This is a genomic window from Sphingomonas sp. (assembly GCF_036731925.1).
Classification (GTDB): domain Bacteria; phylum Pseudomonadota; class Alphaproteobacteria; order Sphingomonadales; family Sphingomonadaceae; genus Sphingomonas.
Genome location: NZ_DAINDJ010000002.1, coordinates 1,604,057 through 1,657,697, shown reverse-complemented (window position 1 = coordinate 1,657,697; position 53,641 = coordinate 1,604,057). Strand labels below are relative to the sequence as shown.

At 65.6% G+C, this 53,641-nt stretch carries 45 protein-coding genes, 1 tRNA gene and 1 pseudogene (1 of these 47 only partly in view); 23 read left to right on the top strand and 24 right to left on the bottom strand.

Annotated elements, in window-relative coordinates:
• Window positions 1-326, bottom strand: a 326-nt coding sequence (locus V7E00_RS17315; RefSeq protein ID WP_333573840.1) for a hypothetical protein, incomplete at its 3' end; no start/stop codon positions are given.
• Window positions 327-366: 40 nt separating this feature from the next.
• On the opposite strand from V7E00_RS17315, the gene V7E00_RS17310 reads away from it, so the two are divergent.
• The 5 genes from V7E00_RS17310 to V7E00_RS17290 all read left to right on the top strand — a co-directional run bounded on the left by V7E00_RS17310 (window position 367) and on the right by V7E00_RS17290 (window position 6,336).
• Window positions 367-2,160: a methyl-accepting chemotaxis protein gene (locus V7E00_RS17310; RefSeq protein ID WP_333573839.1), complete on the top strand. Its 1,794-nt coding sequence runs from the start codon at window positions 367-369 to the stop codon at window positions 2,158-2,160.
• On the top strand, window positions 2,157-2,636 hold the full coding sequence (locus V7E00_RS17305) for a chemotaxis protein CheW (protein ID WP_333573838.1): 480 nt from the start codon (window positions 2,157-2,159) through the stop codon (window positions 2,634-2,636). Before V7E00_RS17310 ends, V7E00_RS17305 begins: the two co-directional genes overlap by 4 nt.
• Before the next feature lie 68 nt (window positions 2,637-2,704).
• The gene (locus tag V7E00_RS17300; protein WP_333573899.1) at window positions 2,705-3,520 is read left to right on the top strand and encodes a CheR family methyltransferase; all 816 of its coding nucleotides are present in this window, start codon (window positions 2,705-2,707) and stop codon (window positions 3,518-3,520) included.
• Window positions 3,520-4,599, top strand: coding sequence for a protein-glutamate methylesterase/protein-glutamine glutaminase (locus V7E00_RS17295; RefSeq protein WP_333573837.1), 1,080 nt, complete (start codon window positions 3,520-3,522; stop codon window positions 4,597-4,599). Before V7E00_RS17300 ends, V7E00_RS17295 begins: the two co-directional genes overlap by 1 nt.
• A 21-nt stretch (window positions 4,600-4,620) precedes the next feature.
• The gene (locus V7E00_RS17290; protein ID WP_333573836.1) at window positions 4,621-6,336 is read left to right on the top strand and encodes a hypothetical protein; all 1,716 of its coding nucleotides are present in this window, start codon (window positions 4,621-4,623) and stop codon (window positions 6,334-6,336) included.
• An 18-nt stretch (window positions 6,337-6,354) separates the two neighbouring features.
• Here the strand turns inward: V7E00_RS17290 and V7E00_RS17285 are convergent, their stop codons facing one another.
• From V7E00_RS17285 to V7E00_RS17275, 3 genes are all read right to left on the bottom strand, one after another.
• Window positions 6,355-6,828 carry a YbjN domain-containing protein gene (locus V7E00_RS17285; RefSeq protein ID WP_333573835.1) on the bottom strand — a complete coding sequence of 158 codons (474 nt, stop codon included), beginning with the start codon at window positions 6,826-6,828 and terminating at the stop codon, window positions 6,355-6,357.
• A gap of 158 nt (window positions 6,829-6,986) precedes the next feature.
• A complete protein-coding gene (locus V7E00_RS17280; RefSeq protein ID WP_333573898.1) occupies window positions 6,987-7,781 on the bottom strand; it encodes an SDR family oxidoreductase in 795 nt (264 codons plus the stop codon).
• A gap of 93 nt (window positions 7,782-7,874) precedes the next feature.
• Entirely contained in the window at window positions 7,875-8,579 is a 705-nt protein-coding gene (locus V7E00_RS17275) for an NAD-dependent deacylase (RefSeq protein ID WP_333573834.1), read from the bottom strand.
• Window positions 8,580-8,656: 77 nt separating this feature from the next.
• On the opposite strand from V7E00_RS17275, the gene V7E00_RS17270 reads away from it, so the two are divergent.
• From V7E00_RS17270 to V7E00_RS17255, 4 genes are all read left to right on the top strand, one after another.
• A complete protein-coding gene (locus V7E00_RS17270; RefSeq protein ID WP_333573833.1) occupies window positions 8,657-8,887 on the top strand; it encodes a hypothetical protein in 231 nt (76 codons plus the stop codon).
• A gap of 41 nt (window positions 8,888-8,928) precedes the next feature.
• On the top strand, window positions 8,929-9,657 hold the full coding sequence (gene dapB / locus V7E00_RS17265; RefSeq protein ID WP_333573832.1) for a 4-hydroxy-tetrahydrodipicolinate reductase: 729 nt from the start codon (window positions 8,929-8,931) through the stop codon (window positions 9,655-9,657).
• On the top strand, window positions 9,654-10,319 hold the full coding sequence (gene nth / locus V7E00_RS17260) for an endonuclease III (RefSeq protein ID WP_333573831.1): 666 nt from the start codon (window positions 9,654-9,656) through the stop codon (window positions 10,317-10,319). Before dapB ends, nth begins: the two co-directional genes overlap by 4 nt.
• 70 nt (window positions 10,320-10,389) lie before the next feature.
• Window positions 10,390-10,466, top strand: a tRNA-Arg gene (locus V7E00_RS17255).
• A gap of 416 nt (window positions 10,467-10,882) precedes the next feature.
• Here V7E00_RS17255 and V7E00_RS17250 read toward each other — a convergent pair.
• Window positions 10,883-11,044, bottom strand: a complete 162-nt coding sequence (locus V7E00_RS17250; protein WP_333573830.1) for a hypothetical protein — start codon at window positions 11,042-11,044, stop codon at window positions 10,883-10,885.
• Window positions 11,045-11,300: 256 nt separating this feature from the next.
• Between V7E00_RS17250 and V7E00_RS17245 the strand changes: the two genes are divergently transcribed.
• Window positions 11,301-11,750: a hypothetical protein gene (locus V7E00_RS17245; RefSeq protein ID WP_333573829.1), complete on the top strand. Its 450-nt coding sequence runs from the start codon at window positions 11,301-11,303 to the stop codon at window positions 11,748-11,750.
• Here the strand turns inward: V7E00_RS17245 and V7E00_RS17240 are convergent.
• Window positions 11,732-13,126, bottom strand: a complete 1,395-nt coding sequence (locus V7E00_RS17240; RefSeq protein WP_333573828.1) for a reverse transcriptase domain-containing protein — start codon at window positions 13,124-13,126, stop codon at window positions 11,732-11,734. The two genes, V7E00_RS17245 and V7E00_RS17240, sit on opposite strands and share 19 nt — an antisense overlap.
• Window positions 13,127-13,375: 249 nt before the next feature.
• Between V7E00_RS17240 and V7E00_RS17235 the strand changes: the two genes are divergently transcribed.
• The 9 genes and pseudogenes from V7E00_RS17235 (at window position 13,376) to V7E00_RS17195 (ending at window position 20,529) form a co-directional block, all read left to right on the top strand.
• Window positions 13,376-13,723: a hypothetical protein gene (locus V7E00_RS17235; RefSeq protein WP_333573827.1), complete on the top strand. Its 348-nt coding sequence runs from the start codon at window positions 13,376-13,378 to the stop codon at window positions 13,721-13,723.
• Window positions 13,724-13,725: 2 nt separating this feature from the next.
• The gene (locus V7E00_RS17230; RefSeq protein WP_333573826.1) at window positions 13,726-14,565 is read left to right on the top strand and encodes a tyrosine-type recombinase/integrase; all 840 of its coding nucleotides are present in this window, start codon (window positions 13,726-13,728) and stop codon (window positions 14,563-14,565) included.
• 556 nt (window positions 14,566-15,121) lie between these two features.
• Window positions 15,122-15,376, top strand: a pseudogene (locus tag V7E00_RS17225) (hypothetical protein); the annotation flags it as partial.
• 398 nt (window positions 15,377-15,774) lie between these two features.
• Window positions 15,775-16,056, top strand: a complete 282-nt coding sequence (locus V7E00_RS17220) for a transcriptional regulator (RefSeq protein ID WP_333573824.1) — start codon at window positions 15,775-15,777, stop codon at window positions 16,054-16,056.
• Window positions 16,057-16,138: 82 nt separating this feature from the next.
• The gene (locus tag V7E00_RS17215) at window positions 16,139-17,905 is read left to right on the top strand and encodes an HsdM family class I SAM-dependent methyltransferase (RefSeq protein WP_333573823.1); all 1,767 of its coding nucleotides are present in this window, start codon (window positions 16,139-16,141) and stop codon (window positions 17,903-17,905) included.
• A complete protein-coding gene (locus V7E00_RS17210; protein WP_333573822.1) occupies window positions 17,902-19,008 on the top strand; it encodes a BsuBI/PstI family type II restriction endonuclease in 1,107 nt (368 codons plus the stop codon). Before V7E00_RS17215 ends, V7E00_RS17210 begins: the two co-directional genes overlap by 4 nt.
• Window positions 18,975-19,346, top strand: coding sequence for a hypothetical protein (locus V7E00_RS17205; RefSeq protein WP_333573821.1), 372 nt, complete (start codon window positions 18,975-18,977; stop codon window positions 19,344-19,346). Before V7E00_RS17210 ends, V7E00_RS17205 begins: the two co-directional genes overlap by 34 nt.
• Complete coding sequence (locus V7E00_RS17200) at window positions 19,319-19,903, top strand: HAD family hydrolase (protein WP_333573897.1); 585 nt, start codon at window positions 19,319-19,321, stop codon at window positions 19,901-19,903. Before V7E00_RS17205 ends, V7E00_RS17200 begins: the two co-directional genes overlap by 28 nt.
• Window positions 19,900-20,529 (top strand): hypothetical protein, encoded by a 630-nt coding sequence (locus V7E00_RS17195; RefSeq protein ID WP_333573820.1) that lies wholly within the window; start codon window positions 19,900-19,902, stop codon window positions 20,527-20,529. The genes V7E00_RS17200 and V7E00_RS17195 overlap by 4 nt, the downstream gene beginning before the upstream one ends.
• Before the next feature lie 851 nt (window positions 20,530-21,380).
• Here the strand turns inward: V7E00_RS17195 and V7E00_RS17190 are convergent.
• The 6 genes from V7E00_RS17190 to V7E00_RS17165 all read right to left on the bottom strand — a co-directional run bounded on the left by V7E00_RS17190 (window position 21,381) and on the right by V7E00_RS17165 (window position 35,021).
• Complete coding sequence (locus V7E00_RS17190) at window positions 21,381-24,389, bottom strand: TonB-dependent receptor domain-containing protein (RefSeq protein WP_333573819.1); 3,009 nt, start codon at window positions 24,387-24,389, stop codon at window positions 21,381-21,383.
• 318 nt (window positions 24,390-24,707) lie between these two features.
• Window positions 24,708-27,029: a GH92 family glycosyl hydrolase gene (locus V7E00_RS17185; RefSeq protein WP_333573818.1), complete on the bottom strand. Its 2,322-nt coding sequence runs from the start codon at window positions 27,027-27,029 to the stop codon at window positions 24,708-24,710.
• 28 nt (window positions 27,030-27,057) lie between these two features.
• Window positions 27,058-28,494: a glycoside hydrolase family 125 protein gene (locus tag V7E00_RS17180; protein WP_333573817.1), complete on the bottom strand. Its 1,437-nt coding sequence runs from the start codon at window positions 28,492-28,494 to the stop codon at window positions 27,058-27,060.
• A 17-nt stretch (window positions 28,495-28,511) separates the two neighbouring features.
• Window positions 28,512-30,848 carry a GH92 family glycosyl hydrolase gene (locus V7E00_RS17175; RefSeq protein WP_333573816.1) on the bottom strand — a complete coding sequence of 779 codons (2,337 nt, stop codon included), beginning with the start codon at window positions 30,846-30,848 and terminating at the stop codon, window positions 28,512-28,514.
• A gap of 26 nt (window positions 30,849-30,874) precedes the next feature.
• Window positions 30,875-31,933 carry a glycoside hydrolase family 43 protein gene (locus V7E00_RS17170; protein WP_333573815.1) on the bottom strand — a complete coding sequence of 353 codons (1,059 nt, stop codon included), beginning with the start codon at window positions 31,931-31,933 and terminating at the stop codon, window positions 30,875-30,877.
• 88 nt (window positions 31,934-32,021) lie between these two features.
• Window positions 32,022-35,021 (bottom strand): TonB-dependent receptor, encoded by a 3,000-nt coding sequence (locus V7E00_RS17165; RefSeq protein WP_333573814.1) that lies wholly within the window; start codon window positions 35,019-35,021, stop codon window positions 32,022-32,024.
• A gap of 647 nt (window positions 35,022-35,668) precedes the next feature.
• On the opposite strand from V7E00_RS17165, the gene V7E00_RS17160 reads away from it, so the two are divergent.
• Window positions 35,669-36,343 carry a Crp/Fnr family transcriptional regulator gene (locus V7E00_RS17160; protein ID WP_333573813.1) on the top strand — a complete coding sequence of 225 codons (675 nt, stop codon included), beginning with the start codon at window positions 35,669-35,671 and terminating at the stop codon, window positions 36,341-36,343.
• Here the strand turns inward: V7E00_RS17160 and V7E00_RS17155 are convergent.
• The 3 genes from V7E00_RS17155 to V7E00_RS17145 are packed head-to-tail and all read right to left on the bottom strand — an operon-like array spanning window position 36,333 to window position 40,387.
• Window positions 36,333-37,931, bottom strand: coding sequence for a TRAFs-binding domain-containing protein (locus tag V7E00_RS17155; RefSeq protein ID WP_333573812.1), 1,599 nt, complete (start codon window positions 37,929-37,931; stop codon window positions 36,333-36,335). The two genes, V7E00_RS17160 and V7E00_RS17155, sit on opposite strands and share 11 nt — an antisense overlap.
• A 27-nt stretch (window positions 37,932-37,958) precedes the next feature.
• Window positions 37,959-38,588: a nucleotide synthetase gene (locus tag V7E00_RS17150; RefSeq protein WP_333573811.1), complete on the bottom strand. Its 630-nt coding sequence runs from the start codon at window positions 38,586-38,588 to the stop codon at window positions 37,959-37,961.
• Window positions 38,585-40,387, bottom strand: a complete 1,803-nt coding sequence (locus V7E00_RS17145) for a toll/interleukin-1 receptor domain-containing protein (protein ID WP_333573896.1) — start codon at window positions 40,385-40,387, stop codon at window positions 38,585-38,587. The genes V7E00_RS17150 and V7E00_RS17145 overlap by 4 nt, the downstream gene beginning before the upstream one ends.
• Here V7E00_RS17145 and V7E00_RS17140 point away from each other — a divergent pair.
• On the top strand, window positions 40,302-41,708 hold the full coding sequence (locus V7E00_RS17140; RefSeq protein WP_333573810.1) for a M20/M25/M40 family metallo-hydrolase: 1,407 nt from the start codon (window positions 40,302-40,304) through the stop codon (window positions 41,706-41,708). The two genes, V7E00_RS17145 and V7E00_RS17140, sit on opposite strands and share 86 nt — an antisense overlap.
• 41 nt (window positions 41,709-41,749) lie before the next feature.
• The gene (pdeM, locus tag V7E00_RS17135; protein WP_333573809.1) at window positions 41,750-42,412 is read left to right on the top strand and encodes a ligase-associated DNA damage response endonuclease PdeM; all 663 of its coding nucleotides are present in this window, start codon (window positions 41,750-41,752) and stop codon (window positions 42,410-42,412) included.
• 54 nt (window positions 42,413-42,466) lie between these two features.
• On the opposite strand, the gene V7E00_RS17130 is transcribed toward pdeM, so the two are convergent.
• The 6 genes from V7E00_RS17130 to V7E00_RS17105 all read right to left on the bottom strand — a co-directional run bounded on the left by V7E00_RS17130 (window position 42,467) and on the right by V7E00_RS17105 (window position 48,808).
• On the bottom strand, window positions 42,467-43,627 hold the full coding sequence (locus tag V7E00_RS17130) for an outer membrane protein assembly factor BamB family protein (protein ID WP_333573808.1): 1,161 nt from the start codon (window positions 43,625-43,627) through the stop codon (window positions 42,467-42,469).
• A 362-nt stretch (window positions 43,628-43,989) separates the two neighbouring features.
• Window positions 43,990-44,715, bottom strand: coding sequence for a head GIN domain-containing protein (locus tag V7E00_RS17125; RefSeq protein WP_333573807.1), 726 nt, complete (start codon window positions 44,713-44,715; stop codon window positions 43,990-43,992).
• A gap of 112 nt (window positions 44,716-44,827) precedes the next feature.
• A complete protein-coding gene (locus V7E00_RS17120) occupies window positions 44,828-45,361 on the bottom strand; it encodes a CarD family transcriptional regulator (RefSeq protein ID WP_010545041.1) in 534 nt (177 codons plus the stop codon).
• Between the two features lie 259 nt (window positions 45,362-45,620).
• Window positions 45,621-45,959 carry a ferredoxin FdxA gene (gene fdxA, locus V7E00_RS17115; RefSeq protein ID WP_010545040.1) on the bottom strand — a complete coding sequence of 113 codons (339 nt, stop codon included), beginning with the start codon at window positions 45,957-45,959 and terminating at the stop codon, window positions 45,621-45,623.
• Window positions 45,960-46,026: 67 nt separating this feature from the next.
• Entirely contained in the window at window positions 46,027-46,338 is a 312-nt protein-coding gene (locus V7E00_RS17110; RefSeq protein WP_333573806.1) for an RNA-binding S4 domain-containing protein, read from the bottom strand.
• Complete coding sequence (locus V7E00_RS17105; RefSeq protein WP_333573805.1) at window positions 46,331-48,808, bottom strand: helicase-related protein; 2,478 nt, start codon at window positions 48,806-48,808, stop codon at window positions 46,331-46,333. Before V7E00_RS17105 ends, V7E00_RS17110 begins: the two co-directional genes overlap by 8 nt.
• A gap of 236 nt (window positions 48,809-49,044) precedes the next feature.
• Between V7E00_RS17105 and V7E00_RS17100 the strand changes: the two genes are divergently transcribed.
• Window positions 49,045-50,523 carry a M23 family metallopeptidase gene (locus V7E00_RS17100; protein WP_333573804.1) on the top strand — a complete coding sequence of 493 codons (1,479 nt, stop codon included), beginning with the start codon at window positions 49,045-49,047 and terminating at the stop codon, window positions 50,521-50,523.
• Between the two features lie 144 nt (window positions 50,524-50,667).
• On the opposite strand, the gene V7E00_RS17095 is transcribed toward V7E00_RS17100, so the two are convergent.
• From V7E00_RS17095 to V7E00_RS17085, 3 genes are all read right to left on the bottom strand, one after another.
• Complete coding sequence (locus V7E00_RS17095; protein ID WP_333573803.1) at window positions 50,668-52,341, bottom strand: ATP-binding protein; 1,674 nt, start codon at window positions 52,339-52,341, stop codon at window positions 50,668-50,670.
• 68 nt (window positions 52,342-52,409) lie between these two features.
• Window positions 52,410-53,174 carry a TIGR02186 family protein gene (locus V7E00_RS17090; RefSeq protein ID WP_333573802.1) on the bottom strand — a complete coding sequence of 255 codons (765 nt, stop codon included), beginning with the start codon at window positions 53,172-53,174 and terminating at the stop codon, window positions 52,410-52,412.
• Window positions 53,171-53,641: the 3' portion of a sulfite exporter TauE/SafE family protein gene (locus tag V7E00_RS17085; protein ID WP_333573801.1), read on the bottom strand. 444 nt of this gene lie beyond the right edge of the window; the window shows 471 of its 915 coding nt (coding positions 445-915); its start codon lies beyond the right edge, outside the window — the gene reads right to left on this strand; it ends in the stop codon at window positions 53,171-53,173. The genes V7E00_RS17090 and V7E00_RS17085 overlap by 4 nt, the downstream gene beginning before the upstream one ends.

Sequence of the window (53,641 nt, the reverse complement as noted above, 5' to 3'; positions counted from 1 at the left end):
GCGGCATCGTCGTCCTCCCCGACCTCCACGCCATCTTCGCCGCCCAGCTCGGTGACAATGCGGCCATCGCGGCGGACGCATGACGATCCTGTCCCTTGCCTACCACGCAGGGACAGAATCGCCGGTGCTTCCCCGCCCCGATGACCAACACCTAGCTTGGCTGTGCCGTCCGTCGGCAAAGAACATGACGGTAGCGGACGACAGCGTGTGACCAGCGCGGCGACGGAGACCCCATCGCTCAGGCCGAGGAGCTGCAGGTCAGCATCGACCCTTCCACCTTCACCACCAGCGGTGGTCCGGATCCCGAACATGCGGGCTTCGGCCACGCCACCAAGACCTTTCTCAATGCCCCAAGGACAAGAATAAATGCGTGCCACGATCAAACTGAAGCTCGGCATCACATTCGGCGTCGTCATCCTGTTGCTGCTCACCGTCGTGGGCGTCGCCAGCTCCCGGCTGGCCACGCTCAATCAGGCGATCAGCGACGTGATCGCTGGCCCGGCGCAGCGCCTCGAGATTGCGCAGAGCGTCAGCGCCGGCTTCGGCTATGTTCTCCGTCAAGAAAAGAACATGGCGCTCACCGAAGATGAGAGCCTCACGCGCGAAATGGACGGCAATCTGATGAAGGCGCGCGAGCAGGTGCAGGCGCAGATCGCCAAGGGGATCGCCACGGCTACCGCGCAGGGCAAACCGCTGTGGATGCAGTTGAGCGCGAAGTTCAACGCGTTCGTGCCGGTCAACGACCGGGTCCGCACGCTGGCACTGGCGAACAAGAATACCGAGGCCGGCACGATATCCATCACCCAATCGCGCGAAATCGCCACCGAGATGGGCGATGTGGTCGATCAGCTGGTGACGATCTCGAAGCAGCAGATGAGCCAGGCGGATCAGGATACCAACGCGCTCTACGCCAGCGCGGCGGCCACGCTGTGGATCGTTGCCGCAATCGCGGTGGTGATCGCTGCTGCCGGCGCCTTCTGGATCTCCCGAATCGTTTCGCAGGGCCTGCGCCGCGTCTCTACCGCGGTCAGCGCCGTGGCGATCGGCGACCTCAGCCAGGACGTGCACGTCACCAGCAACGACGAGATCAAGGACCTGGTCGACACGGTCAACACCATGGTCGCCAATCTGCGCGTCAGCGCGACGCTGGCGGACAAGATCGCCGACGGTGACCTCACGGTCGAGCACAAGCCGGCCTCGGACAAGGACGTGCTCGGCAATGCGCTGGTGCGCATGGTCGATCGCTTGCGGGGCGTGGTGTCGGACGCAACCGTCGCCGCGACCAACGTCTCCTCGGGCAGCCAGCAACTCTCGTCGAGCTCGGAACAGGTTTCGCAGGGTGCGACCGAGCAGGCCGCAGCCGCCGAGCAGGCCTCCGCGGCAATGGAAGAGATGGCCGCCAACATCAAGCAGAACGCCGATAACGCAGCCCAGACCGAGAAGATCGCGCGCCAGTCCGCCAAGGATGCCGAGACCAGCGGCGTCGCGGTCGATCGCGCGGTGGGCGCGATGCGCACGATCGCGGACAAGATCGGAATCGTCCAGGAAATCGCCCGCCAGACCGACCTGCTCGCGCTCAACGCCGCCGTCGAAGCAGCGCGCGCCGGCGAACATGGCCGCGGCTTCGCGGTGGTCGCCTCGGAAGTCCGCAAGCTTGCCGAGCGCAGCCAGGGTGCGGCCGCCGAGATCAGCTCGGTCTCGTCCGAAACGGTGAAGGCCGCTGCCGAGGCCGGCGACATGCTCGGCCGCCTCGTGCCGGACATTCGCCGCACCGCCGAGCTGGTAAGCGAGATCAGCGCCGCCTGCCGCGAGCAGGACATCGGTGCCGCGCAGATCAACGAGGCGATCCAGCAGCTCGACCAGGTGACCCAGCAGAATGCCGGCGCTTCCGAGCAGATCAGCGCGACCTCGGAAGAACTCGCTGCACAGGCCGAGGAGCTCCAGGCCAGCATCGCCTATTTCCGCGTCGAGCAGGAGCCCCGCGCCCGCGCCGCAGCGCCCGCCCGCCGGGCCGCACCCAAGCCCGCAGCCAAGTCCGCGGCGCGCCACAAGCCCAACAGCGTCGCCGATCAGCAGGCACGCATCAGCGGCTATGCCCTCGATCTGACGGCCGGCGGCCCCGATGCAAAGGACAACGCCTTCGGCGTGGAGGTCGCGTGAGCGACGCCACCGAACTCCAGCTCGTAACCTTCGGGCTGGACGCGGAAACCTTCGCCGTGCCGGTGACGCTGGTGCGGGAGATTCTCGACTATGGCGAGACCTTCCGCATTCCCAACGGGCCCGACTATCTGCTCGGCCTGACCGACATGCGCGGCCAGGGTGTGCCGACAATCGACTTCCGGCGGCGCCTCGGCCTCTCGCCGTTCGTGCCCACGCCGGCCACCCGCATCCTGGTGGTCGACGTGCCAGCCGCCGACCGCGTGCTGATGCTGGGCCTGGTGGTGGATCGCGTGCTCGAGGTGTGCAGCGTGACCACCGACCAGCTGGAAACCGCGCCGGACATCGGCGTGCGCTGGGCCTCCGATTATATCGGCGGGGTGATTAAGCGGTCCGAAGGATTCGTTGTGCTAGTCGACATGTCGAAAATCTTCTCGTCCGAAGAGGTGCGGGTGCTCACCACCCGCGCTGTCGCCTGAGAGTCACGGAGCAGACCTTGTCCGCAGCATTAGCGCTGGATCCGTCGCCCCCGCCCGGGCTCGACACGATGAGCAACCGCAACTTCGCGCGCCTCGCCGCCTATATCTACGAGGTTTCGGGCATCAAGATGCCGGAAACCAAGAAGACCATGCTGGAAGGCCGGCTGCGCCGCCGGCTGCGGGTGGTCGGCGTCGATACCCTTGACCGCTACTGCGACTATGTGTTCGCTGGCGATCACCTGGCGGCCGAAGGGCTGCACCTGATCAACGCGGTCACCACCAACAAGACCGACTTCTTCCGCGAGCCGGCGCATTTCGACTATCTGGTCGAGCATGTGCTGCCGGCGCTCGCGACACGGGGCGTGCGCATGCTCCGTGCCTGGAGCGCCGCCTGTTCGACGGGCCCCGAACCCTATACCCTCGCCATGATGCTCGACGATTATGCCGAGCGGATGGGCGGGCCCGATTACGGCATCCTCGCCACCGACCTTGATACCGAAGTGCTGGCGACCGCGCGCAGCGGCATCTATGCCGCCGAGCTCGTCGATCCCGTGCCGGCGGCCTTGCGGCGCAAATATGTGATGACGTCGAACGATCCGGCGCGGCGCGACGTGCGGATCGTGCCACGGCTGCGCAGCGCGATCGGCTTCGGTCGACTGAACCTGATGGACGGTCGCTATCCCGTGGGCGACGCGATGCACCTGATCTTTTGCCGCAACGTGCTGATCTATTTCGACAAGCCCACGCAGAAGAAGGTCGTCTCGCAACTGTATGACTGCCTGGCGCCCGGCGGCTATCTGTTCCTGGGCCATTCGGAATCGATCACCGGGCTTGGCCTGCCGCTCAAGCAGGTCGCCAACACCGTGTTCCGGCGAGGCGACTGATGCCAAAGATCCGCGTCCTGATCGTCGACGATTCGGCGAGCGTGCGCCAGACCATGACGGCGATCCTGGAGGAAGATCCGGCGATCGAGGTGATGGGAACGGCCGGCGATCCGTTCAGCGCTGCCCGCCGCATCCAGGAGGAAGTGCCCGACGTCATCACGCTGGACGTGGAGATGCCGCGGATGGACGGCATCACCTTCCTTCGCAAGCTGATGCAGCAATGCCCGGTCCCCGTGGTGATGTGCTCGTCGTTGACCGAGAACGGCTCCGACACGCTTCTCCAGGCGATGGAAGCGGGCGCGGTGGACGTGATTCTCAAGCCGCGAGTGGGCGTGGCCGATCATCTGGCCGAACACCACCTCCAGATCCGCGACGTGGTGAAGGCGGCCGCCCGCGCGCGGGTGCGCGGCCGGCCGGGCAAGCCGATGCCCAAGGTCGAGGCGCCAGCCCAGAAGCTCACCGCCGATGCGGTGCTGCCGCCGCCCAGCGGCAAGCCGATGAGCCGCACGACCGAAATGGTGGTGTGCATGGGCGCGTCCACCGGCGGCACCGAGGCGCTGCGCGAAGTGCTGGAGGCGCTGCCCGCCAACAGCCCCGGCATCGTCATCGTCCAGCACATGCCCGAGCATTTTACCCGCGCCTTCGCCCAGCGGCTGGATGGATTGTGCGAGGTCGACGTGAAGGAGGCAGCGGACGGGGATCCGGTGCTGCGCGGCCAGGTGCTGATCGCGCCGGGCGGCAAGCACACGATGCTCGAGCGCCAAGGCGCGCGCTATTACGTCTCGGTCCGCGACGGGCCGCTGGTCTCCCGCCACCGCCCTTCGGTGGACGTGCTGTTCCGTTCGGCGGCGCGCGCGGCCGGATCGAACGCGGTAGGCATCATCATGACCGGGATGGGCGATGACGGCGCCCGCGGTCTGCTGGAGATGCGGCAGGCCGGCGCGCGCACCTTCGCGCAGGACGAGGCGACCTCCGTCGTGTTCGGCATGCCCAAGGAAGCAATCGCGCGCGAAGCGGCCGACAAAATCATTCCCCTCGGGCACATCGCCCACGAACTACTCACGGCCACGGCCCGATGACCGCGCAACAAGGAGACGGCCATGTACGCCGCACCCATTCCTGAACCCAATCCCGAATCCGAACTGTCGCTTGCGCAGATCGAGGCCACGATCAGCCAGGTCGCCGGCAATCTTGATGCGCGCTTCGTATCCGCGGGCGAGGCGCTGGCCCAGGCCTATGCGATCGTCGAGCGGCTGGTGAGCGCGCTGGAAGGCGTGACCAACGCGCTTGGCCGCGATGCAGCGGACGCGGCGGTCGAGAACATGCGCGCAACGGCAGACCGGCTGGAGCGGCTCCCCGCCGTGCAGGCGGCACGGCAGGCCGGCCTGGAGAGCATCGCCGCGGGCGCGCGGCCGCTGGCGCACCATATCTCCCAGGTGAAGCGCACGCTCGACTTCCTGCGCATCTGCGGTCTCAACATCAAGGTGGCAGCGGCCGGCCGCAACGGCTTTGCCGACTTCGCCGACACGATGAACGTCCGGCTCGATGTGGGCGAGGAGGAGATCGGCGGCATCGGTATCGAGATCGAACGGCTGACCGCCAGCATTCCTGCGCTGATCGAGGTCGATCGCCAGCTCGCCGCCGAATGCATCAAGGTAATCCCGCAGGTGCCGCGCAAGCTGGCTGCCGATGCCGAGGCGCTGCAGCGCCACCAGGCTGCCGATGCCGCGCGCGCCGCCCGCATCGCCACTGTCGGGCGAGAGATCCACGGTAGAGTCGCCACCGCCATTGGTGCGATGCAGATCGGCGACATCACGCGCCAGCGGCTGGAACATGTCGCCACCGGCATCCGCGCGCTGATTGCCTGGCGCGATTCCGCCGATCCCGCTACGGCGATCCCGGTAGTTGGCCATATGGTCGCGCTGTTCGCCGCCCAGGCCTCGGACACGATCGAGGCGTTCCACAATGAATCCCAGCGACTCGCCGACAGCCTGCGCGGCATCGCGCCGAGTGCTACCCAGCTGCTGGAGATCAAGGCCGAGGGCGACCGCGAACAGAGCAGCGACAACACCGCCTTTCTGGGCGCGCTGGAAAAGAGCGTTGCCGATGTGGCGCAGGTAACCGCGCGCCTGCGCGACGCCGATGCGCGCGCCCAGGCACTGGGCGGCTCCACCTCGGACAGCGCCGAGCGCCTCGCGCAGCGGCTGCGCGTCGTCCATCGGGTAAACCACGACGTGCACCTGATGGCATGGAATACCGATCTTCGCTGCCATCGCCTCGGCGACGAGGGCAAGGCGCTGGCAATGGTCGCATCGGAGATTCGTGGCTTCGCAACGACGCTCGCGACGATTTCGGCCGAGATCCGGCAGTCGGTCGAAGCGCTGGTCAGCGCGGTGACCGCACTGCGCGATCCGGAAGCCGAACATGGCGGCGACGCCGCCGAGGCGCTGACCGATTCGCTCGCCTGCATCCGCGAGGGTGCACAGCGCATGCGTGCGGGGATGGCCGGGCTGAGCGAGGATGCAGCGGCGGTGTCGCGGATTCTCGAGACCACCACCAGCAATGTCGATTGCGAGGCTGCCTTCGGCGACTCGCTGCGCAGCGTGGTGCTACAGCTCAAGCTGTTCGGCACACCCTGCGCGAGCCCCGAGGGCGACGTGGCGGCGGCGCTGTCCGAACTGCTCGACGGGATGGCGCGCAGCTACACCATGGCCTGCGAGCGCGAGATCCATCATCGTTTCGCGCTGCCCGGCGGCGCCGCGTCCACGCAGTCGAGCACGGACGACGACGACGATGACGATGACGGGCTGTTCTGAGCAGCCCGTCATTGCGGCTCACTTTTTCGGGGTCTCTTCCGTTTCGTTGACATAGTCGACGAAGCTGCCGACCAGCGAATCCCACAGCTCCAGATTCTTCTGGAACAGCGTGGTGGACATCTGCTGGTCCTCGAAGTTCAGATCATATTCGATCGCGGCTTCACCCTGGTCGTCCGAATAGACCCGGGCGAAGCGGTGCTTCTGGTTCCAGGCATTGGCGCGGGCAGGCGACAGCTTGTTGGTCCAGCCGGCATAGAACTGGATGTCGCCGCAGTTGCGGCCCTTCTCGCAGGTCATGAAAAAGATGGTGAACTTGTAGCCCTGCGCACCGCTGCGGATGATCGGGTCGCCATCCTTGTCCTTGCTCAGCTCGGCCTTGTAGCCGGCGTCCTGCAGCGCCTTGGCGATCGACTGCGGATCGGTGGACTTCACCTGCGCCTGCGCCGGCACCGCGGCCAGCAGGCCGAGCCCCATCAGCACCACCGTCTTCATGCAATTTCCTTCACTGTCGTTACGCGATCGTCGCCCGTATCGCGGAAGCAGCGGGCCTGCCAAGGCCAGAGCGTTTTCACCATGAGTGAAGACGCTCTAGATGTTTGGTTGCCGCATTTTCCGAGTCGTTGACCGTACACGGTCAACTTGAAAATGCGCTAGCGTCGTCCGAGCCGGCTGCGCCGGGCCTGTTTGCGCAGGGTGCCCGGCATCCACCGCGCCGCGAACCACAGCTTGCGCGCCGTCTTGCCCACCCGGCTATGCAGCACCGGGCCATGCACCGCCGCCCAGGCTGCTTCGGCAACATCGCCCACCGGCGAGATCTCCAGCCCCGCCCGCCGCACATTTTCGCGGATCAGCTGGTTGGAGCCGCCGGTCGGCTGGTCGAGCAGCGGCGTGTCGATGAACGCAGGCATCAGTGTGCGCACCTGCACGCCCGCGGTCGCCCATTCGCCGTCCAGCGCCTCGGCCAATCCGCGCACCGCGAACTTGGTGGCCGAGTAGATCGCCGCCCCGGCCGTGCCATAGATTCCCGCCGCCGAACTGGTGATCAGCATCACCGATCCGGGCGTCGCCGAAAGGAGCGGGAAGCCGACATGGGCGCCGTGCACCACCCCGGTGAAGTTGACCGCGATGCACCGCTCCAGTTCCGCCGGGGAGGTGGTAGCGAAAGGACCGCTCGTACCGATCCCGGCATTGTTGAACAGCACGTCCAGCCGCCCGCCGCTCGCCTCGGCAAAGGCCGCCAGCGCCGCCACCCATTGGTCGCGATCGCGCACGTCGAGCAGATGTGTCGTTGCCACGCCCTCGGGCAGCATGGCCCGGGTCTCCTCTAGCCCCGCCGCGTTGACGTCCGCCAGCCCGACACGCCAGCCGCGCTGTGCGAACAGCAGCGCCACCGCCCGGCCGATGCCGGATGCGCCGCCGGTAATGAAGATCGCCTGCTGGTGCATCGCCGCCGCTCCCTGATCGCTCGCCCCGATGCCGGAGCCTTGCACCTATCCTTCCGCACATTGCCGCGCGATGCCAGCAGGATGTTCCCGGAGTCAGGCGGTTGCCAGCAGCGCCTCCACCCAGGCGGGCACCAGCGTGCCGGCCGGTCCCATCCGGCTTTCCTCGAACCAGTGGCTGCCGCCCGAAGGCTCCAGGTTCATCTCCAGCGTCGCTGCGCCGTAATGACGCGCGGTCTGGACGAAACCCGCCGCGGGATAGACGGCGCCCGAGGTGCCGATCGAGACGAACAGGTCGGCCTGCGCCAGTGCCGCCTCGATCCGCTCCATCTGGTACGGCATCTCTCCGAAGAACACGATGTCCGGCCGCAGCGCCAGCATGCCGCAATTCGGGCATTCGGTGTCCGGCGGCAGCGCCTCGGTCCAGCGCTCGCGAATGCCGCAGGCCGCGCACAGTGCCGACTGCAGCTCGCCATGCATGTGGAGCAGCCGGTTGGCGCCGGCGCGCTCGTGCAGGTCGTCCACGTTCTGCGTCACGATCAGCAGCTCGCCGGGCCATGCCGCATCGAGCCGCGCCAGTGCATGGTGCGCAGCATTGGGCTCCACCGTGTCCAGCGCGGCGCGGCGCAGATCGTAGAAGCGGTGTACCAGCGCCGGGTCGTGCGCCAGCGCTTCGGGCGTACAGACATCCTCCACGCGGTGCCCTTCCCACAGACCGCCGGGGCCGCGGAAGGTGGCGATGCCGCTTTCGGCGGAAACACCGGCACCGGTGAGAATCACGAGATTGCGAAGCCTGGCCATGCCCCGACCCTAGGCGCGCCACAGCAGCGCCGCCAAGCCCGGTTTCTCTCTGCGGCGCCGCGATCGGAGGCAAGACCATGGCCGTGCTCGCCTTGGTGCTTCTCGCGATCCTCCCGCCGCAGCCGGCGCGCGGCCCTGCCGAAGACGACGACGCGGCCGGGCCCGATGCTTCCCGCCCCAGCGGCGGCGAAGCTCGCGCAGAGGCGCAGCAGCACGACGCCGGCATCGCCTCCGTACCCGCAGCCTTTTTGACGCTGCGGATTCCGCTCTGCTCCAAGAAGAAAAAGCCGGACGCCGCGCAAAAATAGTCTCTGTCGTTCGGGCGCAGGATCGTGCAACAGCGCGGGCCATGACGAGCATCGGCATCTACGGCAGCATGGGGCGGATGGGCCAGGCGATCGCCGCCGCCCTTCCCGATTTCGGCGCCCGCCTGGCAGGCGGCACGGATGTGGGGGATGACCCCGCCGACCTCGCGCGCAAGGCCGATGTGCTCGTAGACTTCTCGGCACCCGCGGCGCTGGAGGCCAACCTTGCCGCCGCCCGCGCGGCGCGCACGCCCATCGTGATCGGCACCACCGGCCTTGCCGAGCGCCACCACCGGATGATCGATGCCGCAGCGACGGAGATCGCCGTCCTCCAGACCGGCAACACTTCGCTCGGCATCGGGCTGCTCTCGCGCCTGGTGCAGGAGGCCGCGGCACGGCTTGGCCAGGACTGGGACATCGAGATCGTCGAGATGCACCACCGCAACAAGGCGGATGCCCCCTCGGGCACCGCGCAGATGCTGGGTGCCGCCGCTGCGAGCGCAATGGGCACCACGCTCGCCGAAGCGGGCGTGAGCGACCGCGCCGGCCTCACCGGCCCGCGCGCCGCGGGCACGATCGGCATGGCGAGCCTGCGCGGCGGATCGGTGATCGGCGACCACACCGTCGTCTTCGCCAGCGACGGCGAGCGGATCGAGCTCACCCACCGCGCCGACGATCGCGCGATCTTTGCGAAGGGCGCCATCCGCGCCGCGCTGTGGCTGCCCGGCCGCGACCCGGGCCGCTACACCATGGCCGAGGTGCTGGGCGTGTGAAGAAGGCGCAGGTCGTCGAGTTCTTCGCGCGGCTGGCAGCGGACAATCCGCACCCCGAGACCGAGCTCGAATCGGTCAACACCTATACGCTGCTCGTCGCGGTGGTGCTCTCCGCCCAGGCGACCGATGCCGGCGTCAACAAGGCGACGCGGGCGCTGTTCGCGGCCGTGGACACGCCCGATAAGATGGTCGCGCTCGGCGAGGCCGGGCTGAAGGACCACATCAAGACGATCGGCCTGTTCAACACCAAGGCCAAGAACGTCATCGCGCTTTCCGAAGCGCTGATCCGCGCGCATCACGGCGAGGTTCCTGCCGACCGCGACGCGCTGGAACAGCTGCCAGGCGTCGGCCGCAAGACCGCCAATGTGGTGATGAACGTCGCCTTCGGGCACGAGACCTTCGCGGTCGACACGCACCTCTTCCGCGTCTGCAACCGCACCGGCCTGGCGCCGGGCAAGACGCCGCTCGCCGTCGAGTTGAAGCTGGAGAAGGTGGTGCCGCAGCCCTTCCGGCTGCACGCGCATCACTGGCTGATCCTGCACGGCCGCTATATCTGCAAGGCGCGCACCCCCGAATGCTGGCGTTGCCCGGTCGCGGATCTCTGCGCGTTCAAGGCCAAGACCCCTGCACCCAAGGCGAAGAAGGCGACGGCGCCCGCCTGAGCTTTTGCGGGGCCAGGTGCGGAAACGGGCTGGCGTTCGGCCAAAGGCTTTGCTAGTCGCCCCTTTCCAGGCACCCGTAGCTCAGCTGGATAGAGCGCTGCCCTCCGAAGGCAGAGGCCACAGGTTCGAATCCTGTCGGGTGCGCCAGTTTTCTCACGATTTTAATGAGCCGACATTCTGCCCCGTGGCAGTTATGTGGTCGTAACGTGCGTCGTCGGAAACGGGCGACTCCATGCTGGCGCCCCAGCCGCCCCGAACTGGCCGCGTCGTACGCAAGCGAAATTGGCTGTGGTGGAGGTTAAGCCGCGTCAGCACCACGTCGTGCCAAATGCGATCACAGCCCGTCGCGGGAGACTCTCCTCGACGCTCATTGCAACGGCGATGCTTCGCCAACCCGTTCGCTAGCTCCTTTCGGCCGCCGAGACTTGCCAGCTCGACATGGTCGAAGGTTGCCGCCTCAGGGTGATGGGGCTTCTTGTCAAAGCGCCGACTGAGCATCTCGCCGCACCCAGCGCAGTAGCCCCGCTGGGCCCAGCGCAACAGAAACAAGCGCTCGGATGCCCTCATCGCTCCGCCAGCTCTTCGATGAATATGGTGTCCGATACGCTTGGCACCGGGCGGCCATTCGCGTCGGCTAGCTGACACGCGAGCACGCCATCAGCCTCCACTGCCATGACCACCAAAATATCACCTGGAAAGAAGACCGGCGGCACTCCCGCCTTCATCTCTGAATACCTTCCAAACCTGACCAACTGCCCGACTGAACAGACCAACACATAATCTCCTATGGATCGTATGGTTATGATAGATACCTTGGTCTGGCGCCGTCAAGTTACTTAGTTTGAACATTAGGCGACCTACTCATGTAGGCATTTTGCTCGCTTGCTGGCCTTTCGTCACCTACTTATCTTTCAGACGACTGTTATAGCTGTTGCCGCCGTCTTCGGTTCGCGTTATCCAGCTGGAACACATACTAGAGGAATGAACGTGGAGCACAGACCAAACGATCAACTTGGGACACTGATCGAGCAGATTTTGGGGAGCGCGAGCTCGAAAGACTTGAAGGACATGCGCGATCGAGCTGCATACGTGTTCTTGACGGGCACACACCCGTCACACTTGCGGCGCACGTGGACGCAAATCCTCAGCCGCATTAGCCGGTTTTCCAAAACGGCAACGGCGATTGACGGACGACCTGCCGAGCTTCAACTGGATCAGCGCATCGTCACGAAGCTGGACCTGGAGAACCATCCCATGGTGACCAGGGTCCGCGAATACGTTGCCAAAGGCTACAGGATCACGATCTCGCTCGGCCCCAACGAACGTAAGCCTTACACTAGGATTTACCTCTCTCGAGGAACCGGCGACGCGACAGACCTAGTGACTGTTCAGACCGACGGGTCGGTTCTCGATCACTGGAGGCGAAGATGAGCGCCAAACGTTGACCGGAGTGACGAAACCTCAGTGCCTGGAACGCGCACACCCCGGAGCTCGAATGCGTCCAAAGCCTCCTCGGCGGTTGCAACGCGTTGCAACGCGGACCTCTTCCACGCGTCGACGCCGTTCCAGCGGGCCCATTCCCCCGCCACCCCCTCGATCCTCTTCCGGACCTTAGTGAGCCAGGCGCGATCTGCGGTCATCAGGTCACCGAGGATCGCATCTGCACGATGCTCGGCAAACTCGGGCGGAACGAAGACCTCCGCGGCACCATCCACTAGGCGGAACCAGTAGCCCAGGAACTTGAACGGCTGCGAGATCGGCCTGGGAGGCGCCGCCCGCAGGAAAAAGGGGCCAGCGGCAGAAGACGCGAACGCCTTCTGCAAGAGGTCCACGATGGCGTCCGCCTGCTCCCGATCCACAAATATTCCGAGGTTGTCGGAGTAGGTGTGGAGGTTGTGGCCATACGCATGCAGCAGCGGCCCGCCGGGGAGGTCAGCCAAACCCCGAAGAACCTCTGCCACCACATACTCGCCCACGAGTGCAGACAGCGCCGACCCCTGCGGAATACCCCGCTGGCCCAACTGCTCAATCGCCCCGCCCGGAAGGCGGGCTCTGACGTTCTTCCCGGTAGGAACAATCGTCATGCCTCCCGTGTGGATCTGGGCTCGGGTGATGCCCTTTGCCAACGGAAGGTTCTCCTCCAGCCACGCATGACTGATGCTTGGATAGAAATCCTGCACATCGAGCTGCATGAACACGTGATCCCGTCCCATCAAGGGCAGCTCACGCAGGAGGGCTCCGAGGACTGCTGATCGCCCACGCCCATCCGCCGAATGCCGAAGCAGATGCTGAGAGGGGTGGAAGTCCACGAAAGGGGATAGGCTCGAACGGATCAGGCGCTGGCGCGCTTGGTCGATCCAGTCGAACGTCAAGATCATACGGTAGCGAGGATCGCCACCGAAACCGGAGAACTTGGGCTTGGCGAATAGCTTGGCGCGAGCTGGCTGAACGAGCCTACCCGCTTCGCCCAACGCGATCCGCATCACCCGCCAGCGCTCGAAGCGCTGATCGCTTCGATCTTCTGCCGACATGCCCCGCCGTTCTTTGAGGGCATGCGGGAGTGAGGACCATAGAGCGGTGAAGCGGCCAGCAAGACACCGACGCAGATCGTCCGCCTCGCGACGGGCGGCCCGATACGCTCCTTTCAGCAGCTTCTCCTCGACACGTGCGATGCGTGACTGGGTACACCGACGAGCAGCCTCGACGATCGCACGCTCCTGGATAACGCCAACGTACCCCACGGGCAGCACACCCCGCGTGACATCGACGAGCAGGCCAATCCCGCCTGCGCCAATCAGTTCAGCCATTGCCATTTGCCGCCAATACCGCACCCATCAAGCACCGACAAGCCTCAACCCACAGTATATTACCGCCAACGCCAACTTTCTTCACGCCCTGCAAGTCACCATACCACGGCCTTGGTACATGTTCCAGATTAGAGCCTGTAATTTGCAACGGGTTGCAACCGGTATTAGTTGCCGTCAACATCATCCCGCCGTAAGGCAGAGCACCCATCGGAGTTTTTATCTAAAATGCTTCTTACAGCTCGACAGGTTATGGAGCGCTATGGCCTGCCATCACTGAGCACGGTAGCGACAATGCGCCGCCGTGGCCTGCCGTTCATCCGCATCAGCAAACAGCACCTCTTCGACCCCGCCGACGTCGAAAAGTTCATCGCCAGCCAGAAAGAGACACAATGCCGAGACGAAGCCGCGGGCCGTACCTCAAGTACCTACCGGAGCGGCGGTGCTACTACATCTTCTGGAGCGAAGCTGGCGTCACAAAGCGGAAAAGCGCGCGCACTGGAGATCGCGGAGAGGCTGAAAAGGCTCTCGCCGACCACATCGCGGACCGCAGACGCACGGGCAAAGACGGAAGCGGGCCGCTCGACCCATCTGAATTAACCGTGGACGACGTTTTGAGTTTGTATGGTGAAATGCACGCTCCCACCACGGCCGCCCCAAAGCGGATCGCCTATGCGGTCCATGCGCTCCTAACGTTCTGGTCCGGCCGCACTCTGGATCAGGTCTCGAAACAGACCTGCAAGGCGTATGCGCGATCGCGTGAACGGGCAGCTGGGACAGTCCGCCGCGAACTTACAGCACTCCGTGCAGCGATCAACTTCGCGCATGAGGAAGGCCGCCTCACTCGACCAGTCCCGGTCTGGCTGCCCGAAGCACCGCCAGGGAAAGATCGTTGGCTGACCCGCGCAGAGGCCGCAACGTTGCTGAACGCGGCCAGGAGCGCCGGGCGAGGCGCGAGGCTGTACCTGCCGCTGTTCATCCTTATAGCCCTTTACACGGGCGCGCGAAAGGAGGCGATCCTGTCGCTTCGATGGAGACAGATCGATTTGGAGCGTAGGCTGATCGACTTTGCTGGAGAGGCTCGACAGACGAACAAGCGCCGGGCGCGCATTCCGATCCCGGATCGGCTGATGACGTTCCTGCGGCTGGCGCGGCTGCGCTCGTCCGAAGCGGGTTACGTGATCCACCGCGACGGCAGGCGCTTGGGTGACATCAAGCGCGCGTTTGCCAGCGCATGCAGGGGAGCCAATCTGGCGGAAGTTTCACCTCACACCCTTCGGCACACCTGCGGGACGTGGCTCGCGCATCGCGGTGTACCGTTGTTCGAGATAGGCGGCTGGCTAGGACATTCGCATGAGCGCACAGTGGAGCTTTACGCGCATCACTCGCCGGATCATCTTTTGCGCGCGAAGAGGGCAGCCGATCGACGCCGCTCAGAGTGATTAAGGCGATACAAGGTAGGTCGATCCGAATTCCGGGTTTTTGCAACCGGTTGCAACCCGGCGAGACCGAGCTTAGGCTTCTTCGGCTCGGTCTGCCCGCTGCTCGTTCTCGACATCCATCTCGCGCCACTGACGGTCACACCCATCAAAGCTGGAGCATTCCCAGCCACCACCATCCAGCATAATCATGTCGGATCCGCAGTCGCCGCAGCGACGGCTCTCAGCACCTCGGTCCACATTTGCCTCCATACTTACAGGAGCCCATTGCTTTGCAATCGCGCGGCTTGTCTACCCCTGCCGTGCTTTCGGTGTTGAGCGTTCGGGCTTAGGACCAGTTGCCTGCCCGCTATAGCTCGCGTCCAAAGCCCGAACCAGCGCGTGGAACGGTGCAGGTATGGTTTAGCCGGAAGCACTTGGCGGTCGTTGCGCCGGGCGGTGCCGCTGAAGAAGCGCTGCCCACGGATTTGTTGCGTCAAGACCTTGACGGCTCCACACGCCCGGAACCATGCAAGAACGACATGGTGCATGTTGAAATTGCGGCGGGGGCGGCAACGGTATGAGTGAAGTCTTTTTTCAGTCGCCGATCCTGAATTCGCCATACGAAAGACCGAGCAAGCACTGGGAACTGGACGACAGCGGTCAGCCGACCAGCGTCATCGTACCCCGCCGACGGCAAAGCGCGCTGATCTCGCCCATTCCCAAGGCGAAAAAGGTGCGTAGCAAGGCGATCCAAGGGGATCTGCTCAGCGATGAAAGCGGCCAGGAATATAGTCCCACCGAGGTGATCAACGGCATCCGCTCGGCGGTGGATCCTACTTCGGACATTTCAGTCGTTTCGAGGCGAAAGACTTAAAGTCAGCTTCTCGCCGATCATCGCGATGCATTGTCGTTCTTTCTCTCGTTCGCGCTGTCGGAAATATCCCTCAAGTGTTTCGACCGAAACGATATAGATCGCCGCGATCTGGCACGAAGAGCGAGTCCGGTCGAGCTTCGCGCCAAAGCAGGAGTGTCGTTGTCCCGATTTACCCTAGCGCGCGAGGTAACGTATGTGTTACCGTCGCATTCTGACGTTCGCAGACAGGCGAACCTGCTTTGCTCATCGTGTCGGTTCGGCTGCTAGCAGGGCAAGCATATGGAGCAACGGCAATGCTGACGTGCAGTCTTGCGGATACCGTCAGGGGGCGTGCGGAGCGAGACCCTGGCTTCGCCATGGCGCTGTTTCATCAGGCCGCAGAAAATTTGTTGAATGGCGAAGCCCAAACCGCGCGATTGGTCCTGCGCGAACTCGTCAACGCGTCGGTCGGCTTCGAGGCGCTTGCTGCCGACATCCGGAAGCCCAGCAAAAGCCTGCACCGTATGCTGTCGATGAACGGCAATCCGAGCATGGACAACCTCGCCGCGATTTTCGGGGCGATCCGCCGACGGCTCGCAACCGCCGGTGAGCTGCAAGTCCGCCAGGGGGACCGGTCGGGCGGAACGTCATGCAGCTGACGGTATCGACATCAGCGGACTAGATCATTTCAATGAGAACATATATGGAACATTTGGTCGTAATGGGGGCAGCGGACAGGAAATGAGCGTATCGATCAACACGGCGCAAACGCCTGAGACAGACCAAATCTCACACCAGGACGCCCGGTCGCGGTGCGCCGCTATTCGCCATGTGGCGCGCGCCTGGTCCGAAACGCTGGATGAGGAAGGTCACGATGAGGCCGTGATGGCATTCGTGCTCGAGGCCATGAAGGTTTTTGAAGAGGCTCGAGGCGCGGAAACGGCCGACCATGGAGATCTCCCGCAACCCGAGGCGCAACTGGCTTGTTCGGCGGGCCTTGCTGCCGCGCCACTGCCGCTGCTTGAAGCGCTTCATTGGCTGACGAGCCTATATAGTGGCCTGCTGCCCGGTGAGACCCGAAGCCGCCTTGGGGCCTTCTACACGCCGCCGGCGCTCGCCGCGCGCCTGCTCGATCAGGCCGAGGAAGCCGGGCTGAACTGGGCGACAGCCCGTGTCCTCGATCCGGCGGCTGGCGGTGCGGCGTTTCTGGTGGATGCAGCGCTGCGCATGCGCGCCGCCCTCCCTGACTGCGCCCCCGAATTCGCTCTTGCCCAGATCGCCACGCGGTTGAAAGGTATCGAACTCGATCCCCAGGCTGCACGGATCGGGCAGCGTGCCTTGGAGATCGTGCTCGCCGATCTGGCCAAGGCAGCGCGTCGTCCCGTACCGGCGATTGTTGTACACGGCGATAGCCTCACCGCGAAACCTCGCGCCGACTTTGACCTGGTTGTCGGTAATCCACCTTATGGCCGGGTGACGCTGTCGCCTGAACAACGCAAGCGTTTTGCGCGCAGCCTGTACGGCCATGCCAATCTCTATGGAATATTCACTGACATCGCCCTGCGGTGGACCAAGGCGGGCGGTCTCATTGCTTTCCTGACACCGACCAGCGTCCTGTCCGGCCAGTATTTCAGTGCGCTGCGCGCCCTCATCGCGCGTCAGGCGCCGCCAGCGGCGATCGACTTCGTCCATGCCCGCCGCGGCGTGTTCGAGGATGTGCAGCAGGAGACGATGCTCGCCGTCTACCGCAAGGGCAGCAGATCGCGCCGCGCACAGATCCATTACATCCATGTCGACAGCGCCACCGAGACGCGCATCGTCCGCAATGGCATGGTGACCTTGCCCCAGATCTCGGAGGGACCATGGCTGGCGCCCCGGCATGCCGAACATAGCGCGTTGATCGCCCGGGCGGAGGCACTCACCGACCGGCTGGCCGATCTTGGTTATCGCGTCTCCACAGGACCGCTCGTCTGGAACCGATATAAGTCACAGTTGAAGAACAGGCCGTCCAAGGCAGCGCGTCCGCTGATCTGGTCTGAAGCGGTCGGCACCGATGGCATTTTTCGGTTCCGCGCGGAAAAGAAGAACCACAGCCCGTATTTCGCGCTCAAGCCGGGCGATGACTGGATGCTGGTGACACAGGCAGCCGTACTGGTTCAGCGAACAACCGCGAAGGAACAGCGGCGACGGATCATCGCAGCCGAGCTTCCGGCGGCGTTCGTCGCAGAGCATGGCGGCGTGGTGGTGGAGAACCACCTCAACATGATCGTGCCGGTGGGTAAGCCCAAAGTTCCACCAGCCGTTCTCGCAGCGCTGCTCAACAGCGACATTGTCGACCAATTGTTTCGCTGTATCAGCGGAAGCGTCGCCGTGTCCGCTTTCGAACTTGAAGCGCTTCCGCTGCCCGCGCCGACGGCGCTCGCGCCGCTTGCGAAACTGGTCGACGCGCGTGTTGATCGTGAGGCGCTCGATCGGGCGTGCGCCGCTTTGTACGGGATGACCGCATGAGCAGGCGGCTCCCGCCCTACGTGCCCGTTGCGACGGTGGCGGCCCGGCTACCGTTGATTTTTCCGGAAGGCACGCCGAACCGCGGCTACTGCATTCGCGAATTGGCCGCGCGCACGATCTTCACCGCCCTCTACATCGGCGCGTTGGAAGGATCGGGCCAATATTTCGGCCCGGTCCATGTCTATCGGATGACCCAGGAGCGCTCGGAGGTCGCGCTTGATGAGGTTCGGCTCGACTATGCCACCGCAGTGCTCAGCCGCAAGGGCGGGATTGTCTCTGGACGTCGCTGGTATGCCGACAATACGCGTGAGCCGATCCGCGACGAAACGTTGCGCGACGGCTTGGTCGCGATCGGTGCGGTTACCCGGCGCGACGACCTGCCGACCACCTCTGGCTTGCCACGCTATGCCCTGGTCGCTGATTTCGCGAAGCTGTTCGATCCGGCGCTCGAAGGGCCGGCCCTCGACGAAGCGATCACGGCGTTTCAGGCCACCTATCTCAGCAAGAGTGCGCTGGCGCGCGTGTCGATTCTGCTCGCCGGGGCGGCGGCAGGTGCGAACGGTCCGCTGGTTACGTTCCCCAGTGGTGAAACGCGCCAGCTCGCCCCTGGCCCGAGTTCGATCATTGCGAAAGCGGTCGTCGAGGTGTTCGCCAAGGAATTTCTGACTCAGGCAGCGGTGCTGTGGCTGAGCGAAAGCGGCAACAAGGTCGTGTTGCGCGATGACCGCATAGCCGCCGCGATCGGTCTCAAGATCGAGGCCGACAAAAATCTGCCTGACCTGATCCTCGCCGATCTGGGCGATGGTCATGCCAGGCTGCTGTTCGTGGAAGTCGTGGCAACAGACGGCGCCGTCACCGAACGCCGGCGTCGCGCTTTGCTCGAACTGACGCATGCCGCCGGCTTTGCGGATGAGCAGGTGGCATTCCTTACCGCTTATGATGATCGCGAAGGTTCGGGCTTCAAGAAGACGGTCGCGCAACTCGCCTGGGGCACTTGCGCGTGGTTCATGTCGGAGCCCGACCAGCTGGTCGCAATGATCGACGAACGCAGTGAGGCCGGTCGCCCACAATGGCTTTTGACATCGCCGTCCGGAAAGCGGTGATCATGGTTCAAAGCAAACCCGTTCGATCCGTTCTGATCTGCGATGTCGACAACACGCTGTTCGACTGGGTGCATGTCTGGCACGCGGCCTTCTCATCCATGCTCGACGAATTGCTGCGGCTCAGCGGGCTGGATGAAGCCACGTTACTTCCCGAGATCCGCGCCGTTCATCAACGCGCCGGCACGTCGGAATATGCGTTTCTCATAGGGGAAATCGAGGCGCTGCGCCCGGCTGCCGGCGACACGGCGGTTCTGGATTTCTATGCGCCGGCGATCGAGGCCTATCGCGCGGCACGCCAACAAGCCCTCGCATTCTATCCCGCGTCGAGCAAACACTGAGAGACCTGCGGCGGCGTGGGACGCTCATTGTCTGCTACACAGAATCGCTGGCCTATTATTCCCAATATCGGTTTCGAAAGCTCGGCCTCGATCATCTGGTCGATTATCTCTATTCGCCGCGCGATCATGATTTGCCTGAAGGAATGTCACGGGAGGACATCCGCTTCCATGAGGCGTCGCATTACAAGCTCAAACGCACCGAGCATCGCTTCACGCCACCTGGAGAGTTGAAGCCAAATCCGGATATCCTGTCGTCGATCCTGCGCGACCTAGGAGTACGGCCGGATCAGGCGATTTATATCGGGGATAGCGCACACAAGGATATCTGGATGGCGCAACGGGCCGGCGTGCTTGACGCCCAGGCTCTCTACGGTGCCGCGCAACATCGTGACACTTATGCGTTGCTCCGTGCGGTGTCGCATTGGTCAGATGATGATGTTGAGCGCGAACGAATGCTGATCGGCAATGATGAGGTGGTTCCGACATACCGGCTGGACGGTTTTGCCGACCTTCTGGACATCGTCGATTTTACCACCTTCAAAGAGGTTCGGGTATGAGCGACAGCGACGATATTCAGATCGAAATCTGGAAAACCATCATCGACGTCCAAAAGCATTTCAACGAACTCGAGATGCGCGTCCGCAATGTCGCGGTCACAGTCCTTGCGGCTTTCCTGGCGGCTGCGGGCTTTACAATGAAGGAGAATATGCATGTTGCGCTCGATGGCACGCGGATTTCGTTGACCTCGCTGGTCCTGGCTGGCGGTGCATTGTGCTGGCTCGCATTCTACGGAATGGATCGCTTCTGGTATCACCGCCTGCTCATCGGCGCCGTGCGGCAAGGTATGATCGCTGAAGACGCGCTTGCCGACCGCTATCCGGCGATCCGCCTGACCAAGGCGATCGGGGATGCCAGCCCGATCGAAATTGGCAGCTTTCGCGTTCATTCGAGCCGGAAGATCGATATCTTCTACCTTCTGATTGCCGGCTTGTTGGGGCTAGCCGCCGTGGTTTCGCTCTTGCAGTCTTCCCGTCCGGTCGCGTCCGGCGATATTACCGGTCAGCGTCGGGCGGCATCCTTGCCGACACACGATGCGCGTAAATCCTCTGTCGCGGCACCGACGCGGACTGAAAAAGCTGACACCCCGGCCGAAACGCTTCCTCAGGTGGCTAATCGGCACTGAGATAGCTCTTCCCACTGATCTCTGCCCGATCGAAGAATGCCTGGTTTCGGCCCAGACCTTCTCTCTCTTTCAGGAACGCGAGAGGCTACGCTGGCGAAGGTCGGGTTCTGGGAGGACCGGACGTTCGAGCTGCCCAGCGGGAACGACCGCTTCGTCCCAAGAAGCGGCATTCGCGCACGGCGGCAACCGAATATCTCAGGCCTTCCCCGTGCGGTGGCTGGAACGCCTTGTAATGCTGAAGTCGGCCCTTCGCCCGTTGGACGGCTGCCACTCGGCGACGCACCATCTGTGGCCGATTGCGGCCTCGAGACCCGCCATGGGAAGCATACTCTGTACCATCTGATGTGCGACAAGATGCAGCAGCTGAACCAGGCGGCGATCATCGACAGCCGCCTGCAATTAGCGCTGATATTTACAAGCCGGAGCAGCGTCGACGGGCGACAAATGCCCGAACCGATATGTCGCGCAGCCCTTCTGCCTGTCAGAACCGAGCGAAGCGTTCGGTCACAGCAATGGCAACGGACCGCGGCAGGTGTGGTCGTTTTGTGGTCGTTTACCAGACGCAGCACTCGCAATTTGACAGGTTCAGACGTTGCTTCCTCAGGCATTTAGGAGAAAACACGTGTTCGGCCGTGCCCTCCGAAGGCAGAGGCCACAGGTTCGAATCGTGTCGGGTGCGCCATTCCCCTCCCCATCGATGGCATGCACGAACGGCTGGCGTTTCAGCCGGAAACGCTGGCATGCGCGCGCTTGCGCCGACACCGACAACCAAGTTCAGCCCTTCGTCACCAAGAAAAATCCCCCGGAGGCGTGGCCTCCGGGGGACAGGTGCATAGCGTCGTGCCGTGCTGTTACAGGCGCAGCGAGATGCCCGCGACCAGCTGGCGGCCGAGCAGGTCGTAGCCCATGATCGTGTTGCCGCGCAGCAGGCCTATGCGGCTGCGGCTGTCCGGCACGATCGGCGGGTCGCGATCGAACAGGTTGTTCGCGGCGAGGCGGAAGGTCATGCGCTTGTTGATGTCGAAGGTCAGCGCCAGGTCGAACCAGTCATAGGCCTTGATGCCCGGATAGGCATCGCGCTTGTCGGCTTCGGGCAGCGCCGGGATGCCGGTGCTGGCGGGGGCGTAGACCGTCATCGGCATGCCGCTGCGATGGCGCCAGTTGAGCGACACGCTCGCGACGCGGCTAGGCGCCATCCAGGTGGTGCGGAACTGGTGTGACCAGGTCGGCATGCTCTCGCCGCAGCCGCTGCCGAAATAGCCGGTGCAGTCCCGCGGTGTGATGTCCGGCGCGCCCTGGCTGCCGACGAGGGTCATCAGCGTGCCGTTGAAGCTCATATCGAGCGAACCGACGCTGCCCAGGCCGACATTGTACTGGCCCTGAAAGTCCCAACCATGCGACTTGGACTTGTAGCCGTTGGTCGAGCCGCGCGAGACCCAGCCGGTCGCCGGGCTGGTTGCCGGCGAGCTCGACAGCGTGCCGTCGGCGTTGCGCTTGATGCCGCGACAATAATAGTCGTTGCCGGTGGTGAGGCAGCCATTGAGCCAGTCGAGCGGGTTGAAGAATTCGAGCTGATCCTGAAGGTCGATCAGCCAGCGATCGACCGACACCGTCAGGCCCTTGACGAAGCGCGGGGTGAGCACGACGCCGAAGGTCTTGGTGTAGGCGGTTTCCGGCCGCAGCGCGAAGCCGCCCTCGCGAACGGTGCAGGCATCGTTCGGGCAGATCAGCGTGGCGCTGTTGTAGAGGTTGGTCGGCAGGCCGGTGCGGGCGCACTGCTGTGGCGTCCAGGACGGTGCGACACGCGGACCGCTCGGGTTGGTCCCGTTGATCTGGGGGGCGCAGGGATCCGCGTAGAAGCCCTGGCTCCAGAAGATGTTCGCGGCATTCGCCGCCGCACCGACACCCGGTGCCGCCTGCGACTTGTTGTACGAGGCGCGGAAGGTGATGTCCTCGACGGGCGACCAGATGCCCTCGATCTTGTATGTGCCGAACTTGTCGTCCAGGCGGTTGTACTTGGACAGGCGGTAGCCGGCGTTCAGCTGGAGCAGGTGCGTCCAGGACTGACGCTCGACGAGCGGGGCCGAAAGCTCCACATTGCCTTCCAGGATGGTCTGGGTCGCGCGACTGTTGCTGCCGCCATTGTTCTCGATGAACACCGCATTGTAGTCGGTGCGGTCCATCTCGTCGCGATATTCGGCGCCAACCGCGATCGCGATACCCTGCTCGGCGAAGGGCGAGGTGATGCCGTACTTGCCGAGATCGCCGCTCATCGTGCCGACGAACTGCAGCAGGCGCGGAACGCGCTTGGCGATGCCGCCGGTCGCGCCGCCGAACAGATAGTTGTTCAGGGCGGAATCATTGTTGAACGGGCGGAAGGCGTTGAATGGCACGCACGACGGATCGGTGCCGTTGACCACCGAGCGGCAAGTCGGGCGACCGTTCACGTTCACCACGTCAAGCGACCGGTTGATGTTGTCGAAGCGCGCGAACGGCACGTCGATCGTGTCGAGCTGGGCGCGCGACAGCATGCCGGCCACGTCATAGGACCACACGTCGTTCAGCACCCGACCGCGGACACCCGCCGTGACGCGGTAGCCCGCGTTGACGAACTCCTGGCGCACGAGCGGCTGCGAATCGAACCGATAGCGCACGTCGAGCGGGGCATACTGATTCGCCACACCGGCGTTCGGGCCACACAGCGTCTGCGCCTGCGAGGCCGAAAGGAACGGGTTGTCGCAGTTCACCTGGAACGGCGTGCTGCCATAGGCTGAGAAGGCGAAGTTGCGGTTGAGCTGCGTATTGTACGACTTGTCACGATACCACAGCACGTTGCTGTAGAGCTCGACATGGTCGTCGAGCTGCGCAGTCAGGAAGCCGCCCGCGTTGATGCGATGGAACGGCCGCTGGAAAGCCCAGTCGTCATACGGGTTGGCCGAGGTCCCGGCGGGGCCGCTGTTGATCGGGATCAAGGTGCCGTCGCCGTTCGGATTGTTGACGAGCACGACGCCTCGGCTCGGACCCGACTGCGGGATGATGGTACCCGCGGGCGTGTAGCTGGCGCGCGAACAGCCGAGCGGCGAGGTGCGGCTGCTGGTAACGACTTCGCACACCGCGCTCGAACGGTCGCGCAGGCGCACGAGGCTCGACTGCCGATAATCGGCGAAGGCGGAGATGTTGACGCGGCCGTCGAACAGGTTGGTGCCGGCGGCGATGCTCACATCGGCGCGACCGCCGTCGTTCTTCATGCCCAGCGGGGAATTGAAGCCGGCGCGGGCGGCTGCTTCGGTTACCGCGCTGGCGCGGTTGTTGTGGTTGAAGAAGCTGTAGTTGCCGTCGATGCGAATGCCGGAGAAGTTCTTCTTCAGCACGAAGTTGACCACACCCGCGACCGCGTCAGAGCCATAGACCGAGGAGGCGCCGCCGGTGAGCACGTCGATGCGGTCGACCAGCGCGTTCGGGATGATGCCAACGTCCACCGAGTTCGGCAGGCCGATACGCAGGCCGTCGATCAGCATCAACGTACGCTCATAGCCCAGGCTGCGCAGCTTGATGCGCTGGCGGCCTTCGGAGTCGCTGAAATTCTGCTCGGAATTGACCTGCACCTGCGGCAGGCGGTTGGTCACTTCCTCAATCGTGGTGGCGCCCTGCGCAGCGATCTCGGCCGCAGTGGTGGTGACGATCGGCGCAGCCGAACGGTTGTTCAGTCGGACGATGCGCGTGCCGGTGACGATGATCGGGCCGGAATTGTCCTGCCCCGCTTCATCCGCCAGCTTGGCGGAGGCAACCGGATCGCCGATAGATGCGGCCGACGTATCGCTGGTCTGTGCGGCGGCAGGCACCGCCATCAACGCGGCCACGCAACAGCTGGTGGCCCAAACTCCCCTTAGCATCATGAATAAGTCCCCTCTTTTCTGACCAGGATCCGGGACTGGTTCGTCGGGCACCGCAGCACTCCGGGGGGAAGCACATCTGGCGCAGAGCGCCAGGTCGGGCACGACAAACCTTTCCGGACTTGGTTACCAGAAGGTGTCATGATGGTTTCATACGAGCAACATCCATGTTGCCGAAAAGCGTAATTTGTTTGCGATAATTCGCGAGGCGTTGCTGAAAGGTTACAATTGGTCTTGTCGCAAACGTTGGCACGGAGAGCCGGCTTCGGCTCTCCGTGCCGACGTTCAGGCGGGGAGATGCCCGAAGGAAGGCGGTCGATCCGCCTTCGCCGTCCCAAAACCGGACGGCTTTGCGCCCATGGTGAAGACCAGCTCGCCGCCCCGTGCCAGATCGGCATGACCGATCCAGTTGCGCGTCCATGGTGCACCGTTCCAGGTTACCGATTGGACATAGGGCCGGTCCGCTGCATTGCCGACCGCGCGGACGCGCAGGGTGCGTCCGCCGCCCAGCTGCATCTCGGCCCGGTCGAACAGCGGCGAGCCGAACACATAGACGCCGCTCACCGGATCCACGGGATAAAAACCCAACGCGCTGAGGATGAACCAGGCGCTGGTCTGACCGCAATCGTCGTTGCCGATCACGCCGTCCGGATCGGCCTTGTACATTTCGTTGCACAGGCGGCGGACCATCGCCTGCGTCTTCCACGGCGCGCCGGCATAGGCATAGAGATAGGCGACATGCTGGTTGGGCTCGTTGCCATGCGCATATTGGCCGACCAGGCCGGAGATGTCCGGCGGCGCGTTCCTGGGCAGCGTCGAGGGTGCAGTGAACAGCGCATCGAGCTTGGCCTCGAACTTCGCGTCACCGCCGAACAGCTCGATCAGGCCGTAGACGTCGTGCTGGTTAAGGAAGGTGGCCTGCCAGCCGTTCGCCTCGGTATAGTCGCGCTGCTTTTCCGGATTATGCCCGAGCTGGATCGGATCATAGTCCTTCCACCAGCTGCCGTCGGCAAAGCGGGGCCGCGCAAAGCCGATCTCGGTGCTGATCACGTTGCGATAGTTCTGCGCACGCTTGCGCAGCGCCGCCGCTTCCTCGTGCGCGCCGGCCGCTTCGGCGAGCACCGCCATCGCCCAGTCGTCATAGGCATATTCCTGGGTGCGGCTGACCGATTCCCAGATCTTGTCGGCAGGCACATAGCCGAGATCGTAATAGAAGCCGCGGCCGAGGGTGCTGTCGACGTCCGGGAAGGTCCGGTCGAAGGCGCGCGCGCGGATCTTGGGCCAAGCGGCGGCATAATCGGCCGCGATGCCCTTGTTGCGCGCTTCCGCCAGCACCGACACGGCATGCCAGCCGATCATGCACGCGGTCTCGACGCCCTGGAGCGGCCAGACCGGCGGCCCATAGGGGCTCTGCTGCGTCTGGCGGACGAGATCCTGGGTGAAGCGCGCGGCCATGTCCGGGCGGATCAGCGTGAGCAGCGGGTGCAGCGCGCGGTACGTGTCCCACAGCGAATAGGTGCTGTAGGCGGGTGCGTCGCTGGACGTCTGGTGCACCTGCCGGTCGAGCCCGACATAGCGCCCGTCGAGATCGGTGAAGAGCGTCGGCGAGAGCGAGGCGTGATAGAGCGCGCTTGCCATGATCGTGCGGTGTTCGGGCGTGCCGCCCTCGACGCGAATGCTGTCGAGCTCGCGCGCCCAGGTCCGCGCCGCCGCGGCGCGGGTCGCGTCGAACGCCCAGCCCGGTGCCTCGGCCGCGAGCGCCGCCTTGGCGCCGGCGACGTCGACGGCCGAGATGCCGGTCTTGATCTCGATCGGCGCCGCGCCTGCATCGTCGAAGAAGAAGGCGACCTTGAGCCGCTTGCCGGTGATGCCGGTGGCGCCGGCCGGTGCGGGCGCATCATCGTCGCCGAAGAACTGCACCCGGCTGGGCTTGCGCGACAGCTGCATCGCGAAGTGGATGTGCCGCCCCTTGGCCCAGCGATTGACCTTGCGGCTGCCGGTGAGCAACCCGTCGGGCGAGAGCGCGATCGACGCGTCCTCGACCAGCATGCCCTTGTCCCAGCTGTCGATGATCGCGTGCGCGAAATCGATCAGGATATGCCCCTCGCCCTTGGGGAAGGTGTAGCGGTGCTGGCCGGTACGCTCGGTGACGGTCAGCTCGGCGAGCACGCCCGATTCCAGCCGGACGCGGTAATAGCCGGGCTCGGCATGCTCGTCCGAATAACGCTGTCGATAGCTGCCCTCGGGCTTTTCCAGCGTGCCGGGCGTGAGCTTGAGCGGCCCGCGGCTCGGCACCACCAGCACGTCGAGCATGTCGCCGATGCCGGTGCCGGACAGATGCGTATGGGAGAATCCCATGATGGTCGCATCGTCCTTGTGGTAGCCCGAGCAGGCGTCCCAGCGGCTGTTGTCGGTATCCGGCCCGAGCTGGACCATGCCGAAGGGCAGCGCCGGTCCCGGGAAGGTATGGCCGTGCCCGCCGGTGCCGATGAACAGATCGGGCCGCGCCGCCTCGAAGGCGGCGGACCAGGCGGTGCGCGGCAGCGCGGCGGCGATAGCGGCGGTGCCGCTGCCCAGCAGGAGTTGGCGGCGTGTGGCGATGGTCATCGTCATCGGCTCCATGGAAGCAAGGGAATCAGTAGGTGCGGGCGAGCAGCGCGGGGCGCCGCCGCTCGAGATCGAGGATCAGGTCGCCGAACAGCCCGTTGGTCCAGGCGAACCAGGCGCGGGTGAACTTGGCGGGATCGTCCTTGTTGAAGCTCTCATGCATGAAGCCGGTGCCGCCATGCGTGGTCTTCAGCCAGGTGAGGCACTGGGCGATCACGGTATCGTCGTCGCTGTTCAGCGCATGGGTGATGATCGACATCGGCCAGATCATGTCGAGCCCGATATGCGGCCCGCCGATGCCCTTCGCCGCCTTGCCCTCGAAATAATAGGGATTGCGGTCGCTCCAGGCGAGATCGGCGGTGCGGCGGAACAGCGGATCGTCGCGGCGCGCGGCGTCGATCATCGCCAGGCCGGAAAGGCTGGGGACATTGGCGTCGTCCATGAAGATCCAGTTGCCGAAGCCGTCGATCTCATAGGCCCAGACCTTGCCGCCCTTGCCGTCCGGCACCAGCGCATGGTCGTGCAGCGCCTTCTCGACTTCGCCCGCGAGCGCCTCCGCATCCTTCGCGGCCGCTTCGTCGCCGCGCGTCTCGCGGTGCAGTTGCGCGACCTTGCGCAGCGCCGAGACCGCGAAGAGGTTCGACGGGATCAGGAACGGATAGACGCAGGCATCGTCCGAAGGGCGGAACATCGAGTGGATCAGGCCGATCTTGCGCGTCGGCGCGCCATAGCCGCCCATCGGCACGCTGTCGGTCGGCGCGACCGCCTGGCGCTGGAAGTGGTACGGCCCCGGCCCTTCCTTGCGCTGCTGCACGCGGAAAGTGGCGACTGCCAGCTTGGCGCCTTGCGACCAGAGATCGTCGAACGGCGTCTTGTCGCGGGTGTGGGTCCAATAAGCATGCGCGATCCGCATCGTGTAGCAGAGCGAATCGATTTCCCATTTTCGCTCGGCGACGCCCGGCTTCATGTCGGTGACGTCGACCTGCGACCATTCGAGGCTCGACTTGGCCTTGGGGTCCTTCTCGAACGCATTGGCATAGGGATCGACCAGGATGCAGCGCGCCTGGCGCTGGATCAGCCCGACGAACAGCCGGCGCAGCGCGGGATCTTGGCCCGCGAGATGGACATAGGTCTGCGCCTGGGCCGAGCTGTCGCGCAGCCACATCGCGTTGATGTCGCCGGTGATGATGAAGGTGTCGGGCCGGCCGTCGAGCGTGCCGATCTCCACCGTGGTGTCGAGCGTGTTCGGGTAACAATTCTCGAACAGCCAGGCGAGTTCGGGATCGGCGATGCGCGCCTTCACCCGCGCGATCTCCGCCTCCACCGCCTTGCTCACGAAACGGCGCTTGGCCAGCGGCGGGCGCTTGCTCGTGAAGCCGGCGGCGGCGCGTGCCGCACCCGGCAGTGCGGCGGCGGCACCCAGCGCCGCAGCGCCTGCCATCAGCGAACGTCGATCGAACTGCATCGTCTTACCCCCCGCGCTCACTTGGGCGCGCTCATCGAGAAGGGCGCATCGGCCTTGCGCGCCCCCCAGGCCTTGTTCGGCGTCGGCCCCATCACGAAGCGCAGCGTGCCGCCCGCCTGCAGCGCCTCGCGCGACAGCCAGGGCTTCGAATAGGCGCGGCCGTTCAGCGTGGCCGACTGGATGTAGACATTCTCGGCGCTGTTGTTGGTCGCCTCGATCGTCAGCACCTTGCCGCCCGGCATGGTGAGGCGGACATTGCGGAACAGCGGGCTGCCGACCGCATATTGGCCGACCGTCGGCGTCACCGGATAGAAGCCGAGCGCCGAGAACACGTACCAGGCCGAGGTCTGGCCATTATCCTCATCGCCCGGATAGCCGTCCGGCGTCGCGGCATAGAGCTTGCGCATCACGTCGCGGACATGCGCCTGCGTCTTCCACGGCGCGCCGGCCCAGTCGTAGAGATAGATCATGTGCTGGATCGGCTGGTTGCCATGGGCGTACTGCCCCATGTCGACGATTTGCATCTCGCGGATCTCGTGGATCACCTGGCCGTAATAGCTGTCGTCGAAGATCGGCGCGGTGGCGAACACCGAATCCAGCCGGTCGACGAACCTGGCGTCGCCGCCCATCAGGTCGATCAGGCCCTGCACGTCCTGCATCACCGACCAGCTGTAATGCAGCGCATTGCCCTCGGTGAAGGCATCGCCCCATTTGTACGGATTGAACGGCGTCTCCCACGACCCGTCCTTGTTGCGGCCGCGCATCCAGCCGCTTTCGGGGTCGTAGAGCTTGCGGAAGTTCTGCGCGCGCTCGGCATAGAGCCGGGCATCGTCCTTCTTGCCCAGCGCCGCGGCGAGGCGCGAGAGCGAGAAGTCGGCGGTAGCGTATTCGAGCGTGCGCGCGGCATTCTCGTTGATGCCGACGTCATAGGGCACATAGCCGAGCTGGTTGTAATATTCGACGCCCTCGCGGCCGACGGCGCCGACGACATTGCCGTTCTTGTCCTTGGGACGGCCCTCGCTGGTCGTCGCGTTCTTGACCATCGCCTCGTACAGCGGCTCGATATCGAAGCCGCGCACGCCGTTCAGATAGGCATCGGCGATCAGGTTCGCCGAGTTCGAGCCGACCATCACGTCACGGTATCCCGGGCTCGCCCATTCGGGCAGCCAGCCGCCTTCCTTGTAGGTGTTGACCAGGCCCTGCATGATCTCGGCATCGCGCTCGCGATACATCAGCGCGAACCAGGGGAAGACCGCGCGCCACGTGTCCCAGAAGCCATTGTCGGTGTACATCGGGCCGGCATGCACCTGCCCGTCATAGGGGCTGTAATGCACTTGGCGGCCCTGCCCGTCGATCTCGTAGAACATGCGCGGGAACTGCAGCATGCGGTAGAGCGCCGAATAGAAGGTGCGGCGATTGTCGAGATTGGGATCGGTGACGCGGACGCGGCCGAGCTCCTTCTCCCATGCCGCCTTGGCCTTGGCCTTGGTCTGCTCGAAGCCGTCGCCGCCGATCTCGCTGGCGAGGTTCCGCTCGGCCTGCTCCGGGCTGATGAAGGACGAGGCGACCTTCACATGGACCTGCTCGCCCGCGCGCGTCGCGAAGCTCACCACCGCACCGACATGGTTGCCCTCGCGCTGTGCGTCGGCGGTCAGCTGCCAATTGTCGTCCCAGCTGCGGGTGACCGCGAAGTCATGGTCGAATTCGGCGACGAAGTAATTGCGGAAATTGTCCGGCACGCCGCCGTGGTTGTTGCGTACCCAGCCGCTGATCCGGCGACGGGCGCGGTCGATGGTGACGCTCGATCCGCCGGCGAAGGCGTCGAGCACGATGTGCGCGTCATCGGCCTTGGGGAAGGTGAAGCGGAACTGCGCGGCGCGGGCGGTGGGCGCCACTTCGGCGGTCACGTTATAATCGGCGAGGTACACCCGGTAGCTGTAGGGGTGGCTCTCCTCCGCCTTGTGGCTGTACCAGGAGGCGCGCTCGGCCTCGCGGATCCGCACCGGGCCGGTCTCTGCCATCAGCGAGAAGGCGGCATAATCGTTCATCCACGGGCTGGGCTGGTGGGTCTGCTTGATGCCGTTGATCTTGTTGTCATGGTACATATAGCCCCAGCCGCTGCCGGGCTTGCCGGTGATCGGCGTCCAGAAGTTCATGCCCCAGGGCACCGCCACCGCGGGATAGGTGTTGCCGTAGGACAGCTCATAGGTGGAATCGGTGCCCATCAGCGGGTTCACCAGATCGACCAGCGCCTCGCCGCGATCGGATTGCTGCGCGAGTGCAGGCAGCGTGGCGACGCTGGCGAGGAGCGCGAAGGTGGCGGCGCGGAGCGGCTTGGCAGAGAAAAGGGGCACGAGGGTTCCTTTGGCTGGGCGCGTCGTCAATGGGTGCGGGTGCGGCGAAGCGGCTCGGGCGCCACGCCGTCGTTGGTGAGCTTCACCGGCTGGATGCTACCGTCCGGGTTGAAGGTCATCCGGTCGATGGCGAGCTCACGATGCTCGCCCTGCTGGTCGGCCAGCGGACGGCGGTGATAGGCGATGTACCAGCGATCGGTGCCGGGGACGTTGACCACCGAATGGTGCCCCGCCCCGCGCGCGATCTTCGGATCCTCCTGGAGGATGGTGCCGCGCGGGGTGAACGGGCCCGTAGGGCTGGACCCGGTCGCATAGGCGACGCGGTAGTCCGACCCCGTCCATTCGCCTTCGGACCACATCAGGTAATAGACCCCCTTGCGCTTAATGACGAAGGAGCCCTCGACATAGCCTGGCGGCGTGATCTCCTTCCAGGTCGAACCGTCGGGATAGGGCAGCACGCGGCGCAGGTCCTTGCTCAGCCGCACGACGTTGCAGTGCCGCCAGCCGCCATAATAGAGATAGACCTGCCCGTCGGTATCGCGGAACACGAAGGGGTCGATCGGCTGCGCGCCATTGTGGAAGCCGCCGATCAGCGGCTTGCCGAGCGCGTCGCGGAAGGGGCCGCCGGGCTTGTCGCTGACCGCGAGGCCGATGCCGCCCAGTTCCTTGTCGCTCTGAATGTCGTTGGCGGAGAAGAACATGTAATAGCGCCCCTCCGCCTCGATCACCGAGGGCGCCCAGATCGCATACGCCGCCCAGGAAATCCGCGTCACGTCGAGGACGTGGGGGTGCTTGGTCCAGTGAACGAGATCGGGCGAGGAGAAGGCGTTGAAGAAGGTTTGATAGGCGTAGGACGGGCGCACCGTCTTGCGCTTGCGCGCCTCCTCCTGCGCGGGGGTGAAGTGCCGGGTGCGATCGGGGGCGCCGTCATCGGCGGAGTAGGTCGGATAGATCCAGTATTGTCCGCCGAACACGCGGATCTCGGGATCGGCATACCAGCCGCGTACGATCGGGTTGGACGCGGAGGCGGCGAGCGGCGCCAGCAGGGCCAGAAGGGCAAGCGCAGGGCGGAGTTTTGATCGCATGCTGGTCTCCTGGCCGACTCCATCGCCTAGCGATGGAAAAAAGGAGGCGGGACGGCATTGGCCGCCCCGCCAGAGGGGGGGGGTACGATCAGAACTTGTAGGCCAGGCCCAGATAGGCGCGGCGGCCGGCATATTGATTGCTGATGAAGCGGGCGGTGGTGTCGTTGCCCAGATGCGCACGCTCTTCCGACTTGGTGAGATTGATCACGGAGGCGGTCAGCTGGAGGTTCTCGAAGAAATTGTACGAAGCATTGAGATCGACCTGCTCGTACGGATCCGAATAGACGTTCAGGCCCGACTGAATGCCGCCGACCCGCTCACCGCGGCGGTTGTACGAAGCGCGCAGCAGCAGCTTCCTGTTCTCGTAGAAGATCGAGGCATTGACCTGCGTCTTCGCACTGCCGACCAGCGGCGAGTCGCCCACCTTTTTCCCATCCAGCGTGATCTCGGCGACCGAGGTATCGTTGTAGGTGAAGTTCACCTGGGCGCCGAGGCCGAACGGCAGCGTGTGCTGTGCGTACAGTTCAACGCCCTGCGACACGGCGTTTGAGCCGTTCGCCTGCGTAGAATATTGTTGCACGGTGACGGTGCTGCCCGCCACTTCGCTCTGGATGTCGAGCACCAGCGGCACAATGAAGTCCGACACATCCTTGCGGAACAGCGTGCCGCCCAGCACTGAGCCGCGGTGGAAATACCATTCCACGCCGACGTCATACTGCCAAGCCTTGAACGGTTTCAGGTTGAAGTTGCCGCCGCCGCCGAACCAGCCAGGCAGTGCGCCGAACTGCGCGCGGTCGTACACGAAGGCGTCGGAATTGAAGGTCAGCGAGCGGGCGCCCGCCAGATCGCCATAGCCCGGGCGTGCAATCACCTTCGCTGCAGCGCCGCGGAGCAGCAGGTTCGGGGTCACCTCCCACGAAACGTTGAAGCTAGGCAGGAAGTCCGTGTAGCGCTTCGATTCGTCGTTCGGGCTGAACACCTTCACCTCGCGCTGCGACTGCGGCAGCACCAGGCAGTTGCCATCCGGACCAACCGGCGGCGGGACGAACGGGTTGCCGTTGGTGTTCTGGCAATAGTCATTCTCGTAATAGATCACGTCGGTCGAGACGCCGGACTGCTTGGTGCTCACCACGCGCAGTCCGATATTGCCGCGGATGTTGTTTGCCTTGAAGTTGGCCTGGGCATAGCCGGCCCAGATCCGCTCCTTGATGTCGTAGCGATTCTCCGGCTCCGGCACCCGAACCGGGCCGCTATAGGTCTTGTTCAGATAGGCGAGATAATTGTCCATGTTGAACGCCGGGAAGACGCTCGTCGAGAAGCCGCCCGCGATGTTGCCGATCGGCTGGCTCAGGAAGAAGGCCGGCTGGGTCACCGCCGCACCCGCGGTATCCTGGTAGCGCAGCGTGTTCGCCGCATCCGAATACCATTCGAAACGGCCGGTCTGCCGCTCCACCTTGCCCTCGCGCCACTTGGCGCCGACCTGGATCGAGTCGATGAAGCTGTCGAAACGACGGGTCAGGTCGATCTGGGCATATTTCTGCTCGATCGCGCTGTTGGTATAGCCCGACCCGGTCGAACCGAGATCGACCTGAGCGATGCCCTTCATCAGGTTCTGCTGCACGTCCGGCGAGAACTGCATCGCCACCGACTGATCGGTGAAGCTCCACTGGCTAAGCGTGTTGCCATTGACGCGGTTGGCGAGCCCGTTGCCGACGACCAGCCGCGGCTTGGCCTGCGCGTAGAACTGGAAGGAGGGACCGCCCGTCGCGCGTGTCTTGCCGCCGGCGAACGACACGGTCAGCCGGTCGCGGGTGAAGTCGCCGTGCAGGTCGTAGGTGTTGGAGACCGTCTTTTCGCGCGCATAATAGCTCTGCATCGCGGGCGTTTCCATCGTGCAGGGCGTGTTCCCGGTGCGGCAGCCGTTCCCGTCCGGCGGCACCTGAAAGGTGGCCGAGGTGAGGACCGTGCCGCTCTTGTCGAACTTCGCGCCAGTAAAGAAATCGCCATAGCCCCATTCCGGAATCTTAATGAGGTTGGAGACGTTATCGCCGTTGAGCTGAAAGCGGAAATAATTGGCCGTGAGGTTGAAGCCCTCGAACGGCTGCCACTGCGCCGTCGCCTGGATCCCAAGGCGCTTGCGCTTCTCGATCAGCACCGTTTCGTCGACCGACTGCGGCGCCCAATAGCCATTGTAGTGCGTGCCCCCTTGGGTCGTCACGCCGTCATTCCAGTAGGAAATGGCGTCATCATTGGCGAAGGTCTTGCCGTTGACGTCAGTCGCCTGCTTCGGGTTCTTCTCGTCGGTCCACCAGTGCCAGCTTTCGGTGGCTGCGCTCAGCGTGCGGTTGGTGCGGACCTGATAGGTCGCACCGAGCAGCAGTCCGAAGGTCTTGGCCTCGTTGTGCCAGGAAAGCAGCCCGGACACGCTCGGCTCGACCTTCTTGGTGACGTCCGAATAGGTACCTTCGACCTGGACGTTGCCCGACCAGGGCTTGAGGTCGAACGGGCGCCGCGTGTGGTTGATGATCACGCCGCCAACGCCGCCCTCGTCTAGCCGCGCTTCGGACGACTTGAACACCTCGACGCTGCCGATCAGGTTTGCGGGGAGCAGCAGGTAGTTGAAACTGCGCGAGGGATCGCCCGAATCGGCCGAGGCGATGAAGTTGCCGTTGAGCTCGGTTAGGGTCAGATCGGAACTGAGGCCGCGGATGCTCACCCGACTGCCTTCGCCGCCATCGCGCTGGATTACCACGCCCGGCACCCGCTGCAGCGCGTCCGCCACATTCTTGTCGGGGAACTTGCCGACATCCTCGGCGGTGATCACGTCGACGAACGCATTGGCGTTGCGCTTCTGGGCAAGGCTGGTCTCGATCGAGGCGCGATAGCCGGTAACGACGATCTCGCCTTCACTGTCGCCCGGCGCTGCATTCTGCGGGGCACTAGTGTTGCCCGCCTGCGGCTGCGTCGTCGATGCCTGCGCGAACGCCAGACCTGGCAGCGCAGCGCACAGGCTGGTGCCGAGCAACAGCTGGCACAGCAGCTGCTGGCGCGCGGAAGCCGACGAACGGAACAGATTGCCGTTAGACACGATCCTTCTCCCTGCTTTCACCTGAGGACCCCCAGGCACCTCATGGTTTCTGACCGCGATGTCAGACGTGAGCCCGCGGTTCTTGAACCAAGGTCTCGCAATAGAAAAACAAATTGTCAATTAATTGAAGGTGCAGATTGTGGCTTTTCAGCAACACCAGTCAACAAATTGATTTCGCTAGGTAAACGTTGTCAGATGGCGTGGAGGTCCTTTTCATGAGGTGCAGCATAAAGGACAGATGCTGCGCAACAAGCCACCCGCGCTGACCTTTGGTGGCGCGCGCCGCAACTGGCGCGGCAGGGCGCATCAAGGCTCTGGCAGACGGGATCCCAAGCCGGGCTCGTTGACGATCCGTTGCGGACGTGCGGGGTTGGCTTGGAGCTTCTGCCGCAAGTTTGGCAAAATGCGGCGATCGTCGTACTGCTGAAAGTGCACGCGGCGCCGGCAGCGATCGCGCCGGCGGCAGCGGCCTAGGGCTCGCCGTCGCAAAGGGAGCTGCCGGCGCGATACACGCTCCGATCTCCAGCCGAACCGCGATATCGGCCGAAGATCCCCCGAAAACATCCAGATTTGGAATCGTGCATCCGGATCGGACTTGCCATGCCGCACATCAGTCAACATGGTGCCGTTGCAGTTTTCGCAGCGAAATGCGGGGCGTGGGGGCAGGCGATATCGATCTGGCGACGCGGTTCGCCCAACTCTTCGCGTGCAGCGAAGCGATCGCGGCCGAGCTGGCTTCGGCGGCGATGCCCCGTCGCTGCTCGCCAGGTGCGACCATCGTCCATCAGGGGGAGATGTCGGCGCGGGTGATGGTGCTGCTGGAAGGCCATGTTCGCGCAGCAATGGTAACCCTGGATGGTCGCATCCTGCAGGTCGCCGAACACCACCCGGGCGACATTTTTGGCGGCGTGGATCCGGGCCGCGAACAGGCGGCGGACTGTACCGCCACCATGCCGAGCCACCTCGCCAGCTTCGCGACGACCGAATTCTACGCGCTGGCGGAGCGACATGCCTGTGTGGGGGTGGTGCTCGCGCGGACGATGGTGCGCCAGTTCAGCGCGCTCAGCCAACTTGTCTCGGCACGGCTCACGCTCTCCGCCACAGGCCGCGTCCATGCCGAGTTGCTGCGGATGGCGCGCGAGAAGGACGGCCGCTGGATTCGCCCCTTGCCGGTACTCTCGGACCTGGCCCTGCGCGTGCAGACCGCGCGCGAGACCGTCTCTCGCGCCGTCTCTGCCCTCGAGCGCCGCGGCATCGTCCAGCGGCATGAGGACGGGCTGGAGATCGTCGCCCCTGCCCGGCTCGAGGCGCTTATCGTTTGAAGCCGGGCTTGAGCGCGTAGAGCGTGGTCGGCGCCTGGCCGACCAGCGCGATTTCCCCGACCAGCTCTGCCCGCCCGGCATCGGCCTGGCAGGCGGCGAGGCTCGCGGCGAACGCTTCGCTGGCGAAGGTGGCGCCCGGCGTCGTCACCCCCAGCATGCGCTCGGCCAGGTCGAAGGCGCCGCCCAGCAGCACCGGCGCGCCTGTCACCGGATCGTCGATCATAGTGGCGAGGCCGATGTGCAGCGCCTGGCGGAGCGGCCCGCTGCCGCCCAGCCCAGCCGCCAGACGCACCGCGGCGCCATAGGCCCGGCCGGTGCCCTCGAACGCGATCAGCAGGCGTCGCGCGCCCCAGCGTACCGCGAGCGGCGGGGTTGCGGAAAGCGCCTGGCGCAGCGCCGGCAAGCGCCCCGCGACGTCCCGGCTAATCGCCGCGAAATCCTCGCCTTCGCTGCCGAGCAGGTCGACCGCGAGCACCGCGACGATCTGCGGCGCGGCTGGGTCGGCAACGTGCGAGACTGAGGGCGCACGCAGCGGCACCAGATGCTGGCGGCGACCCGCGTTGCGCCACAGCCCGCCGGCATGCGCGCTCTGCCCGACCTCGTCGACCGAGGCGGGGCCGAGCAGCAGCTGCACCGCTTCGGACTGGAGCAGCCCGGCATGCATCGCCGCACGCCCCATCGCGACGAGATCGGCGAGGCGCACCGAAGGCATGAACGCCGCCGGACTTGCCTCGCCCATTTCCTGGACGCTGGCGGCCTCGGCCAGCGCCGCCTCGAAGCGCATCACCCAGCTTTCGCCGTGCGGCCGCACCGAGCGATCGACGAACGCCGCGACGTCACCGGGCAGCACCACGTGCAGCTCGGCACCGCGCGCGATCAGCCGTTCGGCGATCAGCAGATCGGCGCCCGCGGCGAGCGCACCATAGCCGAAGCCCACCCGCTCCTGGTCCAGCAGCGCATCGATCGAATCGGATAGGGCTGCCACGTCCTCGGGCAGCCGCATATGGCCGGCAAAATGGAGGCTGCGCGGGGGGCGATAGGCGTCGAGCCATGCCGCCGATGCGCCCTGCTCGGCAAGGATTACGCCGAACTGGCGCAGCGTCGAGGCATGATCCTCCCAGGCCAGGGGCGCAGCGGCGATCGCGCGGGCCAGCGCGGTTTCGGCAGCGGCGCCGTCGCCGGCGAGCAGCAGCGCCTCGGCTTCGGTCGCGCCCAGCCAATAGGGGGTTTCGTCGGGAACGCCGGCACGCAGCAGTTCCTGGACATCGGCGGCGAGCGCCCGGCTGGCCGCGGTATCACCCGCGATCAGCGCCAGCGTCGCTGCGTTGATGAGAGGGTATGGGGCCGGTGCCAGCTGCGCCGCCGCGCTGTAGGCGGCGGCCGCTTCGCGGGCATGCTGCCGCCGGGCCTCGCCGGCGAGCAGCAGCACCTCGTCCTTGAGGAGCCGCCCCTTGAGGCTGAGCACGGCCGGATCGTCCGCGACGCGGTGGAACCCTGCGTCGCGGAACATCCGCCAGGCGCGGTCGAGCGCACCCGCGCGCGCCTGCGCGGTGATGGCAAGCACCTGCGCCGTCATCCGATCCGACATCCCCCCATCATCGTGTCGAGACCGGGGTCAGATTCCGTTGTCCGGCTTGGGCGCATGGGGATCCGGCTCGGGCGGCGGCGAGTCGTGGTTGCCCTTGTTTTCAACTTCCGGGTCGATCATCGTCGGCATGCGCATATCTCCCTGCAAAAAGTCTACGTAAAGATTGAGTCCGTCGCACGTCTTACGATGCTGCGGATTAGCGACATATTCAACGAAGAACCCAACGGCCGTGATCCTGCCGTTGTCATCGAGCAGCGGGAAGGGCCGGCGATACTTGCCGTCGGGATATTCACGCTTGGTGCTGACATAGAGGCTGTTCGGCGTATATTCCCAGAAATCGCCGATCAGCTTGAGAATGACGCAGCAAGGCTCGCGGACGACAAAGTCGAGGGGCGTCGGAGGCGACGCCGTCAGACCGGCAACGCCCGGCTCGATGTTCGGTGGGGCGACGACGAAATCGCGGACGATCTGCGTGAAGTCTTCCTCGGGCGTCACCGGCTTGCCATTTCCAAACCGGTCGACGTCTTCATAGCCCAGGATATGAAACTTGAGGTTGCTGAGTGGATATCCGCCACCACTGCTAGCAAAAATCTGATATCGCTTGACTAGCCTGATGTACGACGGCGGGTATATCGATAATGGATATTGTCCGTTCACTGGATTCGCCTTTCCATCTTGAGGAGCTCAGCCTCCATTTCCATCAATCTAGTGGCGATTTCTTGATTTTCGGTATCCATCTCCGTCATTGTACGGAGGTCGGCAACGGCGGCACGCATGCGCCGCACCGCCATCTCGCTGTCGCCGTGCCAGGCTTCGCGCTTGGCAAGCGCGCGCTCCGCGGAGATCAACATGCGCCGGTTGCGCGCATTCTGCGGATCCCGGGCGAGCAGGCGCTCGAGCAATCCGACCTGCTCGTGCCGCAACGCGAGCGCTGCATCAGGGTTACGAGCGAGCACCTGCGCATCCGCCAACCAACCCTGTCGGTTGGCAACGTCTCGCCAGCGCTGTTCCGAATTGGGCTCACGCCGCGCCAGTGTTTCGGCGGCGCGAACGGCTTCGCCGCACAGTTTCACTGCCTTGTCGGCCGAGCGTTGCTCCATCCGCAGCGCACACAGATTGCCGGTAGAATAGGAAATCTCTTCCGCGCTGCGCGGGTCGGTGGATCTCAGCGCCATGAGCCGATGCGCGAGAGCCGCGTACGCCTCAAAATGCGGCTCGGATTCCGCGAGTTGTCGGGCTTCGAGATGCAGCATGCCCAGATAGAACTCGCTCTGGGCATGCGCGAACACGATGTCGTACGCATCGGGCTCGCGCTCGATCAGCGCGCGGGTGATGCGGTTGGCCTGAAGAAAGGCGGCGCGGGCGCGGGCGGTCTCCTTGGCCTCCATCGCATCCTCGCCCATGGTCATGATCGCGCGGGCGCGGCGGGCGAGGACGTCGGGGGGCAGCGTCGCCAGATCCTGCTCGCCATAATAGCGCAGCGCGCGCGCATTCGCTTCGCGAAGCACGTCCAGCCGGCCGACCTCTTTCAGCCGGCCCCGCAAATCGGTCAGCATGAATTCCACCAGCCCCTCCGCCTGGGCACGCCGAGCCTCCGCCTCCCCGCGGGCCCGCACGGCCAGGACCGTCAATCCGGCCATCGCTAGCAGCAAAAGAACCGCCAGGGCCGTGACGGCCGTCACGCGCCGCACCCGCGCCTGCGCGTCGCGCTGCACCAGCGCGTCGAGCGGAACCCCCACCGCACCGGCGACCAGCTTGAGCAGCGCCAGCCGCTTGCCGTCCTTGCCCTCGCGGAAATCGGCGGCGAGCGGCTCGGTCTCCGCGCCGTCGGCGGAGCGCCGCAGCGGCAGCGGCATGGCATCCGCCGGTTCGCCGTCGAACAGCGCGGCGAGGACCGGGCGATCGGGATGGAGTTCGCGGAACAGGGTGATCTCGCGCGCCACCCAGCGCGAGGCCGCGCCCGCAGGCGTGCAGACAACGATCAGGCAGGCGGAGTCGGCAAGCGCGGCGCGCACTTCCGCGCTCAGGTCGCTCGCGGCCGGCAGTTCGTCGAGATCGCGGAAGATGCGGCCCAGCCGACGCGGCACTGGCCCGACCGCCGTTTGCAGCCCGACCAGCTTGGACGGAATGCGATAGCGCTCCAGCGCACGGTGCAGCCAGCGCGCGCGGGCACGATCGGCATGGTTATAGCTGATGAACGCGCCGTACCGCGCGCTCGCCCCCGTCTCTGTTGCGGTCACGCGATCCCTTCCCCGTGCCGTGAGTATCTCAGAGCGCCGTCGGACCGGCAAGCCTTTCGAGCCGCTATCGAGACACCCTGCCCTTCTGCCGGGGTTGCGGCGGACCCCGGTGAGGCATAGCTGCATGGCCATGACCGACTCCGTTCTTGCGATCGCCGATGCCCAGCTCGATGCCAGCGTCGAGCGCCTCGCCGCGCTGATGCGCGTGCCCTCCATTTCCACCGACGCGGCCTATGCCGCCGACTGCCGCCGCGCCGCCGAGCAGCTCGCCGCCGAACTGGCCGAGATCGGCTTCACGGCGCGCGTCGCCGATACGCCGGGGCACCCGATGGTCGTCGCCCACCATGACGGCGACGGGCCGCATGTGCTGTTCTACGGCCATTATGACGTCCAGCCGGTCGACCCGATCGAGCTGTGGACGCGCGACCCGTTCGACCCGTGGATCGACACCCGCGCGGACGGCTCCAGGACGATCGTCGGCCGCGGCGCCTCGGACGACAAGGGCCAGCTGCGCACTTTCGTCGAGGCGTGCCGTGCCTGGAAGGAAGCGGAGGGCCGCCTGCCCTGCCGCGTCACCATCCTGTTCGAGGGCGAAGAGGAATCGGGCTCGACCAGCCTGGAGCCCTTCCTCCACGCCCATGCGGAGGAGCTGAAGGCGGATTTCGCGCTGATTTGCGACACGCTGATGTGGGACCGCGACACCCCCGGCATCACCATCGGCCTGCGCGGCATGGCTGCCGGCCAGGTGACGGTGCGCGGTCCCTCGCGCGATCTGCACTCCGGCCTGTACGGCGGTGCGGCGCGCAACCCGCTCCAGCTGCTCGCCGGAATCCTCGGGGAAATGAAGGATGCCGATGGCCGCGTGACGCTGGACGGCTTCTACGACGGCGTGCCGGATACCGATCCGGCGGTGCTGGCCAGCTGGAACAAGCTCGGCTTCGACGCGGGCGAATTCCTCGGCGAGATCGGCCTGCGCGTGCCCGCGGGTGAAACGGGCAAGACCGTGCTCGAGCAGGTCTGGTCACGCCCGACCGCCGAGATCAACGGCATGTGGGGCGGCTATACCGGCGAAGGCTTCAAGACGGTGATTCCGGCCGAAGCCCATGCCAAGGTGAGCTTCCGCCTGGTCGGCACCCAGGATCCGGACCAGGTGTGGGAGGCGTTCCAAACCCATGTCCGCAGCCGCCTGCCCGAGGATTGCTCGGCAGAGTTCGTGACGCGCGGCCCCGGCAGCTTCGCCATCAGCCTGGCGAGCGACAGCGGCCCGCTCGCGGCGACGCAGGGCGCGCTGGATGCCGAATGGGGCACGTCCGCCCTGCTCGGCTGCGGCGGCTCGATCCCCGTCGTCAACTCGATCCGCTCGATCCTGGGCATGGACAGCGTGATGGTCGGCTTCGCGCTGCCCGACGACAATATCCACTCACCCAACGAGAAGTACGAGCTGAAGAGCTTCCACAAGGGCATCCGCTCCTGGGTGCGGATCCTGGGGGCACTGGGCGAGACGGCCGGCGCCGAACGCGCGACCGTCGCCGCCTGAGCAGCATTGACGCCGGCGCGCGGAAGCGGGATAGCAGGCCCATGGTTCCCCTTTCGTTCGCCGGCCATGACTTTCGCGCGCTGCCCGAAGGCGCGCTCTACTGGCCGGCGCGGCGGGCCCTGCTCGTGGCCGATCTGCACTTCGAGAAGGCGAGCTGGTTCGCGCTGGGCGGCCAGATGCTGCCGCCCTATGACACGCTGGCGACGCTGTCGGCGCTGACCGCGCTGGTCGAGCGGGTGGCGCCGATCGAGCTCTGGTGCCTGGGCGACAGCTTCCACGACGTCGAGGGTTGCGAGCGGCTGCCGGCGCAAGCCCGCGCGATGCTCACCGGGCTGACCGGCGGGCTGGCCTGGCACTGGATCACCGGCAACCACGACTCCGTCCTGGTCGATCATTGCGGCGGCACGGTGCACGAGGAGGCCGAGGTAGACGGGCTGGTACTGCGCCACGAAGCGGAGGCCGGCGAACCACGACCCGAGCTTTCCGGCCATTTCCACCCCAAGCTGCGCCTGACGGTGCGCGGCCGCCACGTCTCGCGGCGCTGCTTCGTGGCGACCGGGACCAAGCTGATCCTGCCGGCCTTCGGCGCGCTCACCGGCGGGCTGGATGCGGGGCATCCGGAGATCGTCCGCGCCGTGGGTCCGGGCGCGGAGGCGCTGGTGGCGACGGAGCACAAATTGCTGCGGTTTCCTCTGGCGGCGTGAGGACTTGGCGCCCAAGCCTCCCTCGAGCGCCTTAAGATTCCCCGCTGGGCCGGACTATTTCAGCTTCACCGCGTGGAGCCCGGTTGTGGTGGAGATGATCAGATAACCTTCGGGCGTCACCGCCAGCGAACCGCCGAAGGTGGTCTTCCAAACAACCGGGAAGTTGCTCTTGGTCAGATCGACGGCGAAGGTGGTCGTCGCACTCGACACGAACAGGTGGCTGTCGGACACGATCACATTGCTGTTTAGGTTGTCGTTGCCACCCACATTGATCGAAGCAGCCACAAGACCCGTTGATGTGTCGATCAGGTCCACGATCGTGCTTGAGGACCGTATGCCGTACAGCCGATCCGCGCGCACCGCGGGGTCGCCGACATAGCTGTAGCCCGTGCGCCACAGCGGCTTGTCGGCAAACAACGAAAATGCCGCGATCGGCAATGCATCTCCGCGCTGACGATTGTCCGTGAAGACGAAGATATGGCCGGCGCTGTCGAGCATCGGCCCACCGACATACTCACCACTATAGCTGATGAAATTCCGGGTGAAGAAGGGGTTCTGGATGAATCGCGCAAGCGCGCCATTCCGCTTCAGGACCAAGATCGAGCCGGCCTGGAAGAAATAGACATATTGCTGGTCGACCGCGACGCTCTCACCCTGCATGACGTAGCCGCCATATTGCCCGGTGCTGGTCGTGCTCCAGATACGGTCGCCGGTCGCGGCATTCGCGTTGAAGATTGCGTTGCCGTAGTAGCCCGAGGTAAAGAACAGCTCATCCCCTACCATCGTGGGGACGCTACCGTCACTGAACTGCGCATCATAGGTTGGCGTGCTGATGTAGCCGCCGGTGGCCGCATTGATGACCTGCAGCGGCGCCGCGCTCGAGGTCTGATTGTACGAAATGGAAGCGACGCGGCCATTGGCATAGGCGGGGCCATAGGGACGCTTGCCCGGCGAATAACTGCCCTGTCCGATGTCGAACGCCCATAGCGATGCGCCCGTCGAGGTCGAGACGCGGTGCGTGTAGACGTGCTTGTCCGCGTGCAGGTCGTTGAAGAAGACGCTGCCGGCCCGTGCCGCGACCTCACTGGGTGCAGCATCGGTCGTGATCGTCCAGGCATCAGCGAAGCTGGCAGCAGAGAAGCTCGCAGGCACATAACCGGTATGCGCTGGATCGCGCTGAAGCGTGGACCAGTTCTCATCCGCCGCGATGGGCACCGGGGTCGCCAGTGGGGTGGGCGTCGGCGGGTGTCGGCGTAGGAGACGGTACTGGTGTCGGCATGGGTGTCGGTGTCGGAGTAGGGGTGACGACGACCATACCGCCACCGCCGCCGCCGCCGCCGCCGCCGCCGCAGGCGCTAGTCAATAAGGCGACGGAAAGCGCCACCAGCGCTGATTTTTTCATCTTCCCCCCAAGAGTAACCAGATCAATTGCGGCCGATGCTACCCGGATCGGCCGAAATGTTCCAGCCGACACGGCAATGATCTTTCATGGCGTCACAAGCGCTCGCGATTCATTGCTTCCGCGCCCTTCGGCAGAGGCGCGGCTCGAAATCGCTACATCGAGCCGCTTGCTCCCGTCACGAGCACTTCGCGTCGCCCGACCCGACCTTGCTCACCTTGCACTTGGCGCCGCCGTGGAGTTCGACGTCACCGGAGCCGAGGATCGAGACCGAAGCCGGGCCGCCCACATTGGCGCGCACGCTGCCCGAGCCTGCAATCGAGATGTCGGCGCTCTTGGCGGTGAACTGCTGCCCCTTCAGGTCCCCCGCGCCGGCGACCGAAAGGTCCAGCTTGTCCGCACGTCCTGCCAGCGTGATGTTGCCCGAGCCTGCGATCGACAGCGACGCTTCCTCCGCCGCCATCGCCGAGATGCTGAGGTCGCCCGAGCCTGCGACGACCCCGTCGAACGTGCCGACGGCGCGGTCCACCTGCATCGTTCCCGAACCCGCGACCGCAACGTCGCGCAGCTGCGGCAGGACGATGTGGATCCTGGCCGCGCCGCCCTTGTCCCACATCACCCCGGCCTTGCTCTTGCGGCCGACGTTCAGCGTCTTGCCGTCAAGGCGAATGTCGAGCTGGTCGAGCACGGCGGGATCGCCTTCCGCCTGCACCGAGAAGTTCGGCCCGGTGCGCACGTCGACATCGTCCGAGCCTTTCAGCGCCACGCCGGTGAAGCCGGTCGCGGCGAAGCTGCGGCTGGTGCCGGTGCCGCTGGCGTCGACCTTCGTGCCATTATTGTCGCCCCAGCTCGTATGGCAGGCAGTGGCGAAGGGCAGCAGCGCGAGGACGAGCAACGGACGCATGGTGGATCTCCCGGATCGTGTGTTGCCACCATAATACACAATGCGGTACGAACGAAAAGGGGGCGCGAACCGATGGTTCCGCCCCCTTTCGCGCTTCGACCGGGTTCGCGCCTCAGGCGGGAACCTTGTCCTTGTTGTGGATCGCTGCGGCCTTGCGCAGGATGTCCAGGATCTTCTCCAGCGCCGCCGGCTCGTCGATCTCTTCCATTGCCGCCAGTTCGCGGGCGAGGCGGCTGGCCGCGCCTTCAAAGATCTGGCGCTCGGAATAGCTCTGCTCGGGCTGGTCGTCGGCGCGGAACAGGTCGCGGACCACCTCGGCGATCGACACGAGGTCGCCGGAGTTGATCTTCGCTTCATATTCTTGGGCGCGGCGCGACCACATGGTGCGCTTGACCTTGGGCTTGCCCTTCAGGGTATCCAGAGCTTCCTTGAGCGTCTTGTCACTGGAAAGCTTGCGCATGCCCACGCTCTCGGCCTTGTTGGTCGGCACGCGGAGCGTCATCTTCTCTTTTTCGAAACGCAGGACGTAAAGTTCGAGCTGCATTCCAGCAATTTCCTGCTTTTGCAGCTCGATCACACGGCCCACGCCGTGCTTGGGGTAAACGACATAATCGCCGACATCGAAGGACAGCGCCTTGGCAGCCATGTGCGAGGAACCTTTCGTGAATTACCGGCCCCGGTTGGATTGCGGATCCCGCCCAGGCGCGCGTGGCGCGGCGGACGAGGGAACACGGGGCATACGCTAGCGTCTCCGGGCGAAGGCGAGTCTTTCTGCCTTCGTCCCGCGCTATTTAACACGCTCGTAATAAAATTACCAGTGAAAGGTCACGCGGACGGCGCATAAATCCATGCGCCGTGCACCATTTCGGGCCCGTCGAGGCTGGCGGTACGTGCCGCCCGGAAGGTCAGTCGCCGGAACCGGGGTTCGGCGAGAAATATTTGTCGAACTTGTCGGTCTCGGCCTTCATCGCGTCGGCATCGGCCGGCGCTTCGCCCTTGGTGGTGATGTTGGGCCACTGCTCCGAATAGGTTCGGTTGAGCTCCAGCCACTTTTCCAGGCCGTTCTCGGTATCGGGCAGGATCGCCTCGGCGGGGCACTCAGGCTCGCACACGCCGCAATCGATGCATTCGTTCGGATTGATGACGAGCATGTTCTCGCCCTCATAGAAACAGTCGACCGGACAGACCTCGACACAGTCCATGTACTTGCACCGGATGCATGCGTCGGTGACGACATAGGTCATTGGGAAAACGGTCCTTGGTTGCGAACGATCAATGCGGGGGTCCTGCTATGCGCGGGCGGCGGCCGCGTCAATCGCCGGACATGTCCTGAACGCGAGGATCGGTCACGAGATCCTCGTAGCAGGCCCGCGCCTCGCCCGGAGGCCCACGCCGGATCGGCAGCGCCTCGACCCGCAACACGCGGACCTTGCCCTGGATGGGGAAGGCAAGGATCGCCCCGACCCGGACGGAGGCGGAGGAGCGCTCCACCCGCCGCCCGTCGATCCGCAGCAGCCCCTTTTCGCACAAGGCTTGCGCAGCGCTGCGGGTCTTCACGATCCGCGCATACCACAGGAAGCGATCGAGCCGCATCGCAGGCCCGTGCCCTACCGGCTCAGCCATTGCGAAGCGCCGCCAGCGCCGCAAAGGCATTGCCCGGCGCCACGACCGGCTTGGGCTTGGCGAGGGGGGTCAGTCCCTGCCAGATCCAGCGCTGCACGCCGTCGGCATCCCCCCTTGCGGTGCGGAAGCCCAGCTGCGCCATCAGCCGCGCGATGGTCTCGGGCTTGAGGCCGATCGAGGTGGCGAGCGCCGGATCCGGCGCGAAGGGCTTTCGCCCCTGCCGCGCCTCGTGCGCCGCGCGGGCGATCCGCTCGACCAGATCGACCCGCACTGCCTGCGCACCGAAGGGTCGGAAACCATGGGCTAGATCCGCCCCGTCCATGTCGCGCGGCAGCACCACGGCCGCATCGGGCGGGCCGCCTTCCAGCCGCATCAGCGCGCGGCGGCGGGCGGCGGCGCGCGGCTTGAGCAACGCCGGCGCGAACAGGTCGAGCGTGCCGATCGTCATGCCGATCTTGCGTAGCCGGTGCCGGGCGGGGCCATCCAGCGCCTCGATCATCGCCCCCGCCGCGCGCCTGGGCAGCAGCCCGCCCTGTTCGAGCAGGGCGTTGGCCAGCGCCCGCAGCGGCGCGCCCGCTGCCGCCTCGCGCGTGATCGCATCGAGCTTCGCCAGCACGGGCAGATCGGCCTGCACCCGCTCGGCAAACCAGCGTTCCAGCCGCGCCTGCACCGCCGCCTTGGCCTGGGGGTCCAGCACGTCGAGCGCGCGGTCGAGCTGGACGCGCGGTCGCACCAGGTTCGCACCCGGCTTGAGCAGCGCCACATCGTGCCCGCGCCAGTGGAGCGCGGTGCCGATCTGCGCCAGTTCCGCATCGGGCGCGTCTGCCAGGGCCGATCCGCGCCGGCGATATTCGCCTGCCAACCGCTTTTCGGCGGCGGCGAGCAGCATGCGCTTGTCGCCCGCCCGCGCTTCGGCAGCGACGCTGAAGCGGAAGCCTTCCAGCTTCCCCAGCGGGTGCTCCTCCACACTCACTTCGCCCTCGGGCCCGATCGTGACGGGCAGGTTGGAGGCATCGGCACCGATCTGGCGGAGCAGGACCGTGGTGCGCTTGTCGACGAAGCGCTGGGTAAGGCTGGCGTGGAGCGCGTCGGAGAGCTTTTCCTCGATCGCGCGCGTCCGCTCGGCCCAATGGGCGGGCTGTTCCAGCCAGTCGGCGCGGTGCGCAATATAGGCCCAGCTGCGCGCCGCGGCGATGCGGCCGGCGAGCGTCTCGACATCGCCGCCCATATTGTCGAGCCGCTGGATCTCGTCGGCGAACCATTGGTGCGGCACATGCCCGCGCCCTTCGGACAGATGCCCGAACAGCCGCCCGACGAAGCGCGCATGCGGATCGACGCCGAGCTTGCGGAAATCGGGCAGGCCGCAGGCCGCCCACAGCCGCGCGACCATGCGCGGATGCCGGACACGGTCCCGGACCCAGCTTTCTTCGGACAGCCGCTTGAGCACCGCCAGATCGGTCGCCTGCGGCGCGGCGCGCAACACCTCGGCGTGCGGCTTCCGCTCGAGGCTGCCGATCAGCGCTTCGATGCTGGAAAAATCCGGCTCGCCCTCGCGCCAGTAGAGATGCTCCAGCCTGGGCACCTGGTGACCTTCGATCGCGAGCACTTCCTCCGGCGTGAAGGCACTCGGCCCTTCTTCGTGCAGCGCCCCAAAGGTGCCGTCCTTCTGGTGGCGGCCGGCGCGGCCGGCGATCTGCGCCATCTCGGCGATGGTCAGGCGGCGCTGGCGGCGACCGTCAAACTTGTGGAGCGAGGCGAAGGCGACATGGTGCACGTCCATGTTGAGCCCCATGCCGATCGCGTCGGTGGCAACGAGGTAGTCGACCTCGCCGGCCTGAAACATCGCCACCTGGGCATTGCGCGTGCGCGGGGACAGCGCGCCCATCACCACCGCGGCGCCGCCGCGCAGGCGCCGCAGCGCCTCGGCCACCGCATAGACTTCCTCGGCCGAGAAGGCGACGATCGCCGAGCGGCGCGGCAGCCGGGAAAGCTTCTTGGCGCCGGCATAGCTGAGCGTCGAGAAGCGCGGGCGGCCGACAATCTCCGCCTCGGGCACCAGTGCCTTGAGCATCGGCCGCAGGCTGTCCGATCCCAGGATCATCGTCTCCTCGCGGCCGCGTGCGCGCAGCAACCGATCGGTGAAGACATGGCCGCGCTCCGGATCGGCGCCCAGCTGCGCCTCGTCCAGCGCCACGAACGCCGTCTCGCGCTCCAGCGGCATGCTTTCGGCCGTGCAGCAGAACCAGCGTGCCTTGGGCGGCAGGATCTTCTCCTCGCCGGTGATCAGCGCGACTTCGGTAGGGCCTTTCATGGCCACCACGCGGTCATACACCTCGCGCGCCAGCAGCCGCAGCGGGAAGCCGATCATGCCGCTGGCATGGCCGCACATCCGCTCGACGGCGAGGTGGGTCTTGCCGGTGTTGGTGGGCCCCAGCACTGCCGTGACGGGCGAACGGGCGAACTGGCTCATGTCACGTTCCAAGATCGGCGCACACGCCGCATTAGGCAACTCCTTGCCGCCGCTTTTCCACGACTTCGTGGCGGTTGCGCCCGACCCGGCCATTTCGCCGCGCGCACTGCACGGGTCGGCGTGTGTGGAGTCACCGGGCGGCAAACTTAATTTGACTTTAAGAGCATGATTCCAGAGTGATTCGATGGACGCGCCGCTTCGTGCCGCGCGCAATCGGATCTTAGGGGCAGCACCGCTTGTTCTTTCGCGACGATCATGGCTCGGGCCTTGCCGGCGGTGGCGGTGGCCTGGCGCGCGCGATCCCGACGGTGGTCCCCACGCAGCTCGGCAAGCGGCTGGCGACGCTCGACCTGGTGCCCGATCTCGGCGCCGATATCGGCTCGCCGACCTGGTTTCGCGGCGCTGCGACCTGCGCTGCGCTCTGTGCCGCCACCTGGATGCTGTCCCCCGGCATCAATCGGCCGATCGCCGGCATCGCGCCAGCGCCGCTGACCGGCGAGGCCGAACTGGCCCAGCAGGCGCAAGCGATCGCGCCGCTCGCCAAGGGGTCGCGCACCGGCATGCATGTGGCCGCAACCAGCCTGGTCAAGCCGCTCACGGATACGCCCGAACGCCCCGTCATCGAACATGAGGCCCGGCTCGCTAGCGGCACGATGCTGCGCGGCGTGCTGCAGCGCTCGGGCGTGGGCGAAGCGGATGCCGGGATCGTCGCCAGCCTGGTCTCGGGTGCGATGCCGCTCGGCCAGATCCAGCGCAACACCGTGCTCGAAATGACGTTGGGCCGCCGCGTCGACAAATCGCAGCCGCGCCCGCTCGAGAAGCTCGCCTTCCGCGCTGCCTTCGATCGCCGGATCGAAGTCGTGCGCAAGGGTGCGGCGCTGGCGATCACGTCGATTCCCATCGCCATCGACCATACGCCACTGCGGGTGCAGGGGCTGATCGGATCGAGCCTCTACCGCTCGGCCCGCGCCGCCGGCGCGCCGGCCAAGGCGGTGGAGACTTTCCTGCGCACGCTGGGCAGCCGCGTCTCCGTGTCGAAGCTGGGATCGTCGTGCAAGTTCGACCTGATCCTCGGCCAGGCGCGTGCCGCCACCGGCGAGGTCCAGTACGGGCAGCTGATGTATGCCGGCGTCACCGACTGCGCGAACGGCGTCCAGCTCGCCCCCTGGGAGAGCGACGGCAAAACCGAATGGTTCGATGTCAGCGGCACCGGCAGCAAGACCGGCATGATGACGATGCCGGTCAATGGGCGCTTCTCCTCCGCCTTCGGCATGCGGATGCACCCGATCCTGGGCTTCACCCGGATGCACAAGGGTATCGACATCGCCGCACCCTATGGCTCGCCCGTCTATGCCGCGGTGGACGGCGTGGTGCGCGTCGCGGGCGGCGCCTCGGGCTATGGCAACCTCGTGCGGATCGACCATGGCGGCGGTTTCGCCACCGGCTATGCGCATCTGAGCAAGGTGATGGTCCGCCCCGGCCAATCGGTGCGCAAGGGCCAGCAGATCGGCCGCAGCGGCAATTCGGGCCTCTCGACCGGCCCGCACCTGCATTTCGAGACGACGCGCAACGGCCAGGCAGTCAATCCGCGCGCGGTATCCTTCGTTTCGGTCCGCCGCCTGACCGGCGGGGCGCTGGGCGCTTTCCAGGCGAAGCTGCACGGACTGATGGCGGTGCCCGTCGGCCATGGGGCGCAGAAGGAAGCGGCGGAGTAAGCTACTCCGAGGGCAATAAACCCTGCGTCATTCCCGCGAAGGCGGGGATCCATTCGCCGTGCCGTCGCAGCAAGAACCGCAAGGACTCAGCCAATGGATTCCCGCCTTCGCGGGAATGACGGTGGTCGGGAGGAAGCGGGTGTCCTACCGCCCCTGCGACCGCCAGCGGCGGATGGTCCGCTCCAGCATCGCCTCTTCGCCGCCGACCTCGCGCCAAAGCTCGGAGAAGAGCGGGTCGTCCGAGGCCGGTCGCTTGGCGGGCTCCAGATCGTCGAACAGCAGCCGCACCGGTGTCGCCACGCCTTCGCCCACCGCGATGCACTCGCGGTTGCGCAGTGCCGGGATCGCATCGAGGAACCCTCGCGCGCCCTCCGGCATCGCGGCACGCACGAAGGCCTGGTCGCGCTCGTTGTTGAGCCGCATCGAGAGGATGGTGCCGCATTGCGAGAGCACCCCTTCGGCCAGATCCGAGGGCCGCTGGGTGATCAGCCCGAGCGATACGCCGTATTTGCGCCCTTCCTTGGCGATGCGGCTGAGGATCCGCCCCACCGACGAGCCGTCGGCATTGCGCTCGTTGGGCACATAGCGATGCGCCTCCTCGCAAACGAGCAGCACCGGCCGCTTCGCTTCACCGCGCGACCAGATCGCGTAATCGAACACCATCCGGCTGAGCACCGCCACCACCACGCTGGTGATCTCGTTCGGCACGCCGGACACGTCGATGATCGATATCGGCTTGCCGTTCCCCGGCAGGCGGAAGATGCGCGACAGGAACGCCGCCATCGTATCCGCCACCAGCATGCCCGAAAACATGAAGGCGTAGCGCGGATCCCCCTTCACCTCGTCGATCTTGCCCTTGAGGCGGAGGTACGGCGCCGTATCGGTCGCCTTGTCCATCTTGCCCATCTCGAGGCTGAGTGCGTTGGTCAGGTCGGAAAGCAGATAGGGGACCGGTGCGTCGACCGTGAGCTTGCCGATCTCTTGCCCGATCCGGTTCTTAGAGCGCGCGGCGAGCAGGCATTTGGCGAGAATGTCGGCATCGATCTGCCGATCGCTGCCCGCGCTGGTGAGGAACACCTCGCAATGTTCCTCGAAATTCATCAGCCAATAGGGCAGCTGGAGGTTCGAGACATCGAACAGCGCGCCATTGTGCTGGAAGGCGGTGCCATATTCCCCGTGCGGATCGATCATCACCACATGGCCCTGCGGCGCCAGCTCGCAGATCCGGTGGAGGATCAGCGCGGCGGAGGTCGACTTGCCGGTGCCGGTAGAGCCCAGCAGCGCGAAATGCTTGCCGAGCATCGCGTCGACATAGAGCGCGGCGCGGATGTCCCTGGCCGGATAGACGGTGCCGATCTCGATGTGCGGGCGATCGTCGGCGGCGTAGATCTGGCGCAGGTCGGCGGTGGTGACCGGGAACACCTCCGCGCCCGGCGTGGGATAGCGGGTCACGCCGCGCCGGAAGCGGTAGAGCTTGCCGGTCAGCTTCTCCTCATCCCCTTCTCCAAGGAAGTCGATCGCGGCAGCCACGCGGTTGCCTGAGGGATCAAGTCGCGCGGTGCGGATGCTGGCGATCAGCCACGCGCTGCCGACGCGGATCTTGACCTGCGCGCCGACCTGCCCGGCATTGGCGAGCGCGGCATCCCCGCTGGTGGCCAGCGCATCAAGTTCGGCAAGGTCGAGCAAGACCTGACCCGATGCACCGGCAATCTCGAACACGGCGCCGATCGCTCGCGCTGCGCCCGGCGACCGCCCGATCGGCAGGCCGCTGCCCGTCGCTTCACTCTCGAACCCACCGACGCGAAACTGGCCTTCCATCGTGCATCCCCCAAAAAGGCGGGAGCGAGCATGCGCGCGGGCGGGTTAAGGTTGCGTGTCCAAGCGCCTCAGAAGCGGCGCCACAGCGCCCCCGCGCCCCATCCGAACAGGAACGAGACCCCCACCGCCACCAGGCCATAGACGATGGCATGCCGATCCGCGCTGGTCGCGACGAAACGCTCAAAGCCAGATTTGCGGATTTCGATCGGCCGTACCGCCGCGGCAAGCACCCGCCCGTCGCGGATCAGGAAGGTCTCGGCGGTGAAGCGCCCCACCGGTACGCGCGCCGGGATGGTGAGCCGCGCGCGGTAGAGCACGCCGCCGGTGATCTCCACCGCGCCCGGCGCCTCGTAGAACAGCCCGTTGCGGCGCTTGAGATCGACGAGGCCGCTGTCGAAGCGCTGCTGGATCTGCGGGGCCGCGCCCGAGGCCGGGGAAAGCTGAAGGCTGTCGAGCCCCAGTTCGTAGATTGCGCGCGTGCGATCGTCGACGAGCCGGCGGATCGGACGGGACGAGGCCATTGCGTAGAAGCTGGGGGCCGAGCGGTAGCGCATCTGCGCGGCGTTGACCCAGATGCCGGCGACCTTCGACTTCTCGCGGACAACCACCGAATCGGTGGGGCCCTTGATCACGACGACGATGTCTGCCGGCCGCTCGCCCTCGCCCGGCGCGCGGCCGCCGGGATAGAGAATCGCGCCGAACAACAGCAGCTCTGCGCCGGTGAAGCTGTAGGCGATCTCGATGTCGCGCTGGGATACGTCCGGCACCAGTTCGGGCTTGGCCTGCCCCATCAGCAGGGGGGCGAGCAGCACGAGCGCCCCGGCCCGTCTCATGCCGCGCCCACCGAATAGATCTCGTCCGGCCGCCAGGCGAGGCCGAGCAGCATCCGCGCCGCCACCAGCAGCACGATCACGGCGAGCAACAGCCGCAGATATTCGGGCTTGGCCTTTGCCGCAAAGCGCGCACCGAGCTGTGCGCCGATCACCGACCCCAGCAGCAGCAGGATTGCCAGGACGATGTCGACGGCCTTGGTAGTCGTCGCATGGACCATCGTCGCCACCGCCGTGGTGAACAGCGTCTGGAACAGCGAGGTGCCGACCACCGTCTGCGTACCCATGCCGAGGATGTAGAGCATCGCCGGCACCAGAATGAAGCCGCCGCCCACGCCCAGCAGCATCGTCAGCACGCCGACGAACACGCCGAGCAGCAGCGGTGCCAGCGGGGAGATGTAGAGGCCTGAGGCATAGAAGCGCCAGCGGAAGGGCAGCGCCGCGACCAGCGGATGGTGCCGACGCTTGCG

Coding starts and splice junctions, on each gene's coding strand:
- V7E00_RS17310 (WP_333573839.1), top strand. CDS start 367: ATGCGTGCCACGATCAAACTGAAGCTCGGCATCACATTCGGCGTCGTC.
- V7E00_RS17300 (WP_333573899.1), top strand. CDS start 2,705: ATGAGCAACCGCAACTTCGCGCGCCTCGCCGCCTATATCTACGAGGTT.
- V7E00_RS17295 (WP_333573837.1), top strand. CDS start 3,520: ATGCCAAAGATCCGCGTCCTGATCGTCGACGATTCGGCGAGCGTGCGC.
- V7E00_RS17290 (WP_333573836.1), top strand. CDS start 4,621: ATGTACGCCGCACCCATTCCTGAACCCAATCCCGAATCCGAACTGTCG.
- V7E00_RS17285 (WP_333573835.1), bottom strand. CDS start 6,828: ATGAAGACGGTGGTGCTGATGGGGCTCGGCCTGCTGGCCGCGGTGCCG.
- V7E00_RS17280 (WP_333573898.1), bottom strand. CDS start 7,781: ATGCACCAGCAGGCGATCTTCATTACCGGCGGCGCATCCGGCATCGGC.
- V7E00_RS17275 (WP_333573834.1), bottom strand. CDS start 8,579: ATGGCCAGGCTTCGCAATCTCGTGATTCTCACCGGTGCCGGTGTTTCC.
- V7E00_RS17270 (WP_333573833.1), top strand. CDS start 8,657: ATGGCCGTGCTCGCCTTGGTGCTTCTCGCGATCCTCCCGCCGCAGCCG.
- dapB (WP_333573832.1), top strand. CDS start 8,929: ATGACGAGCATCGGCATCTACGGCAGCATGGGGCGGATGGGCCAGGCG.
- V7E00_RS17250 (WP_333573830.1), bottom strand. CDS start 11,044: ATGAAGGCGGGAGTGCCGCCGGTCTTCTTTCCAGGTGATATTTTGGTG.
- V7E00_RS17245 (WP_333573829.1), top strand. CDS start 11,301: ATGAACGTGGAGCACAGACCAAACGATCAACTTGGGACACTGATCGAG.
- V7E00_RS17240 (WP_333573828.1), bottom strand. CDS start 13,126: ATGGCTGAACTGATTGGCGCAGGCGGGATTGGCCTGCTCGTCGATGTC.
- V7E00_RS17235 (WP_333573827.1), top strand. CDS start 13,376: ATGGAGCGCTATGGCCTGCCATCACTGAGCACGGTAGCGACAATGCGC.
- V7E00_RS17220 (WP_333573824.1), top strand. CDS start 15,775: ATGGCGCTGTTTCATCAGGCCGCAGAAAATTTGTTGAATGGCGAAGCC.
- V7E00_RS17215 (WP_333573823.1), top strand. CDS start 16,139: ATGAGCGTATCGATCAACACGGCGCAAACGCCTGAGACAGACCAAATC.
- V7E00_RS17210 (WP_333573822.1), top strand. CDS start 17,902: ATGAGCAGGCGGCTCCCGCCCTACGTGCCCGTTGCGACGGTGGCGGCC.
- V7E00_RS17205 (WP_333573821.1), top strand. CDS start 18,975: ATGGCTTTTGACATCGCCGTCCGGAAAGCGGTGATCATGGTTCAAAGC.
- V7E00_RS17195 (WP_333573820.1), top strand. CDS start 19,900: ATGAGCGACAGCGACGATATTCAGATCGAAATCTGGAAAACCATCATC.
- V7E00_RS17185 (WP_333573818.1), bottom strand. CDS start 27,029: ATGACCATCGCCACACGCCGCCAACTCCTGCTGGGCAGCGGCACCGCC.
- V7E00_RS17180 (WP_333573817.1), bottom strand. CDS start 28,494: ATGCAGTTCGATCGACGTTCGCTGATGGCAGGCGCTGCGGCGCTGGGT.
- V7E00_RS17170 (WP_333573815.1), bottom strand. CDS start 31,933: ATGCGATCAAAACTCCGCCCTGCGCTTGCCCTTCTGGCCCTGCTGGCG.
- V7E00_RS17160 (WP_333573813.1), top strand. CDS start 35,669: ATGCGGGGCGTGGGGGCAGGCGATATCGATCTGGCGACGCGGTTCGCC.
- V7E00_RS17155 (WP_333573812.1), bottom strand. CDS start 37,931: ATGTCGGATCGGATGACGGCGCAGGTGCTTGCCATCACCGCGCAGGCG.
- V7E00_RS17140 (WP_333573810.1), top strand. CDS start 40,302: ATGACCGACTCCGTTCTTGCGATCGCCGATGCCCAGCTCGATGCCAGC.
- V7E00_RS17145 (WP_333573896.1), bottom strand. CDS start 40,387: ATGGAGGGCACGCGCATCAGCGCGGCGAGGCGCTCGACGCTGGCATCG.
- pdeM (WP_333573809.1), top strand. CDS start 41,750: ATGGTTCCCCTTTCGTTCGCCGGCCATGACTTTCGCGCGCTGCCCGAA.
- V7E00_RS17125 (WP_333573807.1), bottom strand. CDS start 44,715: ATGCGTCCGTTGCTCGTCCTCGCGCTGCTGCCCTTCGCCACTGCCTGC.
- V7E00_RS17120 (WP_010545041.1), bottom strand. CDS start 45,361: ATGGCTGCCAAGGCGCTGTCCTTCGATGTCGGCGATTATGTCGTTTAC.
- fdxA (WP_010545040.1), bottom strand. CDS start 45,959: ATGACCTATGTCGTCACCGACGCATGCATCCGGTGCAAGTACATGGAC.
- V7E00_RS17110 (WP_333573806.1), bottom strand. CDS start 46,338: ATGGCTGAGCCGGTAGGGCACGGGCCTGCGATGCGGCTCGATCGCTTC.
- V7E00_RS17105 (WP_333573805.1), bottom strand. CDS start 48,808: ATGAGCCAGTTCGCCCGTTCGCCCGTCACGGCAGTGCTGGGGCCCACC.
- V7E00_RS17095 (WP_333573803.1), bottom strand. CDS start 52,341: ATGGAAGGCCAGTTTCGCGTCGGTGGGTTCGAGAGTGAAGCGACGGGC.
- V7E00_RS17090 (WP_333573802.1), bottom strand. CDS start 53,174: ATGAGACGGGCCGGGGCGCTCGTGCTGCTCGCCCCCCTGCTGATGGGG.